The organism is Parasphingorhabdus sp. (assembly GCF_039977335.1).
Classification (GTDB): Bacteria; Pseudomonadota; Alphaproteobacteria; order Sphingomonadales; family Sphingomonadaceae; genus Parasphingorhabdus.
Map to the genome: position 1 here is coordinate 284816 of NZ_JBDWDI010000004.1, position 57671 is coordinate 342486.

The window sequence follows — 57671 nt, forward strand, 5'->3', positions numbered from 1 at the left end:
ATTAGCGTATCAACACGAGGATGTTTGCCCAATTCCTCTTCATCGAGGTTCCAAATGCTGGCAAACTGATGGTTCCAGATGTTGAGCTTGCCGTCGGCGGCAAAGACAGCCACAGATTCAAACAGATTGTCAAACGTCGCCGTTCGTACGCGCAGCAGTGTATCGCGCGCACTAGCCAATTGAACCTGTTCAGTGCGATCCTCGATGATCATCAAGAGGCCGCCATCGGGGGTAGGATTGGCAATAACTCGCAAATGCGTACCGTCGGCCAATAGCCAATTTTCTTCGATTGAGCCGGTAGATTTGAACCATTCCGTGCGTTCTTCCCGCCATTCCGGGAAATCGCGCACATCGGGAATACGGTTCATCTCGCGCATACGGTCTAGCACGCGCGGAAATTCCGGTCGTTCTGCTATCCATTGCTGACGCATCGAAAAGATCCGCTGAAACGGGAGATTGCAAAATTGCAAAGATTTATCGGCGTCGAACTGCACCACAGCAGCGGATATTTTATCGAGCATGTCACGCTGCGATTCGTTGAACCGTCTTTGCTCTTTGCGTGAATCTATCAGCTCCTGAATGTCAATCGCATAGCCCGCTATGCCTGATTTACCCAGCGGCACATCAACCACCTGCGTGGTGCGACGCTGTCCACCAATTGTGGTGGCAACAACGCGTTCATGGGGTTCGCCTTTCTCTTTGGCTTGTGCAGCCGCGTCTTGCGGACTGACCCCATTAATCGTCTCGACTAGCTCAATGCCCTCTTCGACAACTTGCGCACCGTCTTCAGCGTCCACCGCCCTTACATAGGCGCTATTCACCAATGTTAGCTGCAAGTCGCGGGACCGATGCCACATCGGCACAGGTGCAGCCTCAATCAAAGCTGAGAGCGCATCGAAAGCAGCATGCGCCTCTTCATTTTCGGCGCGCAGCTTTTCGATCTGACCCTGGCTATCCGTCGCATCGAATATCCAAAGCAACGCGCTGCCATTGGGTGCTATTTTCTGATCAGCCAGTCCGCCGCGAATATATAGCGCCTTGTCCGATCCTGCGACCTTGATCGCCCTGGCAAAGCTGCTTCCCGATTTTTGGGCAAGATTTACGTCCTGCGTCAATCCTTCAAGGTCGGCACGGCTCATCCCCGCATCATTACTGTGAAGTTCGGAGATATGGGCAGGCAAATAATCGAAACCCAGCCAGTGCATCAATCGCTGTGATGCCTCCAATTTTCCATCCGACCGGACCAATAAGGGCAGCGCTGGCGATGTTTCAAGCAGGCGCCCAAGACGACCGGATTGACGCATAGTGGCCGCAGCTTTTTTCTTCATCGCCAGACCAGTCCACACCGCCCATGCAGACGCACCCAACCAGACGGCGAGAATCAAGCCCAATATCACTGCGGTTAAGTCCGGAACGTTCGACATTATTACAAGCGATTAGACGGTTAGAGCACCGGCGAAAAGCCCCTATTCTTTATGGCTTATAAAAGTCGGATAATATGGGTTATAAAGCAGCCGAAAAATCATAGGAGAAAACAATGCCTATAGACGAAAGCCGGACGTTTAAGCCGATAAATATCGCTCTTTTGACGGTATCTGACACCCGTTCTCTCAAGGAAGACACTTCTGGAGACATATTGGCTGACCGTATCGCCGGCAAAGGTCACACTCTGATCTATCGCAACCTTATTCGCGACGAGAAATCCAAAATTATCGCACAATTGCATCAATGGATTGATGAAGAAGCCGTTGATGCAATCATTACCACTGGCGGCACCGGCCTTACCGGGCGTGATATTACGCCAGAGGCGCTTGATGCTGTCAAAGACAAGGATATACCGGGCTTTGGTGAACTGTTTCGCTGGTTAAGCTATGAAAAAATCGGTACCTCAACCGTCCAATCCCGCGCCTGCGCTGTTGTCTCCAGAGGTACTTATATATTCGCTCTACCGGGCTCCAATGGTGCAGTCAAAGATGGCTGGAATGGGATATTGGATACGCAACTCGATAGCCGCCATCGTCCCTGCAATTTTGTCGAACTAATGCCTAGATTACTCGAAAAATAGAAGTTTGTTCTTTTTTTGTTCTCATGCTATATCGGGTGCATGGAACAGAATGAAAGGCCGGTTCTGCCCGCTCGGAAAGGGCGCGGCGCGGTTACAAACAGTGAAAGTCATCGATTCAATTTACCCAGTCGCGAGGCCGATGGCGACTGGCTGGATGATCGTGAGGCATTAGGCGATGCCCCAACAAAACTGCGCACCCAAGTTACGACCGAAGTTCCCAAATCCATATTGAGCTTCAACAAATCTCCAGACATTCCTTTTGACCGTTCGATAAACGCCTATCGCGGATGCGAGCATGGATGTGTCTATTGCTATGCGCGCCCTACCCATGCCTATCATGATCTGTCGCCCGGTCTCGATTTCGAAACAAAGCTGTTTGCCAAACCCAATGCCGCAATATTGCTCCGAGAGACATTGGCCAAACCAAAATATCGGCCGGCGCCCATTGCAATAGGAACGAATACCGATCCCTATCAACCAATTGAAAAGCGTTATCGTATCACCCGCGCTATATTGGAAGTGATGTTGGAAACCAGACATCCGGTCGGGATCACCACCAAATCTGACAAAGTGATTGACGATAGCGAGACTTTGGCAGCCCTGGCGGAGCTTGGCCTGACTGCTGTTGCCATCTCTGTCACGACCTTGGAGTCCCGCACAGCGCGTCTGCTTGAACCACGCGCGCCTTCGCCCATAAAACGACTATCTGCTGTCAGCCATTTGCGGGCCCTTGATATCCCGGTGCATGTTAATATTGCCCCTGTTATCCCTGCTATTACCGATCACGAGATAGAGGCAATTGTAGAAGCCGCAGCAGACCATGGCGCACAAAGCGTATCAATCATTCCCGTACGCCTGCCCCATGAGGTTGCCCCTCTATTCGAACAATGGCTCGAAGCCCATTTTCCAGATCGCAAGCAAAAGGTCATGAGCATCATAGCATCACTGCGTAGCGGCAAGAAAAATGATCCCGATTTCCATAGCCGAATGAAAGGCCAAGGCCCTTGGGCAGAATTGCTGCACCACCGCGTCGATATAGCAGCTCGCAAGCATGGCCTCGGCAAAGCCAAATTCGCACTGCGCACGGACCTCTTCCGACGCCCAGTGGTCAAAGGCAGTCAGATGGAATTATTCTAAGACTCTATGAGCCCTGCAATTTCAGGTGCTTTGCAAACCAACGGTCCATTTCCTGACGAACTCTTTGCTGGTGCTCTATCAGGTAGTGCGATCCGCCATTGATCAGCAATAGCTCATAAGGCCGATTGAGAGCATCAAGCTTACGCGCCATTGCAATGGAATTCCATGCTTCCACACGCTGATCAGCTGTACCATGCAGCAAATAGATAGGAGTTTTTGTTGATAGTTTCTCTGGCCAAAATAGGGGCGAGAGCGGTCTCAAGGCTGCATCCTTGTCGGCTGCATAAGCATCAACAACGTCTGGATAAACAAATTCATCAAACTCTGCGCGGCGCTTCGAATTCAAATGATCAGTGCGTGCGCCAATAAAAAACGCTGCATCTATTATATCAGTCACAGCCAGAACCCGATAGCCAAGGCCAGCGCCGCGGGAGAAACCCCACAGCCCAATTTTCTCTTCATCTGCTTCCGGCAACCCCTGTGCCATCTTTATCAGATTCATGAGATCGGCACGATCACCAACCCCCAAATTGGGCCAACCTTCACTCCCGCCTTCGCCGCGAAAAGTAGATGCGACAACAATATATCCTTGTTCAGCTAAACGATGGAATTCCAGAATCTCGAAAAACGTAATCTTGCCCCATTGCGCAACACCGCCATGAGCAAACAAGATGATAGGAAGCGGCTTTATAACTTTTGCAGGACGAACCAAAATAGATTTTATGCGCAAACCATCGCTTAAATACTCAATCCGCTCCGCTTGCACTGTCTGATTACTGGCATATCGTTCATAGTCTTGCTGCGGAACCAATTGCTTCATTTGAGCTGCGTGCCAGGCTGGATCAGGAGCTCTATCGGAAAACTCCAACCACTTTTCATAAGTCGCGAAAGGAAAATCATAGGCTTCGCGGGAAACTATGGCGCCATCCTCTGCATAGGCAGACTGTGTGCCGGATAATGCAAGGATCAATGTGAGAAAGACTACCGTCAATATTCGATTTAAACTCACTAGCATAATCCCGTATAAGTTATGTTATACCATAACTATAAATATCACTTCCGTCCTATCAATAAAAATGAAACTCAACTCATCGCTAAAATGCAGCAACCGCACCTGAATAGAGCCGTCTTGGATTGAAGTGAAAAAATTGCATTGAGGCGCTTCGATTTAGAGTAGAAGATGAATTCACGCTTTCGCAGTCAAACGCGAAATAATTCTACAAACCTATGAGCATCTCACATGACCAAAAAACAGAATGTCACCTACGCAAGCTATCTTACCCTCGACACCCTTCTTTCCGCTCAGCATCCGCAGTCAGATCTGGATGACGAGATGCTGTTCATCGTCATTCACCAAACCAAAGAATTGTGGTTGAAACAGATTATCCGGGAGCTGCATCTCGCCATATCGCAAATCGCCAATGATGCATTGGTTCCAGCCTATAAGGCGCTGGCCCGGGTCAGCCGGATTCAAGCCGTGATGACCTTAAGCTGGGATGTGCTTTCCACCATGACGCCCAGTGACTATAGCCGCTTCCGCCATGTATTGGGCGCCAGTTCCGGCTTTCAATCGGATCAATTCCGCACGGTCGAATATTTGCTGGGCCTGAAGGACAAGGCTTTTCTGAAATATCAAGATGACCGGCCCGAAGCACAGGCCGCCATGCAGACCGCGTTAGACCAACCCAGTCTGTGGGATCATGCCATTGCCGCGCTCGCAAGGGCAGGCTTTGCAATCCCATCCGCTATTCTCGAACGTGATTTCAGCCAGTCCCACGTTGCCTCGCCTGAAGTCGAAGCGGCGTTCCTTGAAGTATATCGCGACACCGAACGCTATTGGGAGCTCTATCAGCTCGCCGAAAAACTGGTCGATCTCGATGACGCGATGGCGACCTGGCGGCACAAGCATGTTTTGACCGTGGAGCGGATCATTGGCGGCAAAATGGGAACCGGAGGAACCGCTGGCGTATCCTATCTGCAATCCACCCTGCCCAAGCGCGCTTTTCCGGAACTCTGGTCGCTGCGCACCGCATTATGAATTGGAAGCCCTTCTTTTCCAAGGCCCTGAATGCCGATCCCACGCGCTTGCATTTTGCGGCTCATAGCCATCACCTTTGGCCCAATGCCGCTTATGACGGCCATATGGCAACTTGTAATGACGCCATGGAATTAGCTGATCATAAGTGGGAAAAGATAATGGGGCCGGTTTGGGCAGAGGCACAAGCCCATGTAGCAGCCGAACTCAACCTGCCCAACCCGCAGACTATCGCCTTTGCACCAAATACGCATGATTTCCTTGTCCGTATTCTGTCCGCCATTCCGACCCGTCCGGTTCGCGTTCTTACAACTGATGGTGAATTTCACAGCTTCTGCCGACAGATGGATCGCTGGGCAGAAAATGGTGATGTGATCGTCGAGCCAGTCGCCGCTGATAGCTTAGTGGAAAAAGCGCTGGCCGGTGGTCATGATCTAATTTTCGCAAGCCATGTCTTGTTTAACTCCGGTACAGTCTTGGACGACATTGACCAGCTGGCGAAACTTGCACGTCCAGAAGGGCCGTGGGTGGTGATCGACGGTTATCACGGGTTCATGGCGCTAGAAACCGATCTGTCAGCCTTCGCTGATGATATCTTCTACATGTCTGGCGGATATAAATATGCGATGGCAGGAGAAGGTGTTTGCTTCCTCCACGCATCACCCGGATATGCACCAAGACCGACTATAACCGGCTGGTACGCTGCATTTGATGACCTGGCTCTTCCTCCCGGAGAAATCGGCTATGCCCCGGATGGCCGAAGGTTTTTGGGCAGCACATTTGATCCGTCAGGCCTTTATCGATTCAATGCGGTTCAAACGATGTTGTCGGAGGAAGGCCTATCAACTAGTGTTATCTCCGAGCATGTTTCAGCATTGCAAAGCTATTTTATCGAGCGAAACCCGCTACCAGAAATGGAATTGCTCAACCCACTTGATGGGAATCTACATGCTCGATTTCTTGCATATAGGGGCAAGAACGCATCGTTGATGCATGCCGCTTTGACAGACCACCATATCGTGACAGATGTCCGCGGCGACGTTCTGCGGATCGGTTTTGCAATCTATCATGACGCAGATGATGTTGAACATTTGGTCGGGATGATTCGGCGAATATATATGTCAGCGTAGGCTTTGGGCGCTACATGCCTAAATTCATACATTGTCCGATTTGCATCACGAGCATAAGCATATTCTAAGGGATTACTTTCATTTGGAGTAGTTGTGCTCTGGGCATCATTAACCTGCTTCGCCTACCTCCAGAAACTTCGCATAGCCCGGAGTGTCGAGGCCCTGTTAGGGTAGATCAAAATATTGTATAGCTGATGGATCAAACGCAAAATAATGAACATGATCAATTTACTAAGCGGCGGCTGTTGATGTTAACTTGAATTTGCCATCGAATGGCTGCTCACTATGCTGGATGCTATACAACAGAAACCAGCCCATGATATCAAAAGTTAAGAGGAGTTTTGATGCCAAGACCTGCCATTACCCCAGAGCAGCGCCTTGAGACACGCGAACGTATTCGGGCGGCTGCGGCTACGTTGGTGCGGCGGGGTAATCCAGAAAGCATCACCATTCGGGCTGTTGCCAAGCAGGCGGGTGTATCGGTTGGGACGATCTATAAATATTTTGCTGATATTTCAGATCTTGGCCGTTCCCTTTGGCAAGAACCTGTTGAAGCATTACGTGGGCAAATGTTGGACATTGTCAGAAAAACTGATGATCCCGTCGCCAGAATACGGGCTCTGTTGCAAGAATATGCAGATTTTGCCCGGGACAAAGAAAGAGTATTTCGAGGGGCCTTCCTTTATGTGCGCCCTGAAACAAGGCCGAAGCCGGATGCGATAGCATTGGAAGAAGAACCATTTTTTCAACATCTTCAGGCAGCGATTTTAGAAGGTCAGAAAAGCGGCGTCATTATTGATGGTAATGCAAAGACGCTGGCTCAATTGCTTTGGGCAGCGTTGCATGGCGCGCTTGCCCTACCGAATAATATCGAAACCATTGCCTTTGACCCGCCGAAAAAAATGGCTGACGAAATGATCGATTCCATCATGGTGATGATCGACAAGCGTTGAGCGGATAATAAACGGTATCACTCTCCCGAACTTCCATATGCAATATTGACATTGCATCGGCGCTTGAATAATGAACATGTTCATTATATAACTGACTTCAGCAAAATCTGAAGATTGAGAGATGTTCATGACGGCGTTAAAATCAGCTTCCGAAATGCCCTCAGGGGAAATGCAGAGATCGGAGTTTGCGGAGGAATTATCCAAAGAGAAACGATATCAAAACCGATCCTTGCCGCCGCGTGCGCGAACAGCGCGTCTGCTGGAAAAATGGGTGGGGATGCCGCTCAATATTGTTGAGGCATTTGGATCTTATGTAATTGTAAGGCCGATGAACTGGGCGCTGCGGCATTTTGACGGGCTTTCGTACAAGCTCGAGGGGACGTTGCTCCGGCGCGTTCTGCAGCATGTGATCTTCCCGGCCACGCTGCTATTTTCGCTCGTTTTCGGATTTTACCTGGCAGGCAACAAGGTGACGTTTGACTCGATATTGACGCTGGCACTCGTGCCCGTAGTCATCGGTCTTTATGTCGCACCGCTGGAGCGATTAATGCCATTCAGCAGAAACTGGCTGGAAGGTGGCAATGACACCTCGGTCGATCTCATGATGTTTGTCTCCGGCGCCTTTTGGAATGGCTTTGCCAAATATCTGATGCAGGTGCTCTTCATCGTGAGCCTGGTTGAAATATTGGAGCCATTGGGCCATGGCCTCTGGCCATCATATCTGCCCGGTGTTGTACAGGTTTTCCTGTTCATTCTGGTCAAGGATTTCTTCCGCTATTGGCTGCATCGCGCAATGCATGAAGTGCCATTTTTGTGGCGGTTTCACGCAGCACATCATTCCGTAAAACGCTTATACTGGCTCAACGGTATCCGCAGTCACCCGATAGAGGTGGCCGGACAGGCGATCCTCTTTGCGATCCCTTATGCCCTGCTGCAGCCCTCAGCCGAGATCATCATGGTGTCCATTCTCATGCAGCTGAGCATCGGTATATTCCAGCACAGCAATATCGATCTGAAACTGGGCTTTTGGGAATATATCTTCTCGATTGGCGACAATCACCGCTATCACCACTATCCCAACAAGGAAGTAGGCGATTCCAACTATGGCGGCGAGTTTATTGTCTGGGATATATTATTTGGCACTTTCCATAAGGTGAAAGGCGAGCGTCCGCATGATCAGATCGGAATTGGCACAGCGCCTAACTATCCGATGACTATGGCAGGGTTGCTTATCGCACCGTTTTTGCCAGACCAAAAGGTGTTTGGCTCCCGGACCAGCGAAACTACTGACAGCCGTCCGAACAATGGATCCACTATGGCAACTCTCAAGTCGTCTGTACGAGAATGAAAAGCGTTCACTTTCAGGATGACGCGATCGTAAGAAAAAACTCCTTTCCTACACACCCGCAATCATGCCACATCTCATGGTGGCTCTTTGAAACTTGAATCCACGCCCATCACATTTTTTGCTGACAATCGGTCGATTTTTTCAGGTCGATTCAGTGTCGAAAGCGTATAATCTTTATGAAACGCCCCTCCAATATGAACGAATCACCAGACGGCACGGCTTGAGCTGATCATCGCATGTCCGACGGCCAGCCATGTCTTTTCGAATAAATTGATGCCCGAATTTAGGCGTCAGTAAGGCTCTTCAGCTTATAGCCTTTATACTCATCACGAAGTGCTCGTTTCAGGATCTTGCCGGTCGCCGTATGGGGTAATTCATCGATGAATTTCACTTCATCAGGCAACCACCATTTGGCTACCTTATCAGCCAGATAAGCAAGGACATCTTCTTGGCTCACATCCGCGTCGGGTTTCTTGACCACCAACAGCAAGGGGCGCTCATCCCATTTCGGATGATAGACGCCAACAGCGGCAGCCTCCGCTACACCTGGACAGCCCACAGCCGCATTTTCCAGTTCGATCGAGCTGATCCACTCGCCGCCTGATTTGATGACGTCTTTGGCACGATCCGTGATTTGCATCGTACCGTCAGGATGGAGCACGGCAACATCGCCGGTGTCGAACCAAAGATCATCTTCGACCGCATCTTCATCAGCTCGGTAGTAGCGCTGAATGATCCAAGGGCCCTTTATTTCAAGCGTCCCACTGGATTCTCCATCGCGCGGCAGAATATTACCCTTATCGTCCACAACGCGCAGCTCAACGCCAAAAGGTGGCCGTCCCTGTTTACAGATAACATCTACCTGCTCATCGAAACTGAGGTCATCCCAATTGGCAGGAAGTGAGCCAGCGGTCCCAATCGGAGAGGTCTCCGTCATGCCCCAGGCATGGGCAACCCGCATACCGTTTTTCATCAACCGCTCGATCATCGAACGCGGACAGGCCGAGCCGCCAATGGTAATCACCTGCAACGCGCCATAGTCACCGCCATTAGCGTCCATATCGGCAAACATAGAAAGCCAGACCGTTGGTACGCCTGCACTATGGGTCACGCCTTCTTCACGGATGAGTTTCCACAAGACCGGCGCTTCGTTGCTGGCCGAGAATACCATTTTCGCCCCAACTGCCGCACATGCAAAAGGCAACCCCCAAGCATTGGCGTGGAACATGGGAACAACCGGCAACATTACCGATCGGGTGGCCAAATCCATGATATCTGGCTGCACCTCGGTCAGAGCATGCAAGACATTCGAGCGGTGTTCATAAAGAACACCCTTGGGATTGCCGGTGGTGCCGCTGGTATAACAAAGACCGCACGGATCATTTTCATCCACATCGACCCAATCAAAATTACCGTCTTCCGCATCAACCAGCTCGCGGAAAGTCGGATAATCGCCCTTCTCTCCGTCAAACTGGATGTAATGTTCAACAGTTTTCAGTTGCGGCTTCAGCATTTCAATAATCGGCGTAAACATCTTGTCGAACAGCAAGACCCGGTCTTCGGCGTGGTTGATGATATAGACCAACTGCTCTTCAAACAGGCGCGGGTTAACCGTGTGGAGAATACCGCCAATGCCTGCAGAGCCGTACCAGCTGATCAAATGATGAGCATGGTTCATCGCTATCGTTGCGATCCGGTCGCCCTTTTTCATGCCAAGCCGTTGCAGTGCTTGCGAGAACTTTCGCGCATCCTGCCCAATTTCACCCCAATTGCTGCGGGTGAGCGAGCCATCGGCCCAATAACTAACAATCTCTCGCGTGGTATGTTCCCGCGCCGCATGATCTATCAAATTGGTGATTTTGAGCGCACTGCCCTGCATAGCTCCAGCCATTAGTCTCTCCCGATAATTATTTGGCTGTTTTTTGACTGAAACGGCTCAGCTTACAAGCCTTAAATTGGGTCGGCGATGACGAACGGGCCGAGATCCAGTAGCTGGCCCCAAGCGAATATTCTGCAGTCCAGTAATATGACCGAGTGTTTCAGCCACTTGCGCGTCCAGCTGAAAAGATCGGCCGAGGCAGATATGAGCGACTTCGCCGTCAAAGCTTGGCACAGCAGCAATAAGCTCGCTCTTCCCGCCAGTCAGGGGTCCTAGGAAATTCTTCAGTTCCTGCAACCCATCCAGATTAAGCACATCAAGCTCCATCCGGGTACGTGTAGTTTTTTCCAGCCCATCCATGGCTTGTGCCCGGCGAATAGCAACACGCGGGCTTTCATCGTCGGAGCGTTGATCGAGTTCAACATTGAGCAGAGCGCAGCTACCTTCCTTGGCCATTTCCGCCAACAGCTCGCATTGCTCTTCCTCAAAGCAGCTACCAGAAAATTGGCCGCTGCTATCCGACAAATCCACAAGCACAAACCGTTTGCCACGCTTGCTCTCGCGCCAGCGCACACCCTCGATCAGAGCCGCCATCACAGCTGGCTTACGTTGTCCTTCAGCGATGGGCCCCTCTTCACATAAGGCTGCATAGGTCATCGCCCCATGAGAAGACGTAACAGCTTGAAACTGGGTTACCGGATGGGATGCAAAGTAAAAGCCGTAGGCATCTCGCTCACGCAACATGATTTCGCTCAGGTTCCAATTGCTGTTCGCTGGCAAGCGGATCGCCTGCATATCACCGCTACCGCCTTCACCAAACAACCCGCCCTGCCCGCTGGTTCGTGCTTCTGCCGCGCTATTGGCGACGGATAGCAACATGTCCGCCCCTTCGTAAACGGCCGCGCGATTGGGTTCCATTTCGTCAAATGCCCCTGCGGCGGCAAGGCTTTCAATCTGCCTTTTGTTCATCCCTGATGGATCGACACGGTTTGCAAAGTCATCCATGGATTGGAACGGTCCAGCTGCAGCACGTTCAGCGGCCAGCGATTGCATCGCCTTCTCGCCAACATTTTTCAGCCCTGCCAAAGCATAGCGTACAGCAAGTAAAGAGCCTTCCTGCTCTTCGACCGCAAACGATGGCCGACTTTTATTGATCGATGGAGGTAATATCGTCACGCCAAGGCGCTTCATATCATCGACAAAGATGCTGAGCTTGTCACTCTGATGCATATCAAAGCACATGGATGCGGCATAAAATTCATTTGGATAATGCGCCTTGAGCCAAGCCGTCTGATAGGCCAGTAAAGCATAAGCTGCGGCGTGACTCTTGTTGAAACCATAACCGGCAAATTTATCGATCAAGTCGAATAGCTCATTGGCCTTCTGACTTTCAACGTCATTTTTGGCGGCACCTTCAACAAAAATGCTGCGCTGCTTATCCATTTCTGACTGAATTTTCTTACCCATCGCGCGACGCAACATATCCGCTTCGCCCAGCGAATAGCCGGCAATGACTTGCGCTGCTTGCATCACCTGTTCCTGATAGACAATGATTCCGTAAGTCTCTTTCAGGATGTCCTCGAGCAACGGATGGGGATAAGCCAATTCCGCTCGCCCGTTCTTGCGGTCGCCAAACAATGGAATATTATCCATCGGGCCGGGGCGATAAAGCGATACAAGTGCGATAATATCGCCAAAATTAGTGGGTTTCACCGCCGCCAGCGTCCGTCGCATCCCTTCGGATTCGAGCTGAAACACACCAACAGTATCGCCGCGTTGCAGCAACTCGAACACTTTGGGATCATCCCAAGCCAAAGTCGACAGATCCACGTCGATATTGCGTTCAGCGAGCAGTTCGACTGCCTTCTTCAAGACAGAGAGCGTCTTCAAACCCAAAAAATCGAACTTCACTAAACCGGCTTGTTCAACGAATTTCATATCGAATTGAGTGACCGGCAAATCCGACCGCGGATCACGATATAGCGGCACCAATTGATCAAGCGGTCGATCACCAATAACCACACCAGCAGCATGAGTAGAGCTGTGCCGCGGAAGACCCTCCAGTTTCATTGCGAGATCAAACAGGCGCTTTACATCAGCCTGCTTATAGTCCTGCGCCAGCTCAGAAATACCATTAAGAGCTCTTTTCAAATCCCATGGATCCGTCGGATGGTTGGGCACCAATTTGGTCAACCGATCCACTTGACCATATGGCATTTGCAAAACGCGGCCAACGTCACGCAAAACTGCCCGTGCCTTCAGTTTACCGAAAGTAATGATCTGAGCGACCTGCCCGGTACCATATTTCTCCTGCACATAGCGGATCACCTCGCCGCGGCGGGTTTCGCAGAAATCGATATCAAAGTCCGGCATCGACACACGTTCCGGGTTGAGGAATCGTTCAAACAACAGACCCAATTTGATCGGATCGAGATCGGTAATCGTCAGGGCCCAGGCAACAACCGAACCGGCACCAGAGCCGCGTCCCGGCCCCACCGGTATATCCTGATCCTTTGCCCATTTGATAAAGTCAGCAACGATCAGAAAATAGCCCGGAAACCCCATATTGACGATAACGTCGATTTCAAAATCAAGCCGGTCAAAATATTCCTGACGCTCCGCTCCTTCAATGCCGCCAACATGGGCAAGACGGTCTTCTAGGCCTACTGTTGCATCACGGCGTAACTGTTCAGCCTCACCGGCCAGATCGCCAGCCAAACTTGGCAAAATCGGATCGCGGCGCGGCGGTGAATAGGCGCACCGTTTTGCGATAACTAACGTGTTTTCAAGTGCTTCCGGCAGGTCAGAGAATAGATCCTCCATGACCATATCGCTTTTTATCCATAGATGCGGAGATGGCTTGTCGCGGTCGTCATTTTCAACATAGGCAGAACTGGCGATGCATTTCATCGCATCATGCGCCTCATGGAAATCTGGCTCGGCAAAACAACTGGGATTAGTGGCGACCAGCGGAATATTGCGGTTCATGGCCAATGTAATCAGACCAGCTTCAGCGGCCATTTCAATGGGATCATCGCGGCGGGACAGCTCGATATATAGACGATCAGGGAAATATTGCTGCAGCAGCGACAGATAAGCTTCCGCCTCCGACTGCTGCTCTTCCGCAAGCAATCGGGTGACTGCGCCCTCACCGCCGCCAGTCAGCGCCAAAAGGCCGGCATTGTGCTGCTCGAGCATTTCTAGCCGGATATGAGCATCCTGTTCCGCCGGGCGCTCCAGATGAGAGGCTGATACTAGCCGGCAGAGATTTTGATATCCATGTTCGTCCTGGGCATATAGCGCGATCCAGTCGAGCACCGGCTTACCGCTTTCAGTGCTACCAGGACGGGCAACTCTCAGGAAACAGCCGGTGATCGGTTGAACGCCATTGGCGCGGCAGCCATCATCAAATGCCATCGAAGCAAATAGACCAATGCGGTCGGTCAGTGCGATCGCCGGAAAGCCACGTTCTTTGGCCGCAGCGCCAATCGCCTTTGGCTCCATCGCGCCGTCCAAAATGGTGTAGGCGGAAAAAGAGCGCAAATGAACGAAGGGAATCCGAGACATGATCAAACTCTAGCGCGAACCAAAAGTTTTGACCACGGCCAGATCACATGAGTGCGACCTATCGACCAGTTTTCCACAACTAGTTGAGAATTTTGCTAAAGGAGCGCTTCGATCTCGCTCTTTAACTGCTCCGGTTTCACCGCTGGTCCGTGTCGAGCCACAACCGCTCCATCACGATCGACAAGAAATTTGGTGAAATTCCATTTGATTCGCGATCCCAACAGACCAGATTTTTCAGACTTCAGATGATCCCACAAGGGATCGGCATCCTTGCCGTTAACGTCAATTTTTCCCATCAACGGAAAACTGACATCATAGTTTAATGTACAGAAATTCTTGATTTCTTCTGCGTCACCGGGTTCCTGATGGCCAAATTGATTGCATGGAAAGGCTAATATTTCCAAGCCCTTGTCAGCATATTCTTTGTGAAGTTTCTCTAACCCCTCATATTGCGGCGTGAACCCGCATTTTGATGCTGTGTTTACGATGAGCAAAACCTTGCCCTTATATTTGGAAAGGTCCGACATCGAACCATCTGCCTGCTTAATTTCAAATTCTGTAATTTGCATAGATGCACCCCGTTCTTTGCAATTTTTCCCCGATGATGAGCATCAGATTGATAGTCGCCTGCTAAATGTCAAAGCCTATCTCGCTTCATTTTGAAAACACTAGCTTAATAATCCGTCATGCAGTCGGACGACGCGGTCCATCTTGGCGGCCAAACGCTCATTATGGGTTGCGATTAGTGCAGCACTACCCTCTTCGCGAACCAAAGACATAAGCTCAGCCAGCACAATATCCGCCGTCGTTTCGTCAAGATTTCCTGTTGGCTCATCGGCCAGCACCAGTTTCGGTGCATTTGCTAGGGCTCGCGCAACGGCAACGCGCTGTTGCTCACCTCCCGACAATTTGCTGGGCTTGTGATCTAATCGCTCGCCAAGCCCTAAACTGCAAAGCAGAGATTCTGCTCGCTCGTCTGCCTCTGTTTGCGATGTCCCAGCAATAAGCTGCGGCATCACCACATTTTCTTCCGCTGAAAAATCAGGCAGCAAATGATGGAATTGATACACGAAGCCCAACAATTCCCGGCGAATTCGGGTATGTCCGCTCGCCGACATTTGCGCCGTTTCTTCACCATCGAGCTTTATGGATCCTTCAAACCCGCCTTCAAGTAAACCAACGGCTTGCAGCAAGGTTGATTTTCCCGAACCCGATGGACCCAGCAGCGCGACGATTTCATTAGATCGAATATCCAGATCTACGCCTTTCAGTACGTCAATCTGCACGTCACCTTGCTTAAAGCTACGCTTTACGCTGCGAAGTTCAACAACCTTATTACCCATATCATTCATAGCGGAGTACCTGCACAGGATCAGTGCTAGCCGCCTTATAGGCGGGATATAGAGTTGCTAGGAAGCTAAACAACAGTGCAAGCATCGCTATACCAAACACCTCCATTGGATCTGTTCTAGCTGGTAACTCTGTTAAAAAGCGTATTGATGGATCCCAAAGATTTTGACCCGTGATCATCTGGACAAAATTTATTACATTTTGCCGAAAATATATAGCGATCAATCCCAATATTATCCCTGCCGCTATTCCAAGCGCGCCAATTGATGTTCCCACGGTCACAAATATTCTCGTCAACGAGGCGCGCGATGCGCCCATTGTTCGCAAGATTGCAATGTCTCTGGTTTTTGCGCGGACCAGCATGATCAGCGATGACAAGATATTAAACACCGCCACCAAAATGATGATAGATAAAATAACAAACATCACCACGCGTTCAATTTGCAGCGTCTCAAACAGAGAAGCGTTCATAGACTTCCAGTCGGTAATCACTGCGCGGTCTGCCACTTTAGGATATATTGGTGAAAGAATTTCCGCGACATTGTCAGCATTGTTGGTTTTAATCTCAATCATGCCAATTTGATCACCCAACAGCATCAAAGTCTGTGCGTCTTTCATCGGCATTATAACAAAGGCCTTGTCATAATCATAAACGCCGACCTCAAATATCGCGGCTACCTCATAGGATATTTCTCGCGGTACAGTGCCAAAAGGTGTGGTCCTTCCTTGAGGATTAATCACTGTTATCTGACTACCAAGCTGGGCACCTAGAGTTGTAGCCAATCGGCTTCCAATACCGACACGTCCTGCTTCAGGTTCCAACCGTGCCAGATCGCCTGCGACCGTTTTCCCTTTTAGCGTCTCATTGTCCAGAATATCAGGCACAAGCATCCCACGCACCAAAATGGCTTCTACACGTCCGTTGAAGGTCGTGAGCAATGGTTGCTCTATAAGGGGAGAAGCTGATACGACGCCTTCAGTCTCTCTGACATCATCAAGCAAATCGCGCCAGTCGGGAAGCCGTCCGCCATAGCCTTGAATCACGGCATGACCGTTTAAACCCACGATTTTGTCGAATAATTCGGCGCGAAAACCGTTCATCACACTCATAACAACGATAAGGGCGGCCACGCCAAGCATAACCGCTACAAGACTGATGCTTGCCACGAGAAAAATAAAACCCTCGCCCTTTCCAGGCAGAAGGTAACGTTTTGCGATGACCCATTCATAACGGGATAGAAGCATAGGAGTTTGATCTTCCTGAAAAACTATTGTGGCTTTACGGTCGCGAAGCGGCGCAGGCAAGAGTGATGCTGGCTAAAATGCTGTGGCTATTATGACACAAGCCTGAACCAATATTGCATATTTGTGAAAATTTGCATGACAATAGCGGCCAGCGCGATCACAGATAGTGGCAGAATCAATTACCACATAAAGGTCATGGTTCAGGGATCCTTTCTGGTTCCGTCGGATGTTGGGGGACAAACGGCGTTGAATAAGACAGGAAAACAGGGGGACGATATTATCGTCACCATTTTCGCCCGGAGTCAGAAATGGCTCCGGGCGTTTTTGTTTTTGGAATTTTCCCCGGCATATATAGCCTCTTGAAATCACGAAATATGATAATATCTTGGTTTAGCGAGATGCCATTTTGGATTTCGCCATACAAAACCGGGCGCCTTTATGGGTCCACATTTTAATTGCTCATTTGAGGATAAAGATATGAATCGTTTTGATTTTACCCCCTACCGCCGCTCAACCGTTGGTTTTGACCGGCTTTTTGATTTGCTTGAGAATAATGCTCGTGCTCAGCAATCTGAAAATTACCCCCCATTTAACATAGAGCGCAGCGGTGAAGACCATTATCGGATCACACTTGCTGTCGCTGGTTTCAAAGATGATGAAATTGAAATCACTGCACAGCAGAACCTGCTGCTTGTAGCCGGCAATAAAGGTTCTGACGAAAATGAAGGAAAGCAATTCCTGCATATGGGAATCGCGAACCGCAATTTTGAACGTCGCTTCGAGCTTGCCGACTTTGTTCGAGTGGACAATGCCGTGTTAAGCGATGGCCTGCTTGCAATCGATCTGGTGCGGGAAATTCCGGATGCGATGAAACCCCAGAAAATAGCCATTAATGCTGGCGATAACGTGACCAAGATTGATCACAAATCTGACGAGTCCAGCGATAAGGCTGCTTAAGCCTAAGCACCAACTTTTACAGAAGGCAGCCAAATATTTTGGCTGCCTTTTTTGCGTCTGCGTTTAGAGCAAAAAAATGGGGCAGCCGGATGAGGATCCGACTACCCCTGACACCCGCGTGGTGTCACTCTTGACGAAATTAGCCCGGGTCGCAAATGGCCAACTTCATTCAAGAATCTGCATTGGCAATGTTGGAAAGAGTGGCGTGATTCAATATCCGCACTTTCCCGCTTTCAACCGAAACGATGCCATCTTCTGACCAGGTTGAAAGTTGCCGATTAATATGTTCCCGCGACATCCCGGCAAAATTGCCAAGCTCGCTTTGACTTAAATCCAGTTTTAAACGCCCCTCTTCTGCGCCAACCACTGACAATCTCAATAGGTAGCGCGCTAACCGGGGCCCTGATGTATAGGCCCGGTCTCCCTCGATCATCGTATTGGCCGTCCGAATGCGGTTTGCCATGACCTTAAGTAACCGTAATGCCATATTTTTATGCTTTTTCAAAATTTCTTCAAAAGCAGCGCGTGTAATCGTTAGTGCTGTAGTCAGTTCAATCGCCGTCACACTGGCCGTTCTCTCGCCACCATCAAGCAATGCTATCTCACCCAAAACCTGACCGGGCTCGGCATAATCCAGGACGATTTCATGGCCATTGCTGGCGATCAGACTGGTCCGCGCATTGCCCGATAATAATATCAGTAATGAGTTTCCAGGATCGCCCTGCATGATCAAATCATCCCCTTTTTCATATTGCACGAAATGCCCGCGCAATATCAAATCTGCTAATTCCGCCTCGTCACAATCCGCGAACAGACTATGCTCAGCCAATATGCCTGCAAGTTCGTCGGCTTTCACTAGTTTAGTCCCATCCCAAATCACTTGCATCTGTTAACTGATTGATAACCAGTTTTCGTTGCTTGGATGTGACAATAGTCACTTGGTGTAAAAAGGATTGGATAAATTAGACAAGTCGGCTTTGTTTTACCGCAGCAGCGATAAAAGAAGCAAAAAGGGGATGCGGATCAAAGGGTTTGCTCTTTAATTCGGGGTGATATTGTACGCCAACAAACCAGCTATGGTCGGGACGTTCGACAATCTCTGGAAGCTCGCCATCGGGCGACATGCCTGAGAATATAAGGCCAGTTTGTTCAAGCTGTTCCACATAGCCTTTATTAACTTCATAGCGGTGGCGATGCCGCTCGCTAATCACGTCGGAACCGTAGATCTCGCTGACTTTAGCCCCCTGTTGTAAGCGCGCTTCATAGGCGCCAAGCCGCATGGTTCCGCCCAAATCACCACCCGACTCGCGTTTTTGCAAACCTTCTTCGGTCATCCACTCGGTTATCAGTCCAACAATGGGTTCCGCAGTTTCACCAAATTCAGTTGTTGAGGCTGCACCGATTCCTGCTTGGTTTCGCGCCGCTTCGACACAGGCCATTTGCATGCCTAGACAAATGCCGAAAAATGGGACATCATGTTCCCGTGCGAAACGCACAGAACCAATTTTGCCTTCACTGCCCCGTTCTCCGAATCCGCCTGGCACCAAAATGGCGTGTAATGGCTCCAAATTAGCGGCAAGATCACTTTCATCTTCAAAAAGCTCTGCATCGAGCCAGCGCACTTGAACTTTTACGCGATTCGCGAGGCCGCCATGGAAAAGGGCTTCTTGAAGAGATTTGTACGCATCCTGCAGGCCAACATATTTCCCGACGACACCAACAATCACTTCGCCTTCGGGGTTCTCGATCCGCTCCATCACATCGTTCCAACGGGTCAGATCTGGCTCGGGTGCGTTAATAATGCCGAATGCGTTCAAGACTTCCCTATCAAGACCCTGCTCGTGATATTGCAGGGGAACATTGTAAATACTGCTAGCATCAAGTGCTGGGATAACGGCTTCCTTACGCACGTTGCAGAATTGTGCGATTTTGGCGCGCTCACCGTCCGGCAAATCATGTTCGCAGCGACAGAGCAATATATCCGGCTGAATTCCCAGTGACGTCAATTCCCGCACGCTATGCTGGGTCGGTTTCGTCTTCAACTCGCCGGCGGCCGCAATATAGGGCACTAGCGTCACATGAACCGAAATCGCGTTGGCGCGGCCTACCTTGTTGCGCAGTTGCCGAATCGCTTCAATAAACGGCAAGCTTTCAATATCGCCGACCGTGCCGCCAATTTCACAGAGCACGAAGTCAATTCCATCGAGCTTATCCTGCGCAAATTCCTGAATAGCGTCGGTCACATGCGGAATTACCTGTACTGTAGCGCCGAGATAGTCGCCGCGGCGCTCCTTGGTGATGATCGATTGATAGATTCGCCCCGAGGTCACATTGTCGGATTGTAGCGATGGAACGCCGGTAAACCGTTCATAATGGCCGAGGTCCAGATCCGTTTCCGCACCATCGTCGGTCACATAGACTTCACCATGCTGATAAGGGGACATCGTACCCGGGTCGACGTTCAGATAGGGATCCAACTTGCGGATTCGTACCGAATATCCACGTGCTTGAAGAAGCGCGCCGAGGCTCGCTGCCATGAGACCTTTGCCAAGTGAGGAGACCACACCGCCGGTAATAAAAATATATCGCGCCATGGGAGGAAAGGCTTAAGGCGTGTCGGGCCGAAATGGCAAGCGTGCGAATCCGAAAAAGCGAAATTTATTTTCAATCGGTACTAAATTTTACGTGGTCGCCAGGCGCCACCATAAAATATTACTGATCGAGTGGAACCGCTCCGTCAGCAGCCGCTGGCGCTTCTTCGGTTGCTCCATCAGCCTGAGCCGCAGCAGCAGCCAGTGGATCATCACCAACCAACGGCACAGCATCGGCTGGTGCAGCAGGTGCCACAGGAATGCTGGTATCGCGCTCTAAAGTCTGATCAATCGTCGATGGCTGTCCTTCGGAAGCGGCCAAAAAGGCCAAAGAAATCGACAAAACCACAAATAGAACAGCCAGCACTGTGGTTGTCCGTGTAAGCAAGTCTGCAGCACCGCGCGCAGACATCATGCCGGATGGACTTCCACCAACTCCCAATCCACCGCCTTCTGACCGCTGCATCAAAATAACGCCAACAAGAGCGGCTGCGACAATCGCCTGAACAACGGTGAGAAATAGAAACATAACTAGGTCCGAACGTAATGGTTTAACTGTGAGCAGCGCACATAGCGATTGGGCGGCACGAGTTCAAGCGGTGAAACAGCTTGTCTGCCACACGCCGCCAATCGCTGGATCGAACCATGCAGACCCAACGCCGATAACTATTCATGCTAGAAAGCCTATCCTGTAGGACAGAATTATCTGCTTTGATAAATTTGACGATAGCGGACGAAGTTTACAACATGCACATAGTCTTTTCGGCATCCATCACGGCTTGAACATTATTCCAAAGTTCACACAATTCTCACCCCTCTTGCGCACGCGAAAGATTGAGCAATTAGATGGACTTCCAACCGATTGAGCCATTTTTCAAAATCAATTTCCCTCGTCCAACATACGAACAATAATTCTAGACCAAGCGACGGTTGTAGGAAAGATCACATTGATATTTTGAGCATCGACTACATATGTAGTTTATCGACAATCCTGCGCCCTTCATCGATTAAGTCCAGATGGATCATTTACATTCTATCTTCGATTGGTATCCGCCGAAACCATCGCCGACCCTCCTATCGTAAAGGCTCTCTTCCATGAAAATGATTTCTGCTCTCTTATTTTCCTCTGCCCTGACCGGCCTCGCCTATCCCAACGGGGCAATTGCATCAGCGTCACCAAATGACTCTGAGGCCTCAGAAAATCAGTACAGCAAGCAGCAAAAAACAGCCTTTGGCTCATGGGGCATAGGCCTTCAAAATATCGATCCCGCCACAAAGCCTGGAGATGATTTCTTCCGCCATGTGAATGGAAGCTGGTTGGACACGATCAAACGCCCCGCTGGTCGCGCATCTTGGAGCGAGTTTAACGCGCTTGCAGCCGACACTAATGCGTATACTCAAACCATCATTGATGATGCGATTACCGCATCTTCGCTAGACAATTCACCGCTGCAACGCGTTGGTGATTTATACCGTGCTTTCATCGACACCTCAGCGATGGATGCAAAGGGTCTAAAACCGATACAAGCCGACCTTGACGCTATACAATCCGCTAAAAATCATGAAGATATAGCGCGCTGGATGGCAGATCCGCGCGCGCATTCGATTTCTGGAATCACGTCTTGGCTCGATCCAGAAAATCCGTCTCGTCATATAATTTATCTGGATCAGATTGAGTTTAGTCAGGGTATGCTCGGCCTGCCAACCAAAACCCATTATGTAAGCGATGAAGCACCTTATCCGGCGCACCGCACAGCCTATATCGGTCATATCGAGAAGATGTTGAAGATTGCGGGGTTTGCGCAAGCACGCAAGCGAGCGGAGGCCGTTGTGGCGCTCGAAATCGCACTTGCTGAACGCAGCTGGGATCAAGAAAAGCTTCGCCAGCGCACAGCCAATATCAACGTCATGCCGCGATCCGCGCTGGAGAGTTTTGCTCCCGGGTTCCCATGGACTGTTTTCATGACCGCTCGCGGTGTCAATGATACACCAACTATCAACATCGGTACCGATACCGCCATCCAATCAATCGCCAAATTATTCCGTGAAATACCTGTTGACACATGGCGCGATTATCTGAGTTATCATTGGATCAAAACGCACAAGGACCTATTGCCAACAACGGTCACCGAAGAATGGTTTGCATTTTATGGAACCCAATTACGCGGTATTGAATCCCCTACACCGCTCGACAAAAGAGCGGTGCGATATGCCAATCGGCAGCTTGGGCAACAAATCGGACAAATATATGCGCAGCGTCATTTTCCCGAGAATTATCGGGCGAAAATGGAAGAACTGGTGGGCTATCTTCGGTCTGCCTTCGTTGAAAAACTAAGTGAAGCAAGCTGGATGGATGAACCCACCCGGCGCGAAGCTTTGACCAAAATCTCTACAATGGAACTGGCAGTGGGATATCCCGGTGCCTGGAGAAACCGCGATGGCCTTGTCATTCGCGCCGATGATCCGGTCGGCAATTATAAACGCATATTGGAGCAGAACTGGCAGCACGAGCGCGCGTTACTGGGTGGTCCTTATCCCTCAGGCAAATGGTGGATGAATGCACAAACCGTCGATGCCTCGTTCAGTCCGCAACTCAACCGGATCACTTTTCCTGCCGGCATTCTACAACCACCGTTTTTCAACCCTGACGCTGATCCAGCAGTCAATTTCGGTGCCATTGGTGCCATCATTGGACATGAAATGGGGCACGGCTTTGATGACCAAGGCTCTGGCTTCGATGCCAAAGGAAAGGCCCGGCAATGGTGGAGTGATGCTACACGGGCAGAATATGCAAAACGCGTAAAAGCGCTCTCCGACCAATATAGCGAATTTAAACCCCTGCCCGACACGCCGATAAATGGCGCGCAGACCGTGGGTGAAAATATGGGAGACCTAATAGGCCTATCCATCGCCCTGCGTGCTTATGAGATTTTTGCAAAGGAACAAAAGCTCTCACTCAGCACAACACGTGATGGCTATACTGGTTATCAGCGCTTCTTCATGGGCTGGGCACAGGCCCATCGCGCAGTTTATAGCGAAAAAGGACTGCGCGAAGAGCTAGTACGCAGCTTTCATTCACCACACCCCTATCGCGTTAACGGAGTCGTGCGTAATATGGATAGCTGGTACAAAGCCTTCGGCGTTGGTCCTGATCATAAGCTCTATCTGGCGCCTGAGCAGCGTGTTCGTTTCTGGTGAAAAACCATCGGTTTCCCAAAGATCTGATCCAAGACGTAAGTCTATAGATCCGAAATCAATGATTTTGAGGATAGATGAACCTGATCTATCGATCATTTTTACCACGGCTCGTAAAACTAAATCGGGCCTCTGATACTCAATGCATCGTATCTCCGATTACATCGACATCATAATTATTTCTTCTGTGGCTAAGCTGCAGCAGCCGCTTCGATAATCGGTCCGAATTTCTCTGCAGTCAGACTGGCTCCGCCGACAAGGCCGCCGTCGACATTAGGAACCGCCAGCAGTTCTGCTGCATTCCCACCATTCATCGATCCGCCATAGAGAATACGAACGGCATCGGCGCCCTCACCCATCAAACTGGCCAACTTCTCGCGAATGGCCGCATGCATTTCTTCGACATCAGAGGCTTCGGGCACCCGGCCTGTGCCGATGGCCCAGACGGGCTCATAAGCGATGGTGAGCCATGTTGCAGCGGCATTATCAGGAAACGATCCCGCTAGCTGACCGCAGACAACATCAACCGCTTTTCCGGCATCGCGTTCTTCTTCGGTTTCGCCAACACAGATAATGGCACCCAGTCCGCTAGCATGCACCGCTTCCGCTTTGGCTTTGACATCGACATCGGTTTCATGCTGATCGGCGCGGCGTTCGCTGTGACCCAATATTGAAAAACTGGCCCCGGCCTGTTTAATCATCGCAGCAGAAACACAGCCGGTATGAGCGCCCTTTTCACTGAAATGGCAATCCTGTGCGCCAATAGCAAAGACCGAATTTTGAGACACGGCAGGCGCAATCAAAGTAGCCGGCGGGCAAATGGCGGCATCGACCGAAGGATGGTCCGCTGCAATGGACGCAATGTCAGCAATGTCAGACAATTGATCATTCAGACCGTTCATTTTCCAATTGCCTACAATATATTTGCGATTAGCCATATTCTCTCCGCCCGTTGTTGATGCTTTACGCTCCCGCTAACAAATTCCGACACGCCTGCCAAACAGGTTTCAGAAGAACAGCTTTTAATTTGCCCGTTCCCCTTTTGCTTGAACGAAAAACGCAAGCCGCCTAAAGCATCAAAAAACCCATTAGTTCTAACAGAATTGCAATATTCTTATGATTACATTTTTCCGCAATATTTTTTCGTCTAAAATCGGCCTGTTCCTAACGATGTGTTTCGTTGCACTGATCGCCGTTGCCTTTGCATCGGCAGACGTTACCGGTTCAGGCGCCTTTGGCGGTGTCACTGGATCTGGCACCGCAGCACAGGTCGGCGATTCAAAACTGACTACGTCCGAGCTGAGCCAGTCCGTCAACAACGCCTTTCGTGCGGAACAACGGGAAAATACCGGACTGGACCTCAAAACCTATGTTGAAGGCGGCGGGTTTGACGGCATATTGGACCGTCTGATCAACAGTTTTTCGATTGCTGCATTTGGCAATAAATATGGCATGACAGCGGGCAAACGATTGGTCGATGGTGAAATTGCAGGGATATCGTCCTTTCAAGGCGCGGATGGACAATTTAGTGAAGAAAATTTCCGCCGAGCATTGCAACAGCAAGGCATTAAAGAACAGCAACTGCGCGACGATTTTACCCGCAATTTGCTGGCAGACCAATTGCTCCCAGTGGCTGGTTTTGGCGCATCGGTGCCGCAAAAACTGGTAACACCTTATGCGTCCCTATTGCTCGAAGCCCGTCAGGGGCAAATTGCGATTATTCCATCCGCTGCATTTATCGACAATACCACACCAGCAGATGCCGCTCTGGCCGCATTCTATAGCAAAAACGGATCTCGCTATACGATCCCGGAACGCCGCACGATAAGCTATGCGATCTTCTCCAAAGAGCGGTTTAACGACAAGATTCAACCGACCGAACAAGAAATCCAGGGGCAATATAATCTCGACAAAGCAAAATATGCGGCAAGCGAAACTCGTAATATCGATCAAGTGATTTTGCCTACACAGGCCGCAGCTCAGGCGCTGGCTGACAAAATTTCCGGCGGCGATTCCATTGCAGCAGCCGCACAATCCGTCGGACTGTCGGTCGCGGAAGTTGGATCAGTTAGCAAGCCTGCTCTGGCCGGTACGGCTTCTCAGGCGGTTGCAGACGCCGTCTTTTCCGCGACATCAGGCGGTGTTTCTGCCCCGGCGCAAAGTGCGCTCGGCTGGCATATCGCAAAAATTAATGATGTAACAAAAGTCCCTGCTCAAACACTCGATCAGGTGCGCGCGACGATTGTTGCCGAGTTAAGCCGCGATAAAATTGATGAAGCGCTGGCTGAACTGACGGTTTCAATGGAAGACGAGTTTGCCGGAGGATCAACTCTGGAAGATGTGGCCAACGCAGAAGAACTTAAGATTGAGTCCACCCCAGCTTTGCTGGCCAACGGGCAAAATCCTGAAGATCAAAATTATCGTCCGATCCCTGAAATGCAGCGCATTCTTCCTGTTGCTTTTTCATTGGAAGAAGATTCCGATCCGCAAGTTGTAGAGATTATTCCTGGCCAGCAATATGCGATCCTCGATGTCACCGATATAGCCGAAGCAGCGCCGCCGCCACTCAACAAGATTAAACCGATCGTAACACGCGATTATATGTTGGATGAAGGCTCCAAAAAAGCCAAAGTCATTGCCGATCAGATAGCCAAAGAGGTCAGCGGCGGTACTGCTCTTTCTAAAGCAGTTGCCAATGCGAAGGTAAAATTGCCCAATATCGAAGCGGTCAAAAGCACGCGTGCCGAACTTGCCAGGCAAAGTCAGCAGGGACAGGTGCCGCCGCCATTGACGCTGATGTTCAGCATGGCAGAAAACACAGCTAAAACGCTTAAAGCGCCTCAGGATCAAGGCTGGTTTGTAGTCAATCTCAACAATATTGATCGCGGTGATGCCTCCGAGCGCACAGATTTGCTGAATGCCACTCGAGGACAGTTTAAACAGGTGTTCGGTAACGAATATACGGAACAATTTATCAACGCGATGAAACAGGATGTCGGCGTCGAAAGAAATGAAAGCGCCCTCACTGCCCTGAAAAATCAGCTGACGGGCCGCAACTAAATGGCTCTTTTTTGTCTGTCTTTCGATTGATGCCGAAAAGCTTTGGCATTGAAGCTGCACAAAAAGCGTTAGAAACAGGCAAGCCCGCGCTGGTCTGGCGCAAACAGGTTGCGGATACGGATACGCCAGTGTCGGCTGCACTGAAACTTATGGAAGCCGAGCGTGGAGATTTTCTGCTCGAATCCGTTGAAGGTGGTGAAACCCGCGGGCGCCATAGCCTGATCGGCCTCGCTCCCGACCTTGTATTTCGCGCCGATGATGAGCAGGCTGCGATCAATCCGCATTGGTTGACTGATCGTGACGCGTTTGAGCCAGAACAAGCTGGCAGTCTCGATGCCCTACGCACTTTGGTTAAGCGGTGCCAAATGGATGTTCCGGAAGGTCTACCAAGTGCGCTTGCCTGTTTAGTGGGCTATTTCGGTTATGAGACGATTGGATTAGTTGAAAAACTGCCAAGAGCGGCGGATTCCGAATTGGATTTGCCCGATATGTTGTTCGTCCGTCCGACCGTAATCGTAATTTTTGATCGGTTAGCGGATGAGATGTTTCTTGTCGCTCCGGTTTGGCCGGAAACATCTGGTGATGCGAAAAGCAAGATTGCTAGCGCGGAAGAACGACTGGATGAAGTCGAGCGTCAGATTGCGGCTCCCGTCCCGGCATTAACGGCAGAATATAAAGACCTCACCCCGGATAATCTCGCTTTCGAACCGAAACTGAGTCCAGAGCAATATGAGGATATGGTGCTCCGCGCCAAAGACTATATTCAAGCGGGTGACATTTTCCAGGTGGTATTGGCACAGCGATTTACGGCTCCCTTTGCCTTGCCACCCGTCGAGCTTTACCGCGCATTGCGGAGAATAAACCCTTCTCCTTTCTTGTTTTTTCTCGACTTGCCGGGCTTTGCGCTTATCGGGTCCAGTCCCGAAATTCTGGTGCGCGCCCGTGATGGAGAGGTCACGATCCGCCCGATTGCCGGAACCCGCCCGCGCGGCGCCAATGCCGCCGAGGACAAAACCAATCGCAGCAGCCTACTCGCCGATCCCAAGGAACGTGCCGAGCATCTGATGCTGCTGGATCTTGGTCGCAACGATGTAGGCCGGGTGAGCGCTGCCAATAGCGTGGAGGTAACAGACAGCTATACGGTCGAGTTTTACAGCCATGTCATGCATATTGTTTCCAACGTTGTCGGCGAACTGGCACCGGACAAGGATGCACTCGACGCCCTGTTCGCCGGTTTTCCAGCGGGTACGGTGAGCGGCGCACCAAAAGTTAGAGCTTGCCAAATCATCGCCGAGTTAGAACCCGAAACCCGCGGCGCTTATGCCGGCGGCGTTGGCTATTTCTCTCCCGATGGCAGTATGGATAGCTGCATCGTCTTGCGCACCGGTATCGTCAAAGACGGTATGCTCCATGTCCAGGCAGGCGCCGGCATCGTCGCAGATAGCGACCCAACCTATGAACTGCGCGAATGTGAGGCAAAATCAGGCGCCTTGCTAGCGGCCGCAAAAGAAGCGCTGCGACGCGCACAAGATGTGGGCTTTGGGCAATAGGGTGATTTGATGGCACCGGAATATAGGTATCCGTTTTAGCATAAAAGCGGACGTTTGGATTTGCGAGTGGATTCCAGTCATATCTGAAATATAATGCTTGCTTAGGGTTTGAGGAGGCGAAATGCGATGACAGCTAAGTATGACAGCATAGGCATCAATTATTCGGAGCTTCGTAAGCCGGATCTCAGGATCGCAACTTTAATCGATAACGCACTTGGTGCTGCGGAAACTGTTCTGAATGTTGGTGCGGGAACCGGTTCTTATGAACCTACAAATCGTAACGTAACGGCCTTAGAGCCTTCAGCGGAGATGATAAATCAGCGCGATCGATCAGCTGCACCTGCGATTCAAGGGTACGCGGATGATCTGCCTTTTGACGACAACCAATTCGATGCCTCGATGGCAATTCTGACAATTCATCATTGGCCTGACAAGAAAAAGGGACTGCAAGAAATGCGCCGTGTAACTCGCGGCGCGATCATTCTTCTGACTTTCGATCCGTCACATCGTGGATCTTGGCTGACAGACTATCTTCCAGAGTTAGTGGCTCTGGATGAAGCTCAAATGCCTGCCATGTCAGATTATGCACGTTGGTTGGGTGACGTGGAAATTGTGCCTGTTCCAATACCTCACGATTGTACCGACGGTTTTCTCTACGCATATTGGCGAAGACCCGCTGCCTATTTGGATGCGCGAATAAGGGCTGGCTCGTCCTCTTTTTGGGCGATTGAGAATGCTGCTCAGGGCATCAATAAATTGGCAGAAGACTTAGAAAATGGTGAATGGGAACGACGCTATGCCGATATTTTGGCGCTTGACGCGATTGATGCAGGTTACCGTCTCGTCATAGCAGCCTAATGTTTTATACATTTCAAATGCTAGCTTTCGGGATAGAGCAGTCACCTATAATTCAAAAAACGAGGTAGAAAAAAGCTTCTCACAACACCGAAAATTGCGGGACCTATTCCAGCATTTTGGGTGCTTCTTTCTGAAGCTTTTCCTTAATCTTGTTGGCAAACATCGCAAGCAATGGGGGTAGATCGAAAATGGCGTAGACCTCGTCTTCGCGCACTTGCATCTCGCCGCCAATTCGTTGGCCCATGGCTTCCAATGTGCAGTGCATGGTGTCGCCTTCCCAATGATGGTCGGTCACGGTCGCTCCGGGTACGGATTCGCTTAGCGTATGGACGCCGTTGCCGATGCGGCTGCGGGCCTCTGTCAGTCCCAAACTATGTGCTATCGTAACGGTTACCGGCTGACCCATGAAATAATCTCCCCTGCCCCATCAATATCATCCGGATTTCCTTCGTCAAACCATCTGCTTGATAGTCGGCAGAAAAACTTGGCCTGTCGCGATTTTATCATTAGGCAGCATCACATGATTTTGGTTATCGACAATTATGACAGCTTCACATTCAATCTGGTCCACTACCTGATGGAACTGGGCGCAGATGTGCGGGTCGAACGCAATGATGCAATGAGCGCGCATGATGCACTCGCAACCGGCGCTGATGCTTTTTTAATTTCGCCGGGACCATGTACACCCAATGAAGCTGGCATATCGCTGGATCTGGTGGCCGCCTGCGCTGATGCTGTGAAACCACTGCTTGGTGTTTGCCTGGGTCATCAAAGCATTGGTCAGCATTTTGGCGGCAAAGTCGTGCGCGGCGGCTTGATGCACGGCAAGACATCGCCGGTAACGCACGACGATAGCGGCGTGTTTCATGGCATTCCTTCGCCTTATACCGCCACTCGCTATCATTCCTTGATTGTGGAAGACATTCCCGAATGTCTTCCGATTAACGCCACGGCAGAAGATGGATCTGTCATGGGTTTCCGTCACGAAACTCTTCCCATTCATGGCGTACAATTTCACCCGGAAAGCATCGCCACTGAATATGGCCATGAGCTGCTAGCCAATTTCATGGAGCTCGCTGGCATGACACCAAAGAAAATCGCATGACCGAAAAACTGATCTTCACGCCCACTGAGGAAGATTTGCGTTCCGCCTATGGACTGCATATAAAACAATTGGGTTTGAAACGGGTCCTCTACTTGCTGCTCTTTGGACTGACCGTTGGTGTCATCATGGCTGCGTTCGATGGCTTTGATGATGTACCAAAAGCGCTTGGATTGATTGCGGGCATGACGATCTGGGCCGGTATTGTAGCGCTGATCATGACGATCATGATTCCGGTATGGTGGGTTCCTCGCCTTGCCAAGAAAATCTACAAGCAACAAAAAGACTTGCGGCTGGAAACCACCAGCTGGTGGGATGATGAGAAGCTACATTCCAAAAATGAGCAAGGTCAATCGCACTTAACCTTTGCGGACATGGTCAAATGGCGAGCAGACGACAAAGTTGTTTTGCTCTATCGTTCCGATCACATGTTCAATTTTCTTCCTGCGCGCATATTTAAAGACGAAGCGCACAGGAATGGATTGGTCCGCCGGCTTCAAGATGCCGGCCTGCCGGGAGAGGATAAATCATGACGGCTCTTCCCAATCCCCAAACCCCGCTTTCAGAATCTGATGCTCTTGATGCATTTGCAGCGATATTGGATGGCAAAGTGGATGGAGAGGCCATCAGCGCTTTTCTCATCACACTTGCTGATCGCGGGGAAACAGCAACCGAGATTGCCGCCGCCGTTCAGGAAATGCGCGCACGCATGGTTGCTGTCGATGCTCCTGCTGGCGCGATTGATGTCTGCGGGACCGGCGGCGATGGTAGCCACAGCCTGAACATCTCCACCGCGACGGCTTTGGTCGTTGCGGCTTGCGACATCCCGATGGCCAAACATGGCAACCGCGCTGCGTCGAGCAAATCGGGAGCTGCGGATACATTGGAAGCTCTGGGCCTTGACCTTGCCAAGGCAGCGACAGGCGGCGAGCAATCATTGCGCGAAATAGGCATCGCCTTTTTCTTTGCACCCAATCATCATCCAGCGCTGGGCCCGCTGGCGCCCATTCGTAAAGCCATTGGCCGCCGGACTATCTTCAACCTGCTTGGCCCGCTATGCAATCCGGCGCGCGTCAAGCGGCAGTTAATCGGCGTTGCGTCGCCAGACCTGGTGGAGACCTATGCCGAAGCGGCAGCGCAACTGGGTTATGAAAAAATCATGATCGTTTCGGGCGAAGAAGGTCTGGACGAGCTTAGCATTTCCGGGCCTTCCAAACTGGCGATTGTTGAGGGGCAATCAGTCACACACAGCCGCATCGCACCAGAGGATTTGGGACTGTCGCGTCATGGCGCCGATTCTATTAAAGGCGGTGATGCCCAATATAATGCCGCGGCTCTGCGCGATCTATTGCAAGGAGAACCGTCTGCTTACCGCGATGCCGTAGTGTTGAATAGCGCCGCTGCGTTAATGATCGCCGGTGAAGTCGATAGCTGGGAAACAGGAGTCGAAGAAGCGGGTGAAGCGCTCGATAAAGGGTTGGCCAATGCCTTGCTCAACTGCTGGATCGCCAATCAATGAGGCATGGTCAATGAACAAGCTCACCGAAATATGTTTGGCCAAGCGCGACCATGTGCGCAAGCGCCAGTCCGATATCTCCAGTTCAGCCATGCACGATCAGGTGCGCCATCAGGCAGCGCCGCGCGGCTTTATAAAGGCGATTGAGGAAAAGGCAGCGGAGGGCTTTGCACTGATCGCCGAAATCAAGAAAGCGAGCCCGTCGAAAGGGTTGATCCGCGAAGATTTCCATGCGCCGAACCATGCACGTGCTTATGAAGCCGGCGGAGCAGCATGCTTATCGGTGCTGACGGATGTTCCTTATTTTCAGGGGGCAGACGAATATCTGGTTGCGGCGCAAACCGCTTGTTCCCTGCCCTGCTTGCGCAAGGATTTCATGATCGATCCATGGCAAGTGGAAGAATCGCGTGCACTGGGTGCTGATGCAATTTTAATCATTATGGCCGCGCTTGATGATGGGCTGGCGCTAGAAATTGAGGCGACGGCGACGGCATTGGGCATGGATGCATTGATCGAAGTGCATGACGAGCAAGAACTGGAGCGTGCACTAAGCCTGAAATCCCGCCTTTTGGGCATTAACAACCGCAATCTCAAAACCTTCGAAACCAGTCTGGAGCAAACAGAACGGCTATCCAAGCTGGTCCCGGATGATCGAATTATGGTTTCAGAAAGCGGCATTTTCACGCATGATGATTGCGAGCGACTATCTCAATGTGGCGCGCGCACTTTTCTTGTCGGGGAATCACTTATGCGGCAAGATGATGTCGAAGTGGCTACCCGACAGCTTTTGACAGGCAGTGAGGCATAGATGAGTAAACTCACCCATATTGATGGCGACGGCGCAGCCCATATGGTCGACGTGTCGGCCAAGAATGAAACGACCCGCGAGGCACGCGCCGAGGGTATCATCCAGATGGCACCGGAAGTGCTCGAAGCAATTAAAGCCAATGCGATGAAAAAAGGTGATGTGCTGGCCACTGCCCGAATTGCCGGAATCATGGCAGCCAAAAAAACCAGCGACCTTATCCCGCTTTGCCACCCGCTGGCACTTAGCAAAGTTGCGGTAGAATTTGAATTTCTGGAAAATGGAATCAGGATCGAAGCAATGGCACGCTTAACAGGTAAAACCGGCGTTGAAATGGAAGCTCTTACCGCCGTTTCTACCGCGCTTTTGACTGTCTATGACATGTCGAAAGCCATGCAGAAAGATATGCTGATCAGCGATATTCGATTGCTCTACAAATCGGGCGGTAAATCCGGAGACTGGACAGCCGAATGAAGCCATTGCTGCCCCTGGATGAAGCACAACAGCGTTTAATTACCATGGCGGAGCGGTTGCGATCAGAAACGGTGCCGGTCGGCGAGGCACTTGGTCGTTATCTCGCCGAAGACCTCATAGCAAAACGCAGCCAACCCGCCGCTGATATGTCGGCAATGGATGGCTATGCCATTGCCTTTGAAGACCGTGCCGGACCTTGGCAACTGGTCGGAGAATGCAAAGCCGGAAGTCCTCCCTGCCCGCCGATTCAGCCCGGTCAGGCGGCGCGAATTTTTACCGGAGCTCTACTGCCAGATGGTGCAGATACCGTCGTGATGCAGGAAAATGTCAAAACAGATGGTGCGACAATCAAACTGATTGAAGAGCCATCACCTGTCAAAGGCCGTCATGTCCGCCATGCAAGCGGGGACTTTAAGGTCGGCGATATTGCCTTGAAAGCCGGTACACACCTCAACGCCGCCGCTTTGGGACATGCTGTCATCGCTGGTGCTGGTAACCTCTCCGTTGGCCGTTCTCCGAAAATTGCGGTCCTTTCTACCGGAGATGAGCTCGTCGCACCCGGCGCGGATACGCAGCCACATCAGATACCGGCCAGCAATGATGTCATGATAACCGCCATGTTGGACCGGCTACCTGCCCGATCCCGTTCGATCAGCCGGATCAAAGACGATATGGAGAGCCTGTGTGCTGCGCTGGAAAGCGCCAGGGATTGTGATATAATCGTTACTATCGGCGGTGCCTCAGTGGGCGATCATGATCTGGTTGCGCCCGCTTTCAAGCAGCTTGGCGGCAAAACAGATTTCTGGAAAATCGCAATGAAACCGGGCAAACCGCTCATGGCCGGAACGCTTGGTGATAGTCTTGTTGTTGCTCTGCCCGGCAACCCTGGCTCTGCCTTTGTCACCGCGACATTGTTCCTGATACCCCTCATCCGATATCTCGCTGGTGCGGCACATTATATGCCGACAATGCAAAGCGCGATAACAAATACCTTGTTGCCAGCAACAAATCAGCGGGCAGAGTTCCTGAGAGCAAAAGCGGATGGTTCCGGCATAACCGCCTTCAATAGTCAGGACAGCGCCAAGCTTTCCATTCTGGCTGCGGCCAATGCCCTGCTCTATCGGCCAGCCCACAGCCCGGAGCAGGAAAAAGGTGCGAAAGTTTCCTATATAGAGATCTGAATTGACTTGACTTAACCCTATTTGTTTCATAATTGTTCTTTATTCGTTCCCGATAAGGACATGAAATATGCTCACACCGAAACAACATGAACTGCTATGCTTCATTCATAATAGCTTGGAAGATTCTGGCGTTTCCCCCTCTTTCGAAGAAATGAAGGACGCGTTGGGCTTAAAATCCAAATCTGGCGTCCATCGGTTGATCAGCGCTTTGGAAGAACGCGGTTTTTTGCGGCGACTACCCAATCGCGCACGGGCCTTGGAAGTCACTAAACTTCCTGAGGGCGGAAATTTGAAACCAGCCCCATCCAATGTCGTCAATATCATGCCCGATACGGCTCGCTCTGCCCCATTGAAAGAGATTCCGGTTGCTTCCAATGATGTGATCGAAATCCCGCTTCATGGTAAGATTGCCGCTGGCGTTCCGATCGAAGCCCTTGAAGGTCAGTCTGCTCTGAGTGTTCCAGCAGCCCTTTTGGGATCAGGGGAACATTATGCGCTGGAAGTATCCGGCGATTCGATGATTGATGCAGGCATCCTGGACGGTGACTATGCGCTCATCCAGCGTACCGAGACCGCACGCAATGGCGAAATTGTTGTGGCTCTTGTCCATGATGAAGAAGCCACACTTAAATATCTGTTCAAGGATAGCGGTCAGGTTCGTCTTGATCCTGCAAATCCTGCCTATGAGCCGCAGATATTTGGTGCCGGTGAAGTTCGCATACAAGGGAAAATGGCTGGGTTATTGCGGCGCTATAACTGAACCGTTGCTAGTCCTATCCGACGTTACCCTTTTCCGCGCTGGTTTTTTAGGATCCTTGAAACGCGTCCATGGGTGACGCCCCGTATGGTTTAGCACAGTCGTGATCTGATGGCTTTCAAGGTCGATTGTCATCCCGCCGACTTGTTGCAAAAGCGTACGATCTGCCTTTATCCAGCGCGGTTGGCAGCTGGTTGGAAGGCGCCGTTCACTTATGACGATATCGGCCCGGCGGCAGGCGGCGGATAGAGCCAATGCAGGAATATAATAAGAGCTACGCGTCGCCACAATTGCCCAGGCTCTATCGGAGGTTTCAACTATAGCCGTGCAGCTATCTGCATTGCATTGGGCATTGGGCCAATCTTCCAGCGCCATGGCGTCTCCATCTACGCCAGCATTTTCCAAAAGCATGTCGCGCACGAAGCCGCTTCGACTGGTCCGCAGCATGGCAAGCTCTCCAGTTTGATTGCGAATGCCGACATGACGGCCATCACCGGAAATATATATGTCTGGCGGACGGGTCGTAAGCACAATCAGTGTCCCGCAACATAGGGGTAAAAGCCCCCACATCCGCCAACGCTGACTCCAAAGCGCCAACCATAGACCGCCGAAAACCAACAGCCCGAAAGCCGCCAATGGCATAGTCGGCATCATCGTGACGGATCCGGGGCTGCTGGACACATAATGGGCCAGTACCAAAAGGCTGTTGAGCGCTTTTTCGCAAATCCACCAGATAGGAGCCCCTAACCCTATCGTATCAAGCAACAATGCCAGCGCTTCGAGTGGCATGATGACAAATGTCGTAAGAGGGATTGCAACAATATTTGCCAAAGCGCCGTAAATTCCAGCTTTGTGAAAATGAAAGAGGGCGATCGGCATCAGCGCCAGTTCCACAACAAGCCCCGTCAAGAAAAGAGCTACAATGGCTCTTCCAAATCGCTTCCAGAACGCCTCGCCCCTCCGGGTAAAGAGAGATTGAATTTTAGGTTGCGTATGAAGCGCTATAATAGCGGTAACTGCCGCAAAGCTGAGTTGAAAACTGGGGCCAATCAAAGATTCTGGCCATATGATGAGGACCAACAATGCGCCTGCGGCCACCATCCGAAGCGTGATAGCGCTTCGACCAATGATCAGAGCTGCTAATACAAGCAATGCGGCGATACAGGCCCGAATGGTTGGCACTTGTGCACCGGTCAGCAATGTATAGGTCAGCGCCGCCACCGCCGCGCAACTGGCAGCAACTATCGGCAGCGGAACGCGCAAAGCCAGGGGCGGAAACAAAGCCAATAACCGCATCACCAGCAAATAAACCGCACCAACTACTGCGGTCACATGCAGCCCGCTGATCGATAGAAGATGCGCGAGACCGCTGCGGCGCATGGCCTCGGCGTCTTCGTCACTAATCGCTCCACGATCGCCAGTTGCAAGCGTCGCACCTATGGCTCCTGCGCCGCCTTCCATTTGCGATTGGATATGGTTTGACAGCCGCTGGCGATATTCTGGTAGAGCGGAGACTGGTCCCCATAGGGGTTCCGCTGGCCGGACAACCTTTATGTCTCCCAATGCTTGACCGGTCGCCCCCAATCCCATGAACCAGGCACGGCGGGAAAAATCATAAGCACTAGGTAAGGACGCCATGGCCGGCGGCATCAGTCGTGCTCGCAATCGAATAACAGCACCAGCCTCCAATTCGACGGCCGCTCTATCCATGGGTACATTCACCCGAACTCGCGGTGGCAGGCCTTGTTTCTCATGCGTATCAAGCGTCAAACGAACCATATCGCGCGCGCTCAGAACTTCGGTCTTTTCTATCTCGGCATAGAATGATGTTACCACGGGGCGTTCTAGGACCGGTGACGCAACAGACCAAGAGCGTAGCCATATTATCAGGCAACCGGCACCAACTGATAAAAGAAACCAGAAGATCGCTGACCCGACCCGCGTCCCCTGCCCCGTCAGTTTGACAAAAACAGCCAAACCCGCGCAAAGCGCGATAACAGCGCTCCATAAATAAGAATCAGCCAGTAAAAACCAGATCGTGATTCCCGTACCCAGTCCGACTGGTATCCACAGAGGCAGCTGGTCACGTTCCTTTTCCAGCTGGGATTCCAGCTGTCCAAAAATTTGCGAATTTCTAAGATATTCAGGCAATTGTCGTGCGCGAAACAGCATGCTAAGGGCCTTGCCAACACCATCAGTGATGGTGGCCCTTTTTATATTTTCATGCGCTACGTCAGAGCTATCTAGATCAAAGCTACTCTGCATCGTTTTTGCGTAACACAGGATGAAATCAAGCGTGACTCTTAAAGAAACCGATCCAGTCGTCACACGTTTTGCCCCGTCTCCGACGGGCTTTTTGCATATCGGGGGCGCACGTACCGCGATGTTCAACTGGCTGTTTGCCAGACATCATGGCGGCAAAGCGCTTTTGAGGATCGAAGATACCGACAAGGCGCGTTCCACCCAGGAAGCGATTGATGCGATTTTGGAAGGACTTGATTGGCTGGGTCTCGATTGGGATGACGAGCCAGTTTTCCAATCTGAACGCGCCGCCCGCCATGCCGAAGTTACGCATGAACTACTCGCGGCAGGCAATGCCTATAAGTGTTTTGCAACACCGGAAGAATTGGCTGCGATGCGGGAACAGCAAAAGGCTGAAAAGAAACCAATGCGCTATGATGGTCGTTGGCGAGATCGTGATCCATCTGAAGCACCCGAAGGTGCCCCCTATGTTATCCGGCTCAAGACGGAAACTGGCGGCAAGATGACTGTTACCGATGCCGTTCAGGGCGAAGTTTCGGTTCAGAATAGCGAAATCGATGACTTCATTCTCCTCCGCTCCGACGGAACGCCGACCTATATGTTGGCAGTTGTGGTTGATGACCATGATATGGGCGTCACCCATTTGATCCGCGGGGATGATCATCTCAACAATGCGTTCCGACAGCTTGCGATGATCCGCGCGATGGGTTGGAAAGAACCAACTTATGCGCATATTCCTCTCATCCACGGCAATGATGGGGCAAAGCTTTCTAAACGGCATGGAGCCCTTGGCGTCGAAGCTTATCGCGACATGGGGATCATGTCGGACGCGATGTTCAATTATCTGCTGCGGCTTGGTTGGGGTCATGGTGATGACGAGATCATCTCACGCGCTCAGGCAACTGAATGGTTTGGTCTTTCCGGGGTTGGAAAATCGCCTTCACGCTTTGATGCTAAGAAGCTGCAAAATCTTAACGGCCAATATATTCGTGAGGCTGATGACAAAGCGCTTGTCACTCTTACAACGCCTTGGATTGAAGAAGAATTGGGAACAAAATTGTCACCTGCCGATGGCGATTTGTTGGCGCAAGCGATGCCGGTTTTGAAAAGCCGTGCAAAAAACCTTATCGAATTGGCTAATAATAGCCTTTTTCTCTATAAAAAACGACCACTTGACCTCGACGAGAAGGCACAATCTCTGCTAGATGCTGACGCACGGCAGCTGCTTGAATCGATTCACTCCACTTTGGCCGACCTTGACGACTGGACGCTTGAGGCCACAGAAGACCGAGTGAAGGCAATAGCGGAAGCCGCCGAATTGGGGTTAGGAAAGCTTGCACAACCTATGCGGGCCGCTCTAACGGGAAGTACCAGTTCACCCGGAATTTTTGACGTGCTGATACTCTTGGGCAAGGAAGAGTCATTGGATCGTCTTGCAGATCAAATAAAATAACCTGAATTTCTCAGGAGCAGAAAGGACAATATTGTGGGCAACAATAGCGCATCATTCGGCCTAGGTGGCGAGAACTACGAATTTCCCGTCATGCAGGGCACCGAAGGACCGGATGTCGTAGATATTCGGAAACTTTACGGGCAAACTGGTGCCTTCACCTACGATCCCGGCTTCAAATCAACGGCCAGCTGCGAATCAGAATTGACGTTTATCGATGGCGGTGAAGGGGTCTTACTGCATCGTGGTTATCCCATTGGCCAATTGGCTGAAAAAAGCAGCTTCATGGAAGTGGCTCACCTGCTCTTGCGCGGCGAGCTTCCAACCACAGATGAATATGCAGATTTCACGAACACGATCACGCGCCACACGATGCTGCATGATCAATTTTCAACTTTCTACAATGGCTTTCGCCGTGATGCCCACCCGATGGCGATCATGTGTGGTGTAGTAGGTGCTCTTTCTGCTTTCTATCATGACAGCACCGATATCAGCGATCCAGAACAACGGATGATTGCAAGCCACCGGCTGATCGCAAAAATGCCGACCATCGCGGCGATGGCGTATAAATATGCCGTCGGCCAACCCTTCATGCATCCCGATAACAGCCTGTCCTATACGGGTAATTTCCTGCGCATGACCTTTGGTGTTCCGGCTGAAGAATATGAAGTGAACCCGGTAATCGAAAAAGCAATGGACCGGATTTTCATCCTTCATGCTGATCACGAACAAAATGCTTCGACATCCACCGTGCGGCTAGCTGGTTCTTCTGGTGCCAATCCTTTTGCTTGCATTGCAGCCGGTATTGCATGTCTCTGGGGCCCCGCTCATGGTGGTGCCAACGAGGCGGCGCTCAATATGCTCCACGAAATCGGACATCCGGACCGTATTCCTGAATATATCGCCCGCGCCAAAGATAAAAATGATCCATTCCGCCTTATGGGCTTTGGTCATCGTGTATATAAGAATCACGATCCCCGCGCGACAGTCATGCAGAAAACCGTTCGCGAAGTGTTTGATGCACTGAAAGTGTCTGACCCAGTTTTCGAAGTTGCTCTGCAATTAGAAGAAATGGCGCTCAACGATCCTTATTTCATTGAGAAGAAGCTCTTCCCGAACGTAGACTTCTATTCTGGCATCATTCTCTCGGCTATCGGTTTCCCGACCTCCATGTTCACCGCACTCTTTGCGCTGGCACGGACAGTTGGCTGGGTTGCACAGTGGAACGAAATGATTTCTGATCCCGGTCAGGTCATCGGGCGTCCTCGTCAGCTTTACACCGGCCCAACACAGCGTGACTATGTGGAAATTGGCAACCGGTAGTCCCCGCAAATTATGAAATAGAAAAGGGAGCTTAACCGCTCCCTTTTTTTGTGCCTAAACGCTTCGCGAAGGAAGGCTGAGCTTGAAGGTGGAGCCTTTACCAACGGAGCTTTCTACTGTCAGGCTGCCATCCATGGCGTTGGCCAGACGGCGTGAAATGAACAAACCCAGTCCGCTTCCGCCATCGCCGGAACGCCCTAGTCTTTCAAATTTTTCAAATATGCGCTGCTGATCATCCTCCGCAATCCCATCACCTTGATCGCGCACAGTGACTGCAGAGAATTCGTCTTCTGATGCCACCTGTAACTTTATCACGGAACCGTCGGGCGAATAGCGGATCGCATTACCGATTAAGTTCACCAAAATTTGCAAAACCCTACGAAATTCGCCCTTTACCGGCATTTCGATGTCTTTTTCGGGCAGATCAATCCGGATTTGATGATCCGCAGCTTTGACTGCAAGCAACCCTGCAGCCCGATGGGAAAGGTCAACCAGATCAATATCATCAGCCGCAACCGAAAAACTTGTGCGCTGAATCGCCTCCAAATCAGACAGGTCATTGACCAGATCCATCAAATGGCGGCCAGCAGATGCGATATCTTTCGCATAGTCCGAGTAATCGCCGCGCAATGGACCTTCTAAACGGCCGCCGATTGTTTCAGCATTGGCGATAATCTTGCCCAATGGCTGGCGCAAAGCAGGGCCGAGCTGCGAACCGAACAGGGAATCACTGATAAGGTCCCCTTGGTCAAAGCCCGTTCCGGCCTCATTGCTATTTTCTTTTGCCGCCCGCTCTTCATCGAGTTCGAGTGAAAATCGATAGCCGGAGAAGAGCCCTTCGTTATCGATAAGCGGTTGGCCCGAAAGGGTATAGAAAGACTGCTTACCATGCCTCTGGCGGACATGCTGGCCGCGCACAGGCTGGCGCTCCGAGATGGACTCTACCAACACACTTTGCTTTGACGGCTCCACAAAGTCGAGAACATCCAAAAGGGAATGGCCAATATAATTTTCAACCGCGTCCAGATCACCCGGCAAAGCCAAGGCCATGATCCGCAAGGAAGCATCGGTACGGATGGCCCCTCGCCCGTTTAACCGGTCAAAGTCACGGCGACGGCCAAACTCTTCACGATTTGTCGAAGGCGCCGGCGATTCTTTCCAGTCGATAATACTGATCGCAATGGCACCGTCTTGCCCATCCCGGTGCAGCCGGATTTCCACCCACATGCTGATCAAATTTTCTTCATCGGCGGCTTGCACCGAACGCGACAGGTTCATGTCGAGCTGACGGCTCAATCGGCAAAGGTTCAAAAGCTGCGGAATGGCCAGCGGACCACCTTCATATCCACCACAATGCAAATGCAAACGCAGCAAGGGCGGATCGGCCGAGATCAGACGGCCATCGGCATCTAGTTGCCCACGCACGGGCTCGGCCAGATTACCAGACACAGTCATTAAGCAGGCAAGCCCGAAAGATGCGCATTCAAAAGGTCTTGCGCGTTCTGATAGAGCGTATTGGCGGACCAATCGGAAACGAGTGCCGTTGCTTTTTCTACATCAATTTCATCGTAGGAAGCACGAGTAAGCAATTGCCCTCCGCCGTCCAAAGCGCTGAAAATCGATAATGCATGGTCCAGCGGAAGCCTTATGGCGCGCATAGTCAAAACCAATCGCACCATATTGGGTTCAGCTGTAAACAATATTAACTGGTCGACGGATAGCCCGGAGCGCCGCGCCAGGCGGGCAAGAAACAAGTCCAGACCGTCATGCATCGGGTGCAGATTTTGCTCGCTTCCCTCCGCTTGATCAACAAGTTGCGCTAGTCTCTGCGCCCGACTCTGAGTCCCAATCCCTTCGTCATGCTGACCCAGCAATTTTTCCGTAGCCTTTTTGAGTTCCTGACCTTCATCGCCCGACAATTTTTGCAAGGCTGCGGTTATAGGCCATGCCAGTGCGAATAATATCTCCGCTGGCAAGTTGGTAATCTGAGCTTGAAGGGAACCAGACCCGACATTGTCCCGGCTCTGCGCAACCAGCAAAGCCATTGCGGCGTCGGCAATCGAGGCATCGTCATCGTCAAGATAGCGGGTTAAAACTGATTCAAGATCCGCTTGCGATATTTTCTGCAATAGGCGCGCACTCAGCTCCGCTCGTTGGACGGAAGTAAAAACATTATCGAGCACGGTTTTGCTGCCGAGCAGGCCTGCATTTTGGAGCAACGCATAGCTATGAACTCTGCCGCTATTTCCAATCTCGATAATGGTGTCCTGCTGCATACCAAAATCTTTGGTCGCGATCATGCAAATTTCAGTTTCGATTTCTTGAACGATCATGCGCAGATATTGGCGGCCATTGGACAGCATCCGATCAGTCAGAATAACGTCGGATTTCGGAAATAAAGCAGACGCGAGATCATCAGATATGTAAGCACTGGAAGTGCCTATCGCAGCAGCTTGCTGGACAAGTCCAATGCCTGGATTTCGATCCATTGAAAAATCTCGTTTGGCCATAGAGTTACCCCTAGGCTAATGTGGTTAATATCTGGCTAAGTGCAACATCCGCTATTTGATAGGATTTGAACGCGATTCTTTGACCATATGATCACGTTGCCCAACGATGAAAAACAGAAGACAGAACAGCGCAGAGAAATAGAGCCCTATCGAAAAAGCGCCCAAAGCTGTTGCCAGGAATAAAATAAGCAAAATCAATGGGGTATCAGGTATGATCACACTGATGCGGCTATTTTCCGATTGTGTGAAGATTAGCCACAGATTTCCGAACAGCAGAAGCAATATCGTTATATCTGCGAATAGTGAGTCAGCGCTCGCCTGACGGAAGACCGCAACTGTCAAGACAATAGCTGCGAGTAGACGGAAACACAGACCCATCAAATCGGTTTTGCGATCCTGCGAAGAAAGGATCGAAATCCGATCATGGAGAACATGCACAATAGATGCGACAAACAGCAGGCCAAGCGACAGAACCGGCCAACTCAGCAAACCCAACACAAGCGCAACCATAGCGGCACCTAAGCTGGCGAACCCGCTATAGGTTTTTGCGCTTGGCGATTTCCAAAGCAACGGGATGATCTTTCGCATAGGCGGCCAGATGAGGAACCGATCCAATAGATTTTGCTTGGGCAGCTCCATCCCACGCAGCTGCCTTGCGGCATAAGCTGTGCTCTCTTCAGCATGTAGTAGTTGCGGCACAGCGTCCGCCTGCATGTCTGCGTCAGAAACAAGCTCGCGTTTGCATTCCGCCTGTACTGCCGTCCGAAGCAATGCCGATCCGATATCCCAATCATCGGGAATTTCAGCTATTTCTGCCAAACGCTCGGCTTTCAAAAGTGCAATACCAAGCCATCTGTGGGTCAAGTCGATACGCTCAAAATTCTCATAATTATCAGCGTTGGAGACGACGTAGATCAGCTCATCAGATTGCCTAGATAACTTCTGTTCAATCGAACGATCGGGAAAAACTCCATCGCTAAGGAAGATCAAATCTTCGCCCTGCGACTTATAATCCTGCAAATCCTTGGCGTTACGAACAATGTCGACTTTGATGTCACTATTTTTCAACCCGTCAGCATATTGCAGGAGATCACCATATATTGTTGGGCTCAACAAAATAATCTTCTCTGCGCCCATTTGCCTAGCCGACTGCACCTGCCGTGACAGAATATTGCTGTTGAACAGAGGAAGCAGGCCAGCAGGCTTATTTCCCGCAGAATTCTCGGCTGATAATGAAATTAGTGCCAGTCTCAATGAAATATCCCAAATAGCTAGCCGAACGACTTAAGCTTCATATAGGATTTTCAGCAGTAGCATAAAAGCGATATCTGCTGGCAGTGTGTCACTGATATTCGGTCCAACTAGTCGCGATGATCTTCGATCGTCGCAATCGCTTGTTCAAGCCTTCTCAGCACTGTTGGCTCACCCGGGGCAGCCGTTGCCGCCTCCTCCGCCAATATAAGAACCTGCGTTGCTCCGAAACTGGCTGCCAGCCCTTTCAGGCGCCATGCGGCGTATTGCCAATTGGCATCACAACGTGCCCGATGCAGCAAATCAACTTGCCGTTTCGCGCTTTCCAAAAAGGCTGTGCGTAGCTCGGCGATAAGCGACTGATCGTCACCTACAGCTGCGGCCAATGCCGCGTCGAGCGCTCCGTAATCAAATGACATGAGGCTTTTCTAAGGTGCCATGGTTAACTTATAGTTTCTCCCGGCGACATTTAATGGTAAATGAGAATCATGACAGGTGGATCAAAAATTATCGGAATCAGGCGTGACCGGGGCACGGAGCCTCATATGGAGCATGTCGAAATTGACGAAACAGATGGCGACGAAGCCCTCGAGCTTAGCGATGAAGATCGCGAGAGTGTCGAGGAAATCGATGCAGATCAACAAGTTGATGAGCTCAGTGGCGATGATGACTGGAGCCACTATGCGGATGAGGATGTTGGCCCCTCTTCAAAAGCCCACTATATAGCCCCGACGCTATTGGGTTTTTCCATGGCGATTTGGACCGGCTTGTTCCTTTGGGTCTATCGCGACATTTTTACCACGGTTCCCTCCATGAAAGGCGGAATCGATCTCTTCTCGCAATATTGCATGCCTGTAGTGATGCTAACCATCTTGTATCTCCTCTACATGAGAAACAGCACGCGGGAGGCAAAACGCTTTGATGATGTCGGATCGTCTTTGCGCGCAGAATCCGAACAACTGGAATATCGCTTGAAGACAGTGAATAATGAACTGGCGATGGCGCGCGAGTTCCTTGCTGGTGAAACGAGAGAGTTGGAAACATTAGGCAGCCAGTCTTCTGAGAAATTGAACAGTGCGGCGAGCAACATCAAATCTGCTCTGAGCGATGGCTTGTCCAAAATGAAGAAATTGGATGATGTTGGCGGGGCGGCCTATAAGAATCTTGAACAGCTGCGTGAGCATCTACCTGTCGTGATAAACACCGCCAAAGATGTGACAAACCAAATCGGGAATTCAGGCCGATCTGCACAAGCTGAAATTGCCGCCATGGTCACCACGCTCAAGCGCGTGGGAGATGTGGGAACGGCTGCCAAGCAAAGTCTGGATGAACTGACTCAACGGTCCGAAGAATCGCTCGACAACCTTGCGACGACCGCCGATGACATCAAAAAGAAATTTATTGTCCAATTGGCTGAGGCTGAAACCGGCACCAATCGCATCGCAGGCGTTTTGAAAAATGCGTCCGCAGAAGTAATCGAAGCGCTCCACGAAACGCGCGCCGAACTGGCAACTGAGACTTCGGAAAGCTCACAGGCAATCAAGGCCGATCTCGCAGCATTGGAAGAGACAATGACCAGTGTCGGCAAGGCTGCGGATGATGAAGAGGCCCGCCTGAAAGAGTTGGTTGCGGAGCTCAATGAAAACATAGTCGAAATTTCCACTCAAGTGGAAACGCTCGACAATGAAAGCGGCGAGAAGACCGCCAAACTTGCCTTCGCCATGACGGCGCTTGAACAGAATAGCAGCGCACTCAAAAAATCCATTGAAGAAGGCCATGGCACTGCTGATGGCATGATTGAGCGGATTGAACAGCTGATGGTGGCGCTTGATAGCAGTGCCCGTGAGCTTGATGAAACGCTACCTGCGGCCTTTGAGCGAATGAATGCGAAAACAGAAGATAGTTTTGCCTCATTCAGCCGGATGTCCGAAGAAGCATCGAAAGTCGGTACAGTAACCGAAGAGGTCACGGCGAAAATTGAAAAATCAGATGAAGCCATTGAAGAGCAGCGTGCGAAGCTCGCGAAGCTTAGTCATGATGGAAATATTGCAACCGATAATGTTCTTGGGAAAATCGAAGGTCTAGCAAAAGAATTACAGGAAGTTCGTGATCAAAATGAAGCTTTGGCCGAAAGCGCCGGAGAAAAACTCATTAGCGCCCTGCTTCGCGTGAAAGAAACTGCGCGACAGGCATCGGAACATTCTCGCGAAGCACTGGAAAACTCGATATCCGGCTCTGCCGAAGCATTTGAGAAAGTAAGCGAGGAAGCGCTGAACAAGATCATCGACGAGAAGATCACGTCGATTGCGCCCAAGCTCGAAAAGGCCGTCTCCAATGCCGTGGCCACGACAGAGTCGACAGCAGGACACCTGACCAATCAGCTCAACACTATTGAAGAAATGACGGTCAAGCTCGAACAGCGGATATTGTTCGCCAAAGAAAAGGCCGAGCAGAGCAGCGAAGAGAATTTCACGCGCCGTGTTGCATCGCTTACGGAATCGCTAAACTCTACAGCAATCGATGTGACCAAGCTGCTGTCGAATGAGGTAACGGACACCGAATGGGCCGCTTATCTCAAAGGGGACCGCGGTATATTTACGCGCCGCGCCGTGCGCTTGCTGGATGCCGGTGAAGTCCGGGAGATACTGTCAGAATATGACAGCAATTCCGAGTTCCGTGAACATGTGAACCGCTACATCCATGATTTCGAAACCATGCTTCGCGGCGTACTTGCGACCCGCGATGGCAGTGCGGTCAGCGTTACCTTGCTGTCATCGGACATCGGTAAGCTCTACGTCGCATTGGCACAGGCAATTGAGCGCCTTCGCAGTTAACTGGACCGGCTAACTATAGCCCCATACGTTCGATACTTCCGAAAAAGTCGATATCTTCGACGGTGATCCATTGGTTGGTATAGTTGAAATAAAATAGCACAAACGCGAATGTTGCGAGCAACGTCGTGTACAATAAGACCCTGCCCGGCTTGAAATTTGTCGGAGCGCCATCGGCTTGTCCCCTGACCATTTCAGCACCTGTTTCCGCATAGCTGCGTATCCCAAAGGGCAGAATGATGAAGGCAGAAATCACCCAAAACAGAACATATATGGCAATTACAGATGTCCATTCCATAAGGTTAGGCCTCGACCACCAACACCGCGACAATGGGCTTCTTCCCGGTCCATTCGGTCGCGCTGCGCCGAACCATCAATCGAACTTCTTCCGAAAAACGATCAATATCGCCAATTGGCTTCTTAAATGTCTTGGCAATTTTATCACAAATCTCATCCAGGAAATCTTCTTCATCTTCTTCCAAAGGAACACCTGATAGCCGAAGCAACGGTTGACCCGAAATTTTGCCCTTGGCATTCAGCCCTATCGCCACAGAAATCATACCATTATAGGCGATTTTCCGTCGCTCGTTAAGCGTCTTGCCATCCGCAGGAATGATAACATCGCCATCAACGACCAGTCGCCCGGTTCGTTCTTGACGCAGGATTTTCGGTCCATCGGGAGCCAAGCGAACAACATCACCATTTTGCTGGAATATCGTTTGGGGGACACCCTGCTCATCGGCAAAGCGCGCTTGTTCCTTCATATGCCGAACTTCACCATGGACCGGCACCAATATCTCCGGACGGATCCATTTATACATTTCGGCCAATTCTGGACGGCCAGGATGACCCGACACATGGATATGCTCCTGCCGATCGGTAATCATAACGACACCTTTGGCGGCCAGCTGATTCTGAATGCGGCCAATGGCAATTTCATTACCGGGTATCTGTTTGGAGGAGAACAAGACGTGGTCTCCTTCCGTCAATTTAATCTTGTGCGTATCGCCCGCAATACGGCCGAGTGCAGCCCGCGCTTCGCCCTGCCCGCCTGTCGCGATAATCATGATCTCGTCGCGCGGGATATTCATTGCATCATCGAAACTAACGGTAGGAGGAAAGTCTTTCAGGTAACCATTTTCACGCGAGTTTTCGATCATGCGATCAAGTGATCGCCCAGCAACGCATAACTGCCGTCCGGAATGTTTCGCCACTTCACCAAGAGTTTGAAGCCGTGCCGCGTTAGAGGCAAATGTCGTCACCAAAACTCGATTATCGAGATTTTCAACGACACGCATCAAGTTACGATACACATCCCCTTCGGACCCGGATGGAGCATCGTTAAAGACGTTTGTAGAATCGCAAACCATCGCCAATATGCCTTCATCACCAACGGCGCTGAACTGCTCCGGCGTTGACGGCACCCCCAGCATGGGTTCATCATCCAACTTCCAGTCGCCGGTATGAAATATCTTACCATAAGGCGTATCGATCAGAAGCGCATTGCCTTCTGCAATGCTGTGCGCAATCGGCAAATAACGGAATCCAAAAGGTCCAAGGTCGAAACTGCCTTCATTTGGAATGATGTTCAGTTCTACGTCATTTTCCAGGCCCGCTTCTTCCAGCTTGCGCCGTATCAAACCCGCCGTAAAAGGTGTCGCATAAAGCGGGACATCCAGTTCACCAGCGAAATAGGGAATCGCCCCAATATGATCTTCATGACCATGAGTCAGAACTATCCCCAGTAGGTTCTTCGACTGTTTTTCAATAAATTCCAGATCGGGCAAAATCAGGTCAATACCAGGATAGCCCGGATCGGAAAACGTCATGCCCAAGTCCACCATGACCCATTTGCCATCGCAACCATAAAGATTGACGTTCATGCCAATCTCCGCTGACCCGCCAAGAGCCAGGAAGAGAAGTTCGTTTTTTGGTTTTATCATTAGGTGTTGGTTGCTCTCTGGTAGAGGATTAACAGTCCGCGCAAGGTAAGGTCGGACTCAAGATGATCAAATACGTCCGTATGTTCATCAAATAGCACGGAAAGACCGCCCGTCGCTATGACTTTGGTAGGGCGCCCTATTTGCACTTTCGTGCGCTGCACCAGCCCCTCGATCATTCCGACATAGCCCCAGAAGATACCGATCAGCATCTGACTCTCTGTCGTGCGTCCAATGACATTGTCATCGTCTGGCGCTTCCAACGCAATGCGCGGCAATTGTGCTGTTTTACCGACCAAAGCATCAAGCGACAGGTTTATACCGGGCGCAATCACACCCCCTTTATAAGCACCGTCATAATCTGCGACATCAAAAGTCGTGGCCGTGCCAAAGTCGATAATCACGATATCCTGCTTATAGGTCTCATGCGCAGCGATGATGTTGAGCACCCGGTCAGCTCCAACCGTATCCGGTTGTGCCACATCCAGCGCAACGCCCCACTCTGCATCTCCGCGTCCGGCGACAAGCGGCGTTACACCGAAATATTTCTCAGACAAAACAGTCAGATTGTGCAGCGCCCGCGGGACCACCGTGCCAATAATCACCGCATCGACGGCATCTAAACCCAAATCATTCAGTTCCAGCAACTGTCGCAGCCAAACGACATACTCATCAGCAGTTCGGCGAGGATCCGTGGCAATCCGCCAACGGGCCTTGATTTCAGAGCCATCGAAAAGTGCAAACACGACATTGGTATTACCGGCATCTATAGCGAGCAGCATTATTGACCCTTTCTTCTATCCGACATTTACGTCGCCGGCATGTATATCGATAAGCGTTCCATCATGCTTTCTCAAGCGCAGTGCACCGTCACTAGAAAGACCGGCATATTCGCCCTCCAAGGGCTGCCCATTGGCATCACTGGTCGATAAGCGCGTTCCGAGCGGGTGTGCCCGTTTCTGCCAAGCATCCAATATACTCGTCAAACCCGATTGCCGCCATTCGACAAGCGTTTCGGCGAAATACCCCGCGAGCGATTCCAGTAATGATCCTGGCGCTAATGCAGGGTCACTTCCTTCGTTATGCAGGCTCGTCACAATACGGCCGTCCAATTCTGGAGCCACAGAGACATTCACTCCAATGCCAACAACGACAGCGTCGCCAGCGCGTTCCAGTAAAATACCGCAAATCTTCAAGCCAGAAACCAAAATATCATTCGGCCATTTCAACCAAAAATCGTCGTGGGGGAGATGCGTGCCAATCGCTTTATGTACGGCCAATGCAGCGACAAAAGACAAACTTGATGGAGCCGGGTCGTCGCGGCGGCAGCGCACCAACGTGCTGCAATAAAGATTGCCTTCTGGGCTTTCCCATTTGCGGCCCAATCGGCCAATACCTCCGCTCTGTTTTTCAGCCCGGAGCCAAAGCCCCTCATCGGCACCGCCAAGGGCGCGCGTTTTCATGTCCGCATTAGTTGATGCGGTCTGAGCTATAGTCTCGATATTGAAGGTCAGAATAAAGCCTGAGCCGCGGTCGCTGTTACAGGCGCCAGAACCGGAATGGCCAGATAACCGAGCGGTGAAACCGCCAAGGCCATCAGCGCTATCAAACCATTTTCAGTCTTGTGACCTGTCTGAACAATCTCGCCGGACGGATCATCGAAATAGATGATTTTGACGACTTTGATATAATAGAAAGCGCCAATAACCGATGCAGCAATACCGATCACCGCCAGCGGCAACATGCCCGCAGCGACAGCGGCATCAAAGACTAGAAACTTGCCCCAGAAACCGAATAGCGGCGGAATACCTGCCAGCGAGAACATGAACACAGCGAAAGCCGCTGCCAGGCCTGGACGCGTTTGTGAAAGACCGGCCAAGCTTGATAGTGATTCAAGTTGTTTTCCATCGGCATCCCGCATTTCCATAACGCAAATGAAGCTTCCCAGTGTCATGGCAACATAGATCACAAGATAGAAAAGCATGGCGGAAATGCCCTGCGCTGTGCCGGCAGCTAAGCCGATTAACAGAAAACCGACATTGTTAATCGAACTGAAGGCAAGCAACCGTTTGATATTTTGCTGACCAATGGCTGCAACCGCGCCAAGAACAATCGAAGCCAGTGCCACAAAGACGATAATCTGCTGCCACGTTGAAGTCTGGCCACCAAAGGCGTCGATAATCACCCGCACGGTGAGCGCGATGGCAGCCACTTTTGGCGCACTTGCGAAAAAGGCAGTAACCGGTGTTGGAGCGCCTTCATAAACATCCGGCGTCCACATATGGAAAGGCACAGCGCTGATCTTAAACGCCAAACCGGCAAGCACCAGCACTACTCCGATTAACGGGCCGGTAGAAAGCTTACCCGTCAAAGTATCGCCAATGACCGAGAAGCTGGTTGAGCCCGCGAAGCCATAGACAAGCGAAATTCCGAATAACAGCATCCCGCTGGCCAAAGCGCCCAGAACAAAATATTTCAATCCGGCTTCGGATGACCGCACATCATTGCGGATGAAGCTCGCCATTACATAAGCGGACAGGCTGTTAAGCTCTAGCCCGATATAGAGCGTCATCATGTCGACAGCCGATACCATCATGCCCATACCGATGGTAGCAAATAAGATCAGCACCGGATATTCCGGGCGATAAGCGCCGCTATCCTTGAAAAAGCGCGGAGCCACAATCAACGATATAATCGCCGCGAAATAGATCAGCAGTTTCGCGAAACTGCCGAAGCCATCCATACGATAGAGGCCGTAAAATGCATCTCCGCCAAATTCAAAGGAAGGGTTCGTCAGAAATTCCAACGCATAGGCGGACGCACCAAACAGAGCCGCCACAGAGAGGATCGTAACCAACCGCGCCGATTTGACGCCGCCAAAAGCCGCGACCAGCAGCAAAATCAGACTACTTACCGTCAGGATGATCTCGGGCAGCGTAAATATCAGTGAAAGTCTATAGTCCATTAGTGCGACTCCCCATGACCAGCTTCTGTTTCATGGGTCGTTCCGGCTTTTGCTTGCCCCATTTTCAAATGTGCATCCCCCTCTGGCGCGGCGCGGTCAATTCGGGCGACGAGCGCTCCGACATCCCCACGGATCGGTGCCAGGAAGCTTTCCGGATAGACACCCATCCACATCACTGCCGCCGCAATAGGTGCCAACAGTGCCATTTCACGGGCAGAAAGATCAGGCATGGCTTTGACATCTTCATGCACCAGCTCGCCAAAAGCGACCCGGCGATAGAGGTATAACATGTAACCCGCGCCCAATATTATTCCGGTCGTCGCGACCAGCGTGACCCAGCTATTCACCTTGTAGAGACCTACAAGCGAGAGAAACTCACCCACAAAACCGCTGGTTCCCGGCAAACCGATGGAAGCCATTGTGAACAGCATGAACAGGACTGCATATTTCGGCATGTTGATCGAAAGCCCACCATAACGATCTATTTCTCTTGTATGCAGGCGATCATATATCACCCCAACACAAAGGAAGAGCGCGCCCGATACCAGACCGTGGCTCAGCATAACAATGATCGCACCTTCGATGCCTTGACGGTTAAAGGCGAATAGCCCCAGCGTCACAATAGCCATATGGGCGACAGATGAATAGGCGATCAGCTTCTTCATATCCTGCTGCACCAGCGCAACCAACGACGTATAAATTACTGCAACCATCGACAGGCCAAAGATCAGCCAGATAAATTGCTCGGAAGCTTCAGGGAACATCGGGATCGAGAAACGCAGGAAGCCATAGCCGCCCATTTTCAGCAACACGCCCGCCAATATCACGGAACCGGCAGTTGGTGCCTGAACGTGTGCATCAGGGAGCCATGTATGAACCGGCCACATCGGCATTTTGACCGCGAAGCTGGCGAAGAACGCTAGCCAGAGCCAAGTCTGGGCCTCGGGCGCAAAATCATAGTTTAGCAAGGTTGGGATATCGCTGGTTCCAGCATCCTGAACCATCCACAGCATAGCGATCAGCATCACAACGGAACCGAGCAATGTGTAGAGGAAGAATTTGTAACTCGCGTAGATCCGGTTTGCACCGCCCCAGATACCGATGATCAGATACATCGGGATCAGGCCAGCCTCGAACAGGATGTAGAACAGGAATATATCCTGCGCGGCAAACACGCCGATCATCAGCACTTCCATGAATAGGAAAGCCGCCATATACTCACCGACGCGGTCCTTGATCGACTCCCAGCTGGCGCCGATACAGATCGGCATCAGGAACACGGTGAGCATGATCAGCATCATGGAAATACCGTCTATGCCCAGGGCCCAGGCAAAGTTGCCGAACATTTCCACCCGTTCAACATACTGCCATTGCGGACCGCCAATATCGTAATTGGCCCAAAGAACGACACCAAGAGCGAACAGTACCAGCGTCGTAACAAGCGCCAATAGCCGTGCGGCCTGTGCGTTTAGGAAAAGACAAATGATCGCGGCCAGCATCGGCAGACCCATCATCAGCGACAGGATTGGGAAATCAAGCTGGTTCATCAGTTCGCTCCCCGCACAATAAGCCACGTCACTGCAGCCGCCAATCCCAGCAGCATGACAAGCGCATAGCTATAGAGATATCCGGTTTGGAATTTCTTCGCGATACCTGCACCGCTAGCGACAACCGCTGCGACGCCATTAGGACCAAAGCGATCAATCGTGCCTTCATCGCCCGTTTTCCAAAACAGCCGGCCAAACCAGAAAGCAGGACGGACAAAGATGAGGTCATACAACTCGTCAAAATACCATTTGTTGAAGAAGAAATTATAGACCGGCTGGAAGGTCGCAGCGAGACGCGCTGGACGATCTTTCCCGCGGAAATACATCAAAAATGCGGTTGTCAGACCGATCAGCATGGCAAAGGTCGAAGACAGTTTAACAGCGTAGGGAACCTCGTGAATCGCATGCATTAACCCGCGATCAAACGCCAAACTTCCAGCCCAGAACCGATATCCGTCCGTCGCGTCAATAAAGCTATAGTGGAAAATATAACCCGCTGCGATGGCGCCTAGAGAAAGGACACCCAGAGGAATTAACATCGAAAGTGGGCTTTCATGAGGATGGTAACCACCGGTTGAATCTTCGGCCGTTTCCGGCGTCTTATGCACACTATGTTGAATATGCTCAGACTGAATCCAGCGCGGCGTGCCCCAGAAGGTCAAGAACATCAGCCGCCAGCTATAGAAGCTTGTCAGCAATGCCGCGAGCACGCCGATAGCAAAGGCGAACTGACCAGTGCTGGTACCACTTGCATATGCCGCTTCAATAATTGCATCTTTTGAGAAAAAGCCAGCAAAGCCCAATGCCGGGATAGCACCAATATGAATAATACCGACACCCGTAATCGCCAGCGTCCCTGCCATCATAGCCCAGAAGGTCAGTGGAATTTCTTTCCGCAAGCCGCCATAATAGCGCATGTCCTGCTCGTGATGCATCGCGTGGATCACCGAGCCGGCACCAAGGAACAAAAGCGCCTTGAAGAAAGCGTGGGTGAACAGATGGAACATCGCTGCGCTATAGGCTCCCACGCCAGCGGCAAAGAACATATAGCCGAGCTGTGAGCAGGTGGAATAAGCAATCACGCGCTTGATATCGGTTTGGACAAGACCGACCGTTGCCGCAAAAATCGCGGTAGAGGCACCGACCACGGTAACGACCGCCAGAGCCACTTCGCTTGTTTCAAACATGGGCGACAGGCGGCAAACCATGAAGACACCCGCAGTAACCATCGTCGCTGCGTGGATCAGCGCAGAAACAGGTGTCGGCCCTTCCATCGCGTCCGGTAGCCAGGTGTGCAGACCCAATTGCGCAGACTTGCCCATTGCGCCGACAAACAACAGAAGACAAAGGATTGTCATTGTATCAAGCCGCATACCGGCAAAGGTAATTGTCGATCCCGCCATCGCCGGTGCAGCTTCCAGAATTTCGGGAATGGATACCGTTCCGAAAACCAGGAAGGTTCCGAAAATGCCTAGCATGAAGCCGAGGTCACCAACGCGGTTGACGACAAAGGCTTTAATCGCCGCCGCGCTTGCGCTCGGTTTCTTGAACCAGAAACCGATCAGCAGATAGGATGCAAGGCCAACCCCTTCCCAACCGAAGAACATCTGGACCAGATTATCGGCCGTCACCAGCATCAACATGGCGAAGGTAAACAACGACAAATAAGCGAAAAACCTGGGTTGATCGGGATCTTCATCCATATAGCCCCAGCTATAAAGGTGGACTAAGGCCGAAACCGTTGTGACCACAACCAGCATCACAGCGGTTAGTGCATCGACCCGCAATGCCCATTCAAAATTCAAATCGCCCGACTGCACCCATGTCAGTACCGGTACCACCTCGGCCGCCCGCGCGAGCATGATATAGTCGATAAAGACCGGCCAGCTCAGCGCACAAGAAACGAATAAAGCCCCGGTTGTAACGAATTTTGCCGGGACATTGCCAATCATGCGATTGCCAAAGCCTGCGACTATTGCTGCCAGCAAGGGCAGGAAAACGATAAGCTGGATCGTCAAGTCCTTAACCCTTCATCCGGTTGACATCATCAACGGCGATTGTGCCGCGCTGACGGAAATAGATAACCAATATAGCAAGCCCGATTGCCGCTTCGCCCGCTGCAACCGTAAGCACCAACATTGCGAAGACCTGACCCGTCATATCACCCAGAAAAGCGCTAAAAGCGACGAGGTTCAGGTTTACAGCGAGCAAGATCAATTCAATCGCCATCAGGATGATGATGATATTCTTTCTATTCAGGAAAATACCAAGCATCCCCATCACGAACAGGATGGAACTGACCACCAGATAATGTTCTACGCCGATCATAGCTCGACCCCCTTGCCCACTTCGGGCTGTGTATTGCGCGTGGCGTCTTCTGGACGCCGTCTGACTTGCTCTTGAATATTCTGAACCCGGACGCCGCCGCGCTTCCGATTGGTAAGAACAATGGCGCCAACCATGGCAACCAGCAGGATCATGCCAGCGGCTTCAAACAAAAAGACATATTTTGTGAAGAGCAACGTGCCCAACGCTTCGATATTGGAAGGCCCACCCGCCGGAGGTCCGACGACCGCATTGGCTTCGCCCATGCCAGCAGAGGACCAGGACAGCGCGCCAAAAATGACAAATTCTGCGGCCAGAATCAAAGCCAGTAACAAACCTAGTGGCAGGTTTTTCATAAACCCGGCGCGCAGTTCCGAAAAATCAATGTCGAGCATCATCACAACGAACAGGAACAGGACCGCCACGGCGCCGACATAGACGATGATCAGCAAAGCCGCGATAAATTCCGCGCCCACCAGCAACATCAATCCAGCAGCATTAAAAAACGCGAGAATCAGCCACAAAACGCTGTGCACAGGATTACGCGCAAAGATGCAAAAGGCGGCGCTGGCAATGACGACCGATGCGAACAGATAGAAAGCAAATATTTGCATTATAACGGTTTCCGTAACCCCCTTAGAATCCTGTCAGCGCCTTAACGATAGGGCGCGTCGGCGGCAAGGTTGGATGCGATGGCTCGCTCCCATTTGTCACCATTTTCAAGCAGTTTAGCTTTGTCGTAAATAAGTTCTTCGCGTGTCTCGGTCGAATATTCAAAATTCGGTCCTTCTACGACCGCATCCACTGGACAAGCTTCCTGACAGAAGCCGCAGTAAATGCACTTGGTCATATCAATATCGTAACGCGTCGTCCGCCGGCTGCCATCTTCGCGTGGCTCAGCCTCGATCGTGATCGCCTGCGCCGGACAAACAGCTTCGCAAAGCTTGCAAGCAATGCAGCGTTCTTCTCCATTGGGATAGCGACGCAGCACATGCTCCCCCCGGAACCGCGGTGAAATCGGGTTCTTCTCATAGGGATAGTTGATCGTCTTCTTCTTCTTGAAGAAATATTTCAACGTCAACGCATGCGCCAATATGATCTCGTATAGCGTGAACGCTTTTATGATTTCCCATATTCTCATAGCGGCCACCCAAATTTGTCAATCATTACATATCCGCTGACCAGAAAGACCCAGAACAGGCTGATTGGCAGGAATACTTTCCAACCCAAACGCATGAGCTGATCATAACGATACCGTGGAACGGTGGCCCATGCCCAACCGAAGATGAAGAAGAAGAAGAATATCTTTCCAAGCAACCAAAATATTCCGGGAATATCGAACCATGGAATCCAGTCCACATCAAGCGGGGGCAACCAGCCACCCCAGAACAGGATCACATTGAGTGCGCACATCAAAAGGATATTGGCATATTCACCCAGCCAGAACAGGGCGAAGGACATGGAAGAATATTCGGTCTGATACCCGGCTACCAATTCGCTCTCTGCTTCCGTCAAATCAAAAGGTGCGCGCGCCGTTTCCGCCATCGAACTGATGAGGAACATCACCGCCATTGGAAATAACAGCGGGTTGAGGCCATAGGCGTTTACAACCCCGAAAATATGGCCTTCTTGCGCCTTGATAATCTCATTGAGATTGAAGGTACCAGCGAACAATACCACTGAAATCAGGATGAAGCCGATGGAAACTTCATAAGAAATCATCTGTGCGGCGGCGCGCATGGCTGAGAAAAACGGATATTTGGAGTTACTCGCCCAACCCGAGATCACCACACCATAAACACCAAGCGAGCTTATCGCGAGAATGTAAAGCAAGCCGATATTAATGTTAGCGAGGACCATTTCCTCGCTAAACGGGATGACGGCCCAAGCCAGCAAAGCCACGGTAAACGTAATAATAGGCGCCAGCAGGAACAGCCCTTTATTGGCTCCGGACGGAATAATCGTTTCCTGAAGAAACACCTTCAAACCGTCAGCGAAACTCTGCAACAAACCGAAGGGTCCGACGACATTAGGACCGCGACGCAGCGCCACAGCCGCAATAATCTTGCGATCAACGTAGATGATCATCGCCACAGCCAACATCAGCGGGAGCGCAATAAGCAGGATCAAAGAAAGCGTGGCAACAAACCAGCCGAGCTCTGGACCAAGAAAAGTGGATTGGAGATATTCGGTCATTCTGCCGCCTCCAGCATATCATCACCGTGCAGCAATTCTGCCGAACAGCGCTGCATCGTCGCGCTGGCGCGGGCGATGCTGTTGGTCAGGTAGAAATCCTTAATCGGATGCACGCCCTGCCCTTTAGGCTTGTCTGGCAATCCCGATGGCGGCGCCCATTCGAACGGTACCAGACCTTCTTCGGCCATTTCAGGATGGTCCTTGAACATTTTGCCGCGCAGCTCTTCAAAGCTGTCAAACGGCAGTGTTTTGCCCATCACGTCAGACAGGGCCCGCAAAATGCTCCAATCTTCACGCGCATCGCCGGGAGCAAATA

General features: G+C 51.1%; 50 protein-coding genes (2 of these 50 running past the window's edge). 21 read left to right on the forward strand and 29 right to left on the reverse strand.

Features of this window, described 5'->3' with window-relative positions:
- Positions 1–1424, reverse strand: the 5' portion of a protein-coding gene (locus ABJM21_RS08630) for a PAS-domain containing protein (RefSeq protein WP_348301543.1). 925 nt of this gene lie to the left of the window's left edge; the window shows 1424 of its 2349 coding nt (coding positions 1–1424); it begins with the start codon at positions 1422–1424; the stop codon falls past the left edge of the window.
- 113 nt (positions 1425–1537) lie between these two features.
- Between ABJM21_RS08630 and moaB the strand changes: the two genes are divergently transcribed.
- Both moaB and ABJM21_RS08640 read left to right on the forward strand, forming a co-directional pair.
- Entirely contained in the window at positions 1538–2065 is a 528-nt protein-coding gene (gene moaB, locus ABJM21_RS08635; protein ID WP_348301542.1) for a molybdenum cofactor biosynthesis protein B, read from the forward strand.
- A gap of 39 nt (positions 2066–2104) precedes the next feature.
- A complete protein-coding gene (locus ABJM21_RS08640) occupies positions 2105–3202 on the forward strand; it encodes a PA0069 family radical SAM protein (RefSeq protein ID WP_348301541.1) in 1098 nt (365 codons plus the stop codon).
- 4 nt (positions 3203–3206) lie between these two features.
- Here ABJM21_RS08640 and ABJM21_RS08645 read toward each other — a convergent pair whose 3' ends face one another.
- Positions 3207–4211 (reverse strand): prolyl oligopeptidase family serine peptidase, encoded by a 1005-nt coding sequence (locus tag ABJM21_RS08645; protein ID WP_348301540.1) that lies wholly within the window; start codon positions 4209–4211, stop codon positions 3207–3209.
- Positions 4212–4442: 231 nt separating this feature from the next.
- On the opposite strand from ABJM21_RS08645, the gene ABJM21_RS08650 reads away from it, so the two are divergent.
- The 4 genes from ABJM21_RS08650 to ABJM21_RS08665 all read left to right on the forward strand — a co-directional run bounded on the left by ABJM21_RS08650 (position 4443) and on the right by ABJM21_RS08665 (position 8668).
- A complete protein-coding gene (locus ABJM21_RS08650) occupies positions 4443–5240 on the forward strand; it encodes a tryptophan 2,3-dioxygenase (protein ID WP_348301539.1) in 798 nt (265 codons plus the stop codon).
- The gene (locus tag ABJM21_RS08655; protein WP_348301538.1) at positions 5237–6367 is read left to right on the forward strand and encodes an aminotransferase class V-fold PLP-dependent enzyme; all 1131 of its coding nucleotides are present in this window, start codon (positions 5237–5239) and stop codon (positions 6365–6367) included. The genes ABJM21_RS08650 and ABJM21_RS08655 overlap by 4 nt, the downstream gene beginning before the upstream one ends.
- Before the next feature lie 344 nt (positions 6368–6711).
- Complete coding sequence (locus ABJM21_RS08660; RefSeq protein ID WP_348301537.1) at positions 6712–7320, forward strand: TetR/AcrR family transcriptional regulator; 609 nt, start codon at positions 6712–6714, stop codon at positions 7318–7320.
- 127 nt (positions 7321–7447) lie between these two features.
- A complete protein-coding gene (locus tag ABJM21_RS08665; protein ID WP_348301536.1) occupies positions 7448–8668 on the forward strand; it encodes a sterol desaturase family protein in 1221 nt (406 codons plus the stop codon).
- Positions 8669–8951: 283 nt separating this feature from the next.
- Here the strand turns inward: ABJM21_RS08665 and ABJM21_RS08670 are convergent, their stop codons facing one another.
- The 5 genes from ABJM21_RS08670 to ABJM21_RS08690 form a co-directional block, all read right to left on the reverse strand.
- Entirely contained in the window at positions 8952–10559 is a 1608-nt protein-coding gene (locus ABJM21_RS08670) for a long-chain fatty acid--CoA ligase (protein ID WP_348301535.1), read from the reverse strand.
- A gap of 45 nt (positions 10560–10604) precedes the next feature.
- On the reverse strand, positions 10605–14114 hold the full coding sequence (gene dnaE / locus ABJM21_RS08675; RefSeq protein WP_348301534.1) for a DNA polymerase III subunit alpha: 3510 nt from the start codon (positions 14112–14114) through the stop codon (positions 10605–10607).
- A 95-nt stretch (positions 14115–14209) separates the two neighbouring features.
- Positions 14210–14683, reverse strand: coding sequence for a glutathione peroxidase (locus ABJM21_RS08680; RefSeq protein WP_348301533.1), 474 nt, complete (start codon positions 14681–14683; stop codon positions 14210–14212).
- Positions 14684–14782: 99 nt separating this feature from the next.
- Positions 14783–15466, reverse strand: coding sequence for an ABC transporter ATP-binding protein (locus ABJM21_RS08685; RefSeq protein WP_348301532.1), 684 nt, complete (start codon positions 15464–15466; stop codon positions 14783–14785).
- Positions 15459–16709 (reverse strand): lipoprotein-releasing ABC transporter permease subunit, encoded by a 1251-nt coding sequence (locus ABJM21_RS08690; RefSeq protein ID WP_348301531.1) that lies wholly within the window; start codon positions 16707–16709, stop codon positions 15459–15461. Before ABJM21_RS08690 ends, ABJM21_RS08685 begins: the two co-directional genes overlap by 8 nt.
- A 477-nt stretch (positions 16710–17186) precedes the next feature.
- Here ABJM21_RS08690 and ABJM21_RS08695 point away from each other — a divergent pair, with 477 nt between their 5' ends.
- Positions 17187–17666 carry an Hsp20 family protein gene (locus tag ABJM21_RS08695; protein ID WP_348301695.1) on the forward strand — a complete coding sequence of 160 codons (480 nt, stop codon included), beginning with the start codon at positions 17187–17189 and terminating at the stop codon, positions 17664–17666.
- A 169-nt stretch (positions 17667–17835) separates the two neighbouring features.
- Here the strand turns inward: ABJM21_RS08695 and ABJM21_RS08700 are convergent, their stop codons facing one another.
- The 3 genes from ABJM21_RS08700 to secG all read right to left on the reverse strand — a co-directional run bounded on the left by ABJM21_RS08700 (position 17836) and on the right by secG (position 20786).
- Positions 17836–18522, reverse strand: coding sequence for a Crp/Fnr family transcriptional regulator (locus ABJM21_RS08700; protein WP_348301530.1), 687 nt, complete (start codon positions 18520–18522; stop codon positions 17836–17838).
- Between the two features lie 106 nt (positions 18523–18628).
- On the reverse strand, positions 18629–20260 hold the full coding sequence (locus tag ABJM21_RS08705) for a CTP synthase (RefSeq protein ID WP_348301529.1): 1632 nt from the start codon (positions 20258–20260) through the stop codon (positions 18629–18631).
- A 118-nt stretch (positions 20261–20378) separates the two neighbouring features.
- Entirely contained in the window at positions 20379–20786 is a 408-nt protein-coding gene (secG, locus tag ABJM21_RS08710; protein ID WP_348301528.1) for a preprotein translocase subunit SecG, read from the reverse strand.
- Positions 20787–21352: 566 nt separating this feature from the next.
- Between secG and ABJM21_RS08715 the strand changes: the two genes are divergently transcribed.
- The gene (locus ABJM21_RS08715; RefSeq protein WP_348301527.1) at positions 21353–23455 is read left to right on the forward strand and encodes a M13 family metallopeptidase; all 2103 of its coding nucleotides are present in this window, start codon (positions 21353–21355) and stop codon (positions 23453–23455) included.
- A gap of 188 nt (positions 23456–23643) precedes the next feature.
- Here the strand turns inward: ABJM21_RS08715 and tpiA are convergent, their stop codons facing one another.
- Positions 23644–24390, reverse strand: a complete 747-nt coding sequence (gene tpiA / locus ABJM21_RS08720) for a triose-phosphate isomerase (protein WP_348301526.1) — start codon at positions 24388–24390, stop codon at positions 23644–23646.
- 178 nt (positions 24391–24568) lie between these two features.
- Between tpiA and ABJM21_RS08725 the strand changes: the two genes are divergently transcribed.
- The 3 genes from ABJM21_RS08725 to ABJM21_RS08735 all read left to right on the forward strand — a co-directional run bounded on the left by ABJM21_RS08725 (position 24569) and on the right by ABJM21_RS08735 (position 28920).
- Positions 24569–26512: a SurA N-terminal domain-containing protein gene (locus tag ABJM21_RS08725; protein WP_348301525.1), complete on the forward strand. Its 1944-nt coding sequence runs from the start codon at positions 24569–24571 to the stop codon at positions 26510–26512.
- 29 nt (positions 26513–26541) lie between these two features.
- Positions 26542–28062 (forward strand): anthranilate synthase component I, encoded by a 1521-nt coding sequence (trpE, locus tag ABJM21_RS08730; protein WP_348301694.1) that lies wholly within the window; start codon positions 26542–26544, stop codon positions 28060–28062.
- Positions 28063–28188: 126 nt separating this feature from the next.
- Positions 28189–28920: a class I SAM-dependent methyltransferase gene (locus tag ABJM21_RS08735; protein ID WP_348301524.1), complete on the forward strand. Its 732-nt coding sequence runs from the start codon at positions 28189–28191 to the stop codon at positions 28918–28920.
- A gap of 103 nt (positions 28921–29023) precedes the next feature.
- Here ABJM21_RS08735 and ABJM21_RS08740 read toward each other — a convergent pair whose 3' ends face one another.
- Entirely contained in the window at positions 29024–29326 is a 303-nt protein-coding gene (locus ABJM21_RS08740) for a polyhydroxyalkanoic acid system family protein (protein ID WP_348301523.1), read from the reverse strand.
- 114 nt (positions 29327–29440) lie between these two features.
- On the opposite strand from ABJM21_RS08740, the gene ABJM21_RS08745 reads away from it, so the two are divergent.
- From ABJM21_RS08745 to lexA, 7 genes are all read left to right on the forward strand, one after another.
- The gene (locus ABJM21_RS08745; RefSeq protein ID WP_348301522.1) at positions 29441–30025 is read left to right on the forward strand and encodes an aminodeoxychorismate/anthranilate synthase component II; all 585 of its coding nucleotides are present in this window, start codon (positions 29441–29443) and stop codon (positions 30023–30025) included.
- Positions 30022–30555 (forward strand): YcxB family protein, encoded by a 534-nt coding sequence (locus ABJM21_RS08750; RefSeq protein ID WP_348301521.1) that lies wholly within the window; start codon positions 30022–30024, stop codon positions 30553–30555. Before ABJM21_RS08745 ends, ABJM21_RS08750 begins: the two co-directional genes overlap by 4 nt.
- Positions 30552–31541, forward strand: a complete 990-nt coding sequence (gene trpD, locus ABJM21_RS08755) for an anthranilate phosphoribosyltransferase (protein WP_348301520.1) — start codon at positions 30552–30554, stop codon at positions 31539–31541. Before ABJM21_RS08750 ends, trpD begins: the two co-directional genes overlap by 4 nt.
- Positions 31542–31551: 10 nt before the next feature.
- On the forward strand, positions 31552–32346 hold the full coding sequence (gene trpC, locus ABJM21_RS08760) for an indole-3-glycerol phosphate synthase TrpC (RefSeq protein WP_348301519.1): 795 nt from the start codon (positions 31552–31554) through the stop codon (positions 32344–32346).
- Complete coding sequence (gene moaC, locus ABJM21_RS08765) at positions 32347–32817, forward strand: cyclic pyranopterin monophosphate synthase MoaC (protein ID WP_348301518.1); 471 nt, start codon at positions 32347–32349, stop codon at positions 32815–32817.
- On the forward strand, positions 32814–33998 hold the full coding sequence (gene glp, locus ABJM21_RS08770) for a gephyrin-like molybdotransferase Glp (protein WP_348301517.1): 1185 nt from the start codon (positions 32814–32816) through the stop codon (positions 33996–33998). Before moaC ends, glp begins: the two co-directional genes overlap by 4 nt.
- A gap of 67 nt (positions 33999–34065) precedes the next feature.
- The gene (lexA, locus tag ABJM21_RS08775; RefSeq protein ID WP_348301516.1) at positions 34066–34758 is read left to right on the forward strand and encodes a transcriptional repressor LexA; all 693 of its coding nucleotides are present in this window, start codon (positions 34066–34068) and stop codon (positions 34756–34758) included.
- On the opposite strand, the gene ABJM21_RS08780 is transcribed toward lexA, so the two are convergent.
- Positions 34738–36927 (reverse strand): ComEC/Rec2 family competence protein, encoded by a 2190-nt coding sequence (locus tag ABJM21_RS08780; RefSeq protein ID WP_348382149.1) that lies wholly within the window; start codon positions 36925–36927, stop codon positions 34738–34740. The genes lexA and ABJM21_RS08780 overlap by 21 nt on opposite strands.
- Before the next feature lie 112 nt (positions 36928–37039).
- On the opposite strand from ABJM21_RS08780, the gene gltX reads away from it, so the two are divergent.
- Together gltX and ABJM21_RS08790 are read left to right on the forward strand one after the other, a co-directional pair.
- The gene (gene gltX / locus ABJM21_RS08785; RefSeq protein WP_348301514.1) at positions 37040–38470 is read left to right on the forward strand and encodes a glutamate--tRNA ligase; all 1431 of its coding nucleotides are present in this window, start codon (positions 37040–37042) and stop codon (positions 38468–38470) included.
- Positions 38471–38503: 33 nt separating this feature from the next.
- Positions 38504–39790 carry a citrate synthase gene (locus tag ABJM21_RS08790; protein WP_348301513.1) on the forward strand — a complete coding sequence of 429 codons (1287 nt, stop codon included), beginning with the start codon at positions 38504–38506 and terminating at the stop codon, positions 39788–39790.
- Positions 39791–39844: 54 nt separating this feature from the next.
- Here ABJM21_RS08790 and ABJM21_RS08795 read toward each other — a convergent pair whose 3' ends face one another.
- The 4 genes from ABJM21_RS08795 to ABJM21_RS08810 all read right to left on the reverse strand — a co-directional run bounded on the left by ABJM21_RS08795 (position 39845) and on the right by ABJM21_RS08810 (position 43970).
- Complete coding sequence (locus ABJM21_RS08795; protein ID WP_348301512.1) at positions 39845–41245, reverse strand: HAMP domain-containing sensor histidine kinase; 1401 nt, start codon at positions 41243–41245, stop codon at positions 39845–39847.
- Entirely contained in the window at positions 41245–42300 is a 1056-nt protein-coding gene (locus ABJM21_RS08800) for a hypothetical protein (protein ID WP_348301511.1), read from the reverse strand. The genes ABJM21_RS08795 and ABJM21_RS08800 overlap by 1 nt, the downstream gene beginning before the upstream one ends.
- Positions 42301–42351: 51 nt before the next feature.
- Positions 42352–43554, reverse strand: coding sequence for a hypothetical protein (locus ABJM21_RS08805; RefSeq protein ID WP_348301510.1), 1203 nt, complete (start codon positions 43552–43554; stop codon positions 42352–42354).
- 107 nt (positions 43555–43661) lie between these two features.
- A complete protein-coding gene (locus ABJM21_RS08810; RefSeq protein WP_348301509.1) occupies positions 43662–43970 on the reverse strand; it encodes an Hpt domain-containing protein in 309 nt (102 codons plus the stop codon).
- A 126-nt stretch (positions 43971–44096) separates the two neighbouring features.
- Here ABJM21_RS08810 and ABJM21_RS08815 point away from each other — a divergent pair, with 126 nt between their 5' ends.
- Positions 44097–46385, forward strand: coding sequence for a hypothetical protein (locus tag ABJM21_RS08815; protein WP_348372053.1), 2289 nt, complete (start codon positions 44097–44099; stop codon positions 46383–46385).
- 13 nt (positions 46386–46398) lie between these two features.
- On the opposite strand, the gene ABJM21_RS08820 is transcribed toward ABJM21_RS08815, so the two are convergent.
- The 12 genes in view from ABJM21_RS08820 to nuoG are tightly spaced (at most 38 nt apart) and all read right to left on the reverse strand, a layout consistent with a single transcriptional unit that may run on beyond the window.
- Positions 46399–46680, reverse strand: coding sequence for a DUF1467 family protein (locus tag ABJM21_RS08820; protein ID WP_348301507.1), 282 nt, complete (start codon positions 46678–46680; stop codon positions 46399–46401).
- Between the two features lie 4 nt (positions 46681–46684).
- A complete protein-coding gene (locus tag ABJM21_RS08825; RefSeq protein WP_348301693.1) occupies positions 46685–48322 on the reverse strand; it encodes a ribonuclease J in 1638 nt (545 codons plus the stop codon).
- 2 nt (positions 48323–48324) lie between these two features.
- Positions 48325–49104, reverse strand: coding sequence for a type III pantothenate kinase (locus ABJM21_RS08830; protein ID WP_348301506.1), 780 nt, complete (start codon positions 49102–49104; stop codon positions 48325–48327).
- A 15-nt stretch (positions 49105–49119) separates the two neighbouring features.
- Positions 49120–49839, reverse strand: a complete 720-nt coding sequence (locus ABJM21_RS08835; protein ID WP_348372826.1) for a biotin--[acetyl-CoA-carboxylase] ligase — start codon at positions 49837–49839, stop codon at positions 49120–49122.
- Complete coding sequence (gene nuoN, locus ABJM21_RS08840; protein WP_348301505.1) at positions 49833–51287, reverse strand: NADH-quinone oxidoreductase subunit NuoN; 1455 nt, start codon at positions 51285–51287, stop codon at positions 49833–49835. Before nuoN ends, ABJM21_RS08835 begins: the two co-directional genes overlap by 7 nt.
- Positions 51287–52834: an NADH-quinone oxidoreductase subunit M gene (locus ABJM21_RS08845; RefSeq protein ID WP_348301504.1), complete on the reverse strand. Its 1548-nt coding sequence runs from the start codon at positions 52832–52834 to the stop codon at positions 51287–51289. The genes nuoN and ABJM21_RS08845 overlap by 1 nt, the downstream gene beginning before the upstream one ends.
- Complete coding sequence (gene nuoL / locus ABJM21_RS08850) at positions 52834–54852, reverse strand: NADH-quinone oxidoreductase subunit L (RefSeq protein WP_348301503.1); 2019 nt, start codon at positions 54850–54852, stop codon at positions 52834–52836. The genes ABJM21_RS08845 and nuoL overlap by 1 nt, the downstream gene beginning before the upstream one ends.
- A gap of 4 nt (positions 54853–54856) precedes the next feature.
- Positions 54857–55162, reverse strand: coding sequence for an NADH-quinone oxidoreductase subunit NuoK (gene nuoK, locus ABJM21_RS08855; RefSeq protein WP_348301502.1), 306 nt, complete (start codon positions 55160–55162; stop codon positions 54857–54859).
- On the reverse strand, positions 55159–55776 hold the full coding sequence (locus ABJM21_RS08860; protein ID WP_348301691.1) for an NADH-quinone oxidoreductase subunit J: 618 nt from the start codon (positions 55774–55776) through the stop codon (positions 55159–55161). The genes nuoK and ABJM21_RS08860 overlap by 4 nt, the downstream gene beginning before the upstream one ends.
- A 38-nt stretch (positions 55777–55814) precedes the next feature.
- Positions 55815–56300 carry an NADH-quinone oxidoreductase subunit NuoI gene (nuoI, locus tag ABJM21_RS08865; protein WP_348301501.1) on the reverse strand — a complete coding sequence of 162 codons (486 nt, stop codon included), beginning with the start codon at positions 56298–56300 and terminating at the stop codon, positions 55815–55817.
- Positions 56297–57355 carry an NADH-quinone oxidoreductase subunit NuoH gene (gene nuoH / locus ABJM21_RS08870; RefSeq protein ID WP_348301500.1) on the reverse strand — a complete coding sequence of 353 codons (1059 nt, stop codon included), beginning with the start codon at positions 57353–57355 and terminating at the stop codon, positions 56297–56299. Before nuoH ends, nuoI begins: the two co-directional genes overlap by 4 nt.
- Positions 57352–57671, reverse strand: the 3' portion of a protein-coding gene (nuoG, locus tag ABJM21_RS08875; RefSeq protein WP_348301499.1) for an NADH-quinone oxidoreductase subunit NuoG. 1693 nt of this gene lie beyond the right edge of the window; the window shows 320 of its 2013 coding nt (coding positions 1694–2013); its start codon lies beyond the right edge, outside the window — the gene reads right to left on this strand; its stop codon occupies positions 57352–57354. Before nuoG ends, nuoH begins: the two co-directional genes overlap by 4 nt.

Coding starts and splice junctions, on each gene's coding strand:
- ABJM21_RS08750 (WP_348301521.1), top strand. CDS start 30,022: ATGACCGAAAAACTGATCTTCACGCCCACTGAGGAAGATTTGCGTTCC.
- ABJM21_RS08815 (WP_348372053.1), top strand. CDS start 44,097: ATGGAGCATGTCGAAATTGACGAAACAGATGGCGACGAAGCCCTCGAG.
- ABJM21_RS08780 (WP_348382149.1), bottom strand. CDS start 36,927: ATGCTGTTTCGCGCACGACAATTGCCTGAATATCTTAGAAATTCGCAA.
- ABJM21_RS08715 (WP_348301527.1), top strand. CDS start 21,353: ATGAAAATGATTTCTGCTCTCTTATTTTCCTCTGCCCTGACCGGCCTC.
- ABJM21_RS08680 (WP_348301533.1), bottom strand. CDS start 14,683: ATGCAAATTACAGAATTTGAAATTAAGCAGGCAGATGGTTCGATGTCG.
- ABJM21_RS08690 (WP_348301531.1), bottom strand. CDS start 16,709: ATGCTTCTATCCCGTTATGAATGGGTCATCGCAAAACGTTACCTTCTG.
- ABJM21_RS08745 (WP_348301522.1), top strand. CDS start 29,441: ATGATTTTGGTTATCGACAATTATGACAGCTTCACATTCAATCTGGTC.
- ABJM21_RS08685 (WP_348301532.1), bottom strand. CDS start 15,466: ATGAATGATATGGGTAATAAGGTTGTTGAACTTCGCAGCGTAAAGCGT.
- ABJM21_RS08650 (WP_348301539.1), top strand. CDS start 4,443: ATGACCAAAAAACAGAATGTCACCTACGCAAGCTATCTTACCCTCGAC.
- nuoH (WP_348301500.1), bottom strand. CDS start 57,355: ATGACCGAATATCTCCAATCCACTTTTCTTGGTCCAGAGCTCGGCTGG.
- trpC (WP_348301519.1), top strand. CDS start 31,552: ATGAACAAGCTCACCGAAATATGTTTGGCCAAGCGCGACCATGTGCGC.
- trpE (WP_348301694.1), top strand. CDS start 26,542: ATGCCGAAAAGCTTTGGCATTGAAGCTGCACAAAAAGCGTTAGAAACA.
- ABJM21_RS08640 (WP_348301541.1), top strand. CDS start 2,105: ATGGAACAGAATGAAAGGCCGGTTCTGCCCGCTCGGAAAGGGCGCGGC.
- tpiA (WP_348301526.1), bottom strand. CDS start 24,390: ATGGCTAATCGCAAATATATTGTAGGCAATTGGAAAATGAACGGTCTG.
- moaC (WP_348301518.1), top strand. CDS start 32,347: ATGAGTAAACTCACCCATATTGATGGCGACGGCGCAGCCCATATGGTC.
- ABJM21_RS08655 (WP_348301538.1), top strand. CDS start 5,237: ATGAATTGGAAGCCCTTCTTTTCCAAGGCCCTGAATGCCGATCCCACG.
- trpD (WP_348301520.1), top strand. CDS start 30,552: ATGACGGCTCTTCCCAATCCCCAAACCCCGCTTTCAGAATCTGATGCT.
- ABJM21_RS08820 (WP_348301507.1), bottom strand. CDS start 46,680: ATGGAATGGACATCTGTAATTGCCATATATGTTCTGTTTTGGGTGATT.
- ABJM21_RS08695 (WP_348301695.1), top strand. CDS start 17,187: ATGAATCGTTTTGATTTTACCCCCTACCGCCGCTCAACCGTTGGTTTT.
- ABJM21_RS08670 (WP_348301535.1), bottom strand. CDS start 10,559: ATGGCTGGAGCTATGCAGGGCAGTGCGCTCAAAATCACCAATTTGATA.
- ABJM21_RS08660 (WP_348301537.1), top strand. CDS start 6,712: ATGCCAAGACCTGCCATTACCCCAGAGCAGCGCCTTGAGACACGCGAA.
- secG (WP_348301528.1), bottom strand. CDS start 20,786: ATGTTTCTATTTCTCACCGTTGTTCAGGCGATTGTCGCAGCCGCTCTT.
- ABJM21_RS08725 (WP_348301525.1), top strand. CDS start 24,569: ATGATTACATTTTTCCGCAATATTTTTTCGTCTAAAATCGGCCTGTTC.
- dnaE (WP_348301534.1), bottom strand. CDS start 14,114: ATGTCTCGGATTCCCTTCGTTCATTTGCGCTCTTTTTCCGCCTACACC.
- ABJM21_RS08735 (WP_348301524.1), top strand. CDS start 28,189: ATGACAGCTAAGTATGACAGCATAGGCATCAATTATTCGGAGCTTCGT.
- ABJM21_RS08740 (WP_348301523.1), bottom strand. CDS start 29,326: ATGGGTCAGCCGGTAACCGTTACGATAGCACATAGTTTGGGACTGACA.
- nuoK (WP_348301502.1), bottom strand. CDS start 55,162: ATGATCGGCGTAGAACATTATCTGGTGGTCAGTTCCATCCTGTTCGTG.
- ABJM21_RS08810 (WP_348301509.1), bottom strand. CDS start 43,970: ATGTCATTTGATTACGGAGCGCTCGACGCGGCATTGGCCGCAGCTGTA.
- moaB (WP_348301542.1), top strand. CDS start 1,538: ATGCCTATAGACGAAAGCCGGACGTTTAAGCCGATAAATATCGCTCTT.
- nuoI (WP_348301501.1), bottom strand. CDS start 56,300: ATGAGAATATGGGAAATCATAAAAGCGTTCACGCTATACGAGATCATA.
- ABJM21_RS08795 (WP_348301512.1), bottom strand. CDS start 41,245: ATGACTGTGTCTGGTAATCTGGCCGAGCCCGTGCGTGGGCAACTAGAT.
- gltX (WP_348301514.1), top strand. CDS start 37,040: ATGAAATCAAGCGTGACTCTTAAAGAAACCGATCCAGTCGTCACACGT.
- ABJM21_RS08800 (WP_348301511.1), bottom strand. CDS start 42,300: ATGGCCAAACGAGATTTTTCAATGGATCGAAATCCAGGCATTGGACTT.
- nuoN (WP_348301505.1), bottom strand. CDS start 51,287: ATGGACTATAGACTTTCACTGATATTTACGCTGCCCGAGATCATCCTG.
- glp (WP_348301517.1), top strand. CDS start 32,814: ATGAAGCCATTGCTGCCCCTGGATGAAGCACAACAGCGTTTAATTACC.
- ABJM21_RS08845 (WP_348301504.1), bottom strand. CDS start 52,834: ATGAACCAGCTTGATTTCCCAATCCTGTCGCTGATGATGGGTCTGCCG.
- ABJM21_RS08665 (WP_348301536.1), top strand. CDS start 7,448: ATGACGGCGTTAAAATCAGCTTCCGAAATGCCCTCAGGGGAAATGCAG.
- ABJM21_RS08830 (WP_348301506.1), bottom strand. CDS start 49,104: ATGCTGCTCGCTATAGATGCCGGTAATACCAATGTCGTGTTTGCACTT.
- lexA (WP_348301516.1), top strand. CDS start 34,066: ATGCTCACACCGAAACAACATGAACTGCTATGCTTCATTCATAATAGC.
- ABJM21_RS08705 (WP_348301529.1), bottom strand. CDS start 20,260: ATGGCGCGATATATTTTTATTACCGGCGGTGTGGTCTCCTCACTTGGC.